Raw genomic sequence first — 56,599 nt, forward strand, 5'->3', positions numbered from 1 at the left:
GAATCGTAGAGGATGGCGGCAGCCGAGCCTTCGCCCGGCTCCACCGAACGGTAGTCAGCCGCCTGGACGGCCAGGGCCGGCAGGCAAAGAAGCAGGGCACGCGACAAAACCGTCATCCAAGAAGATACGCGCTGGCACATGTCCTACCTCCGGCTGCCGGTTGAATTACTGGATGGGAACTTCGTTGGCACCAGCCTGCTGGGCTTCGGCCTGACGGGCCATGTAGAGGGCCTCGAAATTGACCGGCTGCAGCACCACGGGGGCAAAGCCGGCACGGGCGATGGCGCTGGAAACCACTTCCCGGGCATAGGGGAAGAGCACATTGGGGCAGGCGATGGCCAGCAGGGGCTCCAGGTTTTCTTCCGGCACGTTGCGGATCTGGAACACGCCGGCCTGGCCGGCTTCCACCAGGAACACGGTCTTGCCGTCTTCCAGCTTGGCGGTGACGGTGACGGTCAACACCACTTCGAACATGCCGTCGCCCAGACCGGAGCCTTCGCTACGCAGCTGGATGTCCACCTGGGGGGAGGTCTGCTCCAGGAAAATCTGGGGCGCATTCGGCACTTCGACGGACAGATCTTTGACGTACAGCTTTTCGATGGCGAAAACGGGGGATTCGGCTTGGCTCATGGTTTGGATTTCCAGTGATTCGGTTGAAGGGAGACTCAGGACTCGTCGGCCAGCAGGGGCACCAGCCCCCCGGCACGGTCCAGGGCATAGAGGTCGTCGCAGCCGCCGACGTGGGTGTCGCCGATGAAAATCTGGGGCACGGTACGCTTGCCGCCGGTCTTTTCCATCATTTCCTCGCGGCGGGCCGGCTCCAGGTCCACCCGGACCTTCTCGATTTCGGCCACGCCCTTGCTCTTGAGCAGTTGCTCGGCGCGGATGCAGTAGGGACAAACGGCGGTGGAATACATCAGAACACGTTTCATGACGGACTCCTCAGGCCTTGCCGCGGGACAGGGGCAGGCCGGCCTGGGTCCAGGTGCCGACACCGCCGGAGAGATTCACCACCTTGGCAAAACCGACCTTGCGCATCTGCTCGCAGGCCTTGGCGGAACGGATGCCGGAAGCGCAGCAGACCACGATGGCCCGGTCCTTGTACTGGTCCAGGGAGGCCAGGTGTTCGTCCAGCTTGTTCAGGGGCGTGTTGCGGGCATTGGGCAGGTGGCCGGTGGCGAACTCGGCCGGATCGCGCACGTCGATCACCAGGGCATCTTCCCGGTTGATCAGCAGGGTGGCGTCGGTGGCGGAAACGGCCTTGCTGCCATTGCCGCGCAGCAGGGAAACCACCAGGGCCAGGCCACTCGCCAGGACCAGACCGACCAGAAAAGCGTTCTGCTTAATAAAATCCAAACCAGACTCCGTAAGGGGTGATGAGGGGAAAACGACTCGGGGAGATTACCGCAACCACGCCCCCCAGGGGTGATTCTAGTGGCCGCTGCCCTGGGGCACGCCGCAGAAGACCTCGCGCATCATGCCGATCAGTTGCAGGGTACGGGCGTCGCCCACCCGGTAATAGACCCGGTTGGCATCCTTGCGCGTCAGCAGCACGCCCTTCTCCCGCAGGATGGCCAGATGCTGGGAAATATTGCTTTGGGAGGTACCGACGGCATCGACGATTTCCTGCACGCAGGCTTCCTGATCGCCGACCACGCAGAGTATCTTCAGGCGCAAGGGATGGGCGATCGCCTTCAGCGCCCGGGCGGCCAGTTCGATATGTTCCTGCTTTTCAATCAAGTTAAAGGAAGCTTCCACCGCGGCACTTCTCCAGTAAAACCCGGGCTGGCGAACGGCTGCGTCGGGCGCGGAAGCTCCGGACAGGCTCGTGGCTGGGGCGAAATCATTATAAAATAATCCATTAATCTAGCCTACCGAGTGCCGGCTCGATTTAATCCACATCAACCGTCTTTGCAGTAGTGCGGTCAAAAAATCCTCTCCCCACCCCCAATCTGGCCACAGCCCCATGTACAGGACCGCACCGCCGCAGCGCCCCCTGACCTGCCCCACTCTCCACTTTTCGCGGGTAATACCAGGGTGAGCGGCACGCGGCATTCCGGCACATCCACCTCGCCACGGCCAAGCGGCCTCGGGCGAACCCTTCTGCTGGCCCTGTTGGGCGGCCTGGCCCTGTACCAGTCCGCCACTCTGGCCGCCACGCCGGCGACCAAACCCGCCGCTTCCAGCAAAACGCCAGCCAAGGTGGTGGTACAGAAGGCGCCGCTGAAAAAGTCGGCACCGCCGACCAAGGCGCCTGCCAAAACCACGGCCAAGCCTGCGACCAAGGCCGTGCCGGGCAAAGCCCCGACCAAGACCGCCAGCACGCCGCGCAAGGCGGCGGCTGCCGCCGCCGGCGTGACGGCCGGCGCCGTTGCCAATCCGGAGCATCAGGCGGAAAGCAGCAAGGCCGACCTGAAGGAGCTGCAGGGCCGCATCGACAGCCTGCGCAAGGAAGTGGCCACCGCCGAGGAATCCCGGGCCGACGTGGCCGACCAGCTGAAGGATGCGGAAAAGGGCATCTCCAACCTGTCCCGGGACCTGCGCCAGCTGTCCGGCCAGCGGGGCAACCTGCAGAACACCCTGCAGCAGCTGGCCAGCCAGGCTCGGGAACTGGAAGGCACCCTGGCGGGCCAGCGCACCCAGCTGGAGCAGCTCCTGATCCGTCAGTACATGGAAGGGGGCGAGGGTTCCGACTCCCTGCGCCTGCTGCTCAACGGCGACAACCCCAACCAGATGGCGCGGGACCTCTACTACCTGTCGGCCGTGGCCAAGGCGCGCACGGCCCTGCTGCAACAGATCGGCAGCACCCTGAAGCAGAAGAAGGCCCTGGCCGAAGACACCCGCAACCGGGAAACCGAGCTGGCCGAGGTGGAAGCCAAGCAGAAGGAGCAGCACCAGCAGCTGCTGGCCCAGAAGAACCAGCGCCAGGCCACCCTGGCCAAGATTTCCCAGCAGATCGAATCCCGCCGCAAGGAAATCGGCGCCCTGCAGCAGGACGAAAAGCGCCTGACCCGCCTCATCGACGGCCTCTCCCGCATCATCGCCCAGCAGAAGGCCCGGCCGCCCAAGCCCGAAACCAAGCCCCGGGCGCCGGCGGAACGGCCCGCCGGAAGTGGCGGTCAAACACCCGGCATCGACAACGACAAGACCCCCGACGCAGGCCTGGCGCGCTTCTCCGGGGACTTCGCCCGCCTCAAGGGCTCCCTGCGCCTGCCGGTGCGGGGCACCGTCAGCAACCGCTTCGGCACTGCCCGCCAGGAAGGCAGCACCTGGAAGGGCCTCTTCATCCGGGCCGCCGCCGGGGGTGACGTCCATGCCGTGGCCGCCGGCCGGGTGGTCTTCGCCGACTGGATGCGGGGCTTCGGCAACCTGCTGATCCTGGACCACGGCGACGGCTATCTGACCATCTACGGCAACAACGAATCCCTCTACAAACACGTGGGGGAAACGGTGAAGCCGGGCGAGGTTGTCGCCGTCATCGGCAACAGCGGTGGCAACCCGGAATCCGGTTTATACTTTGAACTTCGCCATCAAGGCCAGCCGCTCGACCCGCTCAAATGGGCGAGCTTGAAGTAGGAGACTTTTTGTGAAGATGGGCAAGCCGTTGAAACAGGTGGGACTGATCGGGGTCGGCATGGTGGCCGGCATCCTGCTGTCGGTCCAGATTTCCGCCATCGCCGACAAGGAAACCCGGGCCGGGCTGCCCGTCGAGGAGCTGCGCACCTTCGCCGAAGTCTTCAACGCCATCAAGCAGGGCTATGTGGAGCCGGTGGAAGACAAGAAGCTGATCACCAATGCCATCTCCGGCATGCTCTCCAATCTGGACCCCCACTCCTCCTACCTGGATGCGGATTCCTTCAAGGAACTGCAGGTCGGCACCCAGGGCGAATTCGGCGGCCTCGGCATCGAAGTCGGCATGGAAGACGGCTTCGTCAAGGTGGTTTCCCCCATCGAGGACACCCCCGCCTTCCGCGCCGGGCTCAAGGCCGGCGACCTGATCGTCAAGCTGGACGACACCCCGGTCAAGGGCATGACCCTCTCCGACGCCGTCAAGCGCATGCGCGGCAAGCCCAAGACTCCCATCACCCTGACCATCGTGCGCAAGGGCGAGCAGAAGCCCATCGTCGTCACCCTGAACCGGGAAGTGATCAAGGTGCAGAGCGTCAAGTCCAAGCTGGTGGAACCGGGCTACGGCTACGTGCGCGTCACCCAGTTCCAGGAAAACACCGGCCCATCCCTGGTCAAGCACCTCTCCGACCTGTACAAGGACGGCGCCCTCAAGGGTCTGGTGCTGGACCTGCGCAACGACCCGGGCGGCCTGCTCAACGGTGCCGTCGGCGTTTCCGCCGCCTTCCTGCCGGCCAAGGCCCTGGTGGTGTCCACCGACGGCCGCACCCCGGACGCCAAGCACCAGTACTTCGCCAGCGCCGAGGACTACCTGCGCGGCAGCCGCGACGACTACCTGAAGAACCTGCCCGCCGAAGTGAAGAAGGTGCCCCTGGTGGTGCTGGTGAACGGCGGCTCCGCCTCCGCCTCCGAAATCGTCGCCGGCGCCCTGCAGGACCACAAGCGCGCCGTGGTGCTGGGCACCCAGACCTTCGGCAAGGGCTCGGTGCAGACCGTGCTGCCCCTGCCCGGCAACACCGCCATCAAGCTCACCACCGCCCGCTACTACACGCCCAACGGCCGTTCCATCCAGGCCAAGGGCATCGTGCCGGACATCAATGTGGAAGAGTCCGCCAACGGCGCCTCTCCGGAGCGCCTGCGGGAAGCCGACCTGGAACGCCACCTGATCAATGACAAGGAAAAGGAAGCCACCGCGGCGCCCAAATCCAAGGATGGCAAGGCCAACGGCAAGAACAAGGGCAAGGAAGAGGATGAGAAGTCCGAACTGCCGGCGCCGGCCGAATTCGCCTCCAAGAGCGACTACCAGCTGAACCAGGCCCTCAACCTTCTCAAGGGTCTGCAGATCATGCAGAATAAGCCGTAACGAGCCTAACAGCAGAACCTCGGGGAGAGGGCCATGAAACGAGTCGCCGCCAAGTTGTCGCGCCGTCTGGATACTCAAAAGAAGCGGGAAATCCTGTTTTCCCGCTTCCCCCCGGGGCAAGTGCCTGAAGCCGCCGATCTGCTGACCGGCCTGGAAAACCTGGACGCCGTACCCGAGACGGAAAAGCGGGCCGTGGCCGTCGCCTACGACCTCACCGACTACACCTACCGGGGCCTGGAAGAAGGCCTGGTGGACCAGGGCTTCCACCTTGACAACACCCTCATGAGCAAGCTGATGCGGGCCCTCATCTACTATGTCGAGGAAACCCAGCTGCACAATCTGGAAGCGCCCGAACGGCCTCTCAAGTCCTCCTCCAAGGCCTACGCCCAGGCCTGGGAACGCCACCCTCACGGGGACCACGACGAAACCCCGCCCGAATGGCGGGAATACAAATAGGCCGCACCGGCCACGCCCCAGGGGCCGCAACAGCGGCCCCTTTGTTTTGCCCCGCCGCCCCGACGGCCCTTCTAGCCACGCCCAGCCCCTCGCCATGAACGACCAGCAACTGCTCCGCTACAGCCGCCACATCCTCCTCGACCCCATCGGCATCGAGGGCCAGGAACGCTTTCTCGCCGCCCGGGCCCTGGTCATCGGCGCCGGCGGCCTGGGCTCGCCGGCGGCGCTGTACCTGGCTGCTGCCGGCGTCGGCACCCTGGCCCTGGCCGACGGCGACACGGTGGACCTGACCAATCTGCAGCGCCAGATCCTGCACACGGAAGCCTCCGTCGGCCGGCCCAAGGCCGAATCCGGGCGGGACGCCCTGCAGCGCCTCAATCCGGAAACCCGGGTGGAAGTGATCGCCCGCCGCCTGGAAGGGGCGGACCTGGAGGCGGAAGTGGCCAAGGCCGACGTGGTGCTGGACTGCTGCGACAACTTCGCCACCCGCCACGCGGTGAACCGGGCCTGCGTCAAGCTGGGCAAGCCCCTGGTCTCCGGCGCCGCGGTGCGCTTCGACGGCCAGATCAGCGTCTTCGACACGCGCCAGCCCGGGGCGCCCTGCTACCACTGCCTCTTTCCCGAAGGCGAGGACGTGGAGGAGGTGCGCTGCGCCACCATGGGCGTCTTCGCCCCCCTCACCGGCATCATCGGCACCCTGCAGGCGGCCGAGGCCCTCAAGCTGCTGGCCGGCTGCGGCCAGACCCTGGGCGGGCGGCTGCTGCTGCTCGACGCCCTGACCATGGAATGGCGCACGGTGCGCCTGCAGAAGGACCCGGGCTGCCCGGTATGCGGGAGCCGATGAAGGGCAGCTGAAAGCACCTGGCCTGAAAGGCAATAGGGACGCCACTTTCCGCCGTGCATAGGCGAAGGATGGCGTCCCTATTGCCTTTCAGTGACGCTGTATTTTGGGAATATCCGCCGCCGGCTCAGGCCAGGCGGGCCAGGATGCGCAGGTCGCCGCCCACCTGGCGCAGGTCGTGCCACCGCAGGCGTTGCTGCTGCTCCAGGGAGGTCAGCTCGGGCAGGCCGAAGAGGCCCAGAGCCGGGTTGCCCAGCAGGGTCGGCGCCAGGTAGAGCAGCAGTTCGTCCACCAGCCCGGCGGCCAGCAGGGCGCCGTTGAGGCCGGCACCGCCTTCCACGTGCAGTTCGTTGATGCCCCGCCGCCCCAGCTCCAAGAGCAGGGCGGCCAGATCCACCCGGCCGGCGGCGTCGGGCAGCAGCAGCACTTCGGCACCTTGGGCCGCCAGGGCCGCGGCCTTGGCCGGGTCCGGGTTGGCGGTGGCGATGAGAACCGGGCGGCCGTCCAGCAGACGGGCCGTGGGCGGGGTTTGCAGGCGGCTGTCCACCACCACCGGGCGGGGCTGGCGCTCCGTGTCGACGCCCCGCACATTGAGCAGGGGATCGTCGGCCAGCACGGTGCCGCTGCCGCTGAGGATGGCACAGGCCCGGGCCCGCCAGCGGTGGCCGTCCTGGCGCGCCTCGACCCCGGTGATCCACTGGCTCTGGCCGTTGGCCAGGGCCGTCCTGCCGTCCAGGCTGGATGCGGCTTTCAGGCGCACCCAGGGGCGCCCTCTGGTCATGCGGGAGACGAAACCGATGTTGAGTTCCCGGGCCTCATTGGCCAGCACGCCGGCACAGACTTCGATACCGGCCTGACGCAGGATGGCCAGGCCGCGGCCGGCCACCAGAGGATTGGGGTCTTCCATGGCCGCCACCACCCGGGCGACACCGGCGGCCACCAGGGCTTCGGCGCAGGGCGGGGTGCGGCCGTGGTGGCTGCAGGGCTCCAAAGTGACGTAGGCGGTGGCGCCCCGGGCGGCTTCGCCGGCGGCGCGCAGGGCATGGACTTCGGCATGGGGCTCACCAGCCCGCACATGCCAGCCTTCGCCGACGACGACGCCGTCCCTGACCAGGACGCAGCCGACCCGGGGATTGGGGGAGGTGGAGTACAGCCCCTGTTCGGCCAGGGCCAGGGCCCGGGCCATGTGGGCGTGGTCGGCAGCGGTGCCGGGGGCGGCGGGCATGAGATGAGGGGAGAATTACTCGTCGCGGGGGCGACGCACAGGCTTGCCCGGGGTCACTTCGCGCACGGCGTGGGAGAACTCGTCCACGTCCTCGAAGTTGCGATAGACCGAGGCAAAGCGGACGTAGGCGATCTTGTCCAGCTTCTTCAGTTCCCGCATCACCATCTCGCCCACCTTTTCGGAGGGGATTTCCCGCTCGCCCAGGGCCAGCAGTTTTTCTTCGATGCGGGTAATGGCGCCGTCCACCGCCTCGGTGGTCACGGGCCGCTTGCGCAGGGCCAGCCACAGGCTGGCGGAGAGCTTGTCCCGGTTGTAGTCCACCCGGGAGCCGTTTTTCTTGACCACCTGGGGCAGGCGGATTTCCGCCCGCTCATAGGTGGTGAAACGCTTGTCGCAGTTGAGGCAGCGGCGGCGGCGGCGCACGATGTCGCCGTCTTCGTTGATGCGGGTGTCCACCACCGTGGTGTCCATCGCTCCGCAGAAGGGGCATTTCATCGCTGCGCCGCCTTGGCCGTCTTACTTGCCGTAGACCGGGAACTTGGCGCAGAGGGCGGCCACCTTGGCGCGCACTTCGGCCAGCTTGGCTTCGTCGTTCGGCGCGTCGAGCACGTCGGCCACCAGGTGGGCGATCTGCTCGGCTTCGATCTCGGTGAAACCGCGGCTGGTCATGGCCGGGGAACCGATACGGATGCCGGAGGTGACGAAGGGCTTTTCCGGGTCGTTGGGAATGCCGTTCTTGTTCACGGTGATGTGAGCCTTGCCCAGGGCGGCTTCGGCTTCCTTGCCGGTGATCTTCTTGGCGCGCAGGTCGATCAGGAAGACGTGGGACTCGGTACGGCCGGAAACGATGCGCAGACCGCGCTCCTCGCCCAGGACCTTGGCCATGACGCGGGCGTTGTTGATCACCTGCTCCTGGTACTTCTTGAACTCGGGGGACGCAGCTTCCTTGAAAGCCACGGCCTTGGCGGCGATGACATGCATCAGGGGGCCGCCCTGGAGGCCGGGGAAGATGGCGGAGTTGAGGGCCTTCTCGTGCTCGGCCTTCATCAGGATGACGCCGCCGCGGGGGCCGCGCAGGGTCTTGTGGGTGGTGGAGGTGACCACGTCGGCGAAGGGCACCGGGTTGGGGTAGTAGCCGGCGGCGATGAGGCCGGCGTAGTGGGCCATGTCCACCCAGAAGATGGCGCCGACTTCCTTGGCGATCTTGGCGAAGCGCTCGAAGTCGATGCGCAGGGCGTAGGCGGAGGCGCCGGCGACGATGATCTTCGGCTTGTGCTCGCGGGCCAGGGCTTCCATCTTGTCGTAGTCGATCTCTTCCTTCTCGTTGAGACCGTAGGAGACGACGTTGAACCACTTGCCGGACATGTTCAGGGCCATGCCGTGGGTGAGGTGGCCGCCTTCGGCCAGGCTCATGCCCATGATGGTGTCGCCGGGCTTGGCGAAGGCCATCAGCACGGCCTGGTTGGCCTGGGAACCGGAGTTGGGCTGCACGTTGGCGGCTTCGGCGCCGAACAGCTTCTTCAGGCGCTCGATGGCCAGCTGCTCGGCCACGTCCACGTATTCGCAGCCGCCGTAGTAGCGCTTGCCGGGGTAGCCTTCGGCATACTTGTTGGTCAGCTGGGAGCCTTGGGCTTCCATGACCGCGTTGGAGACGTAGTTTTCGGAGGCGATCAGTTCGATGTGCTCTTCTTGGCGACGATTTTCATCTTCGATCGCCTTCCAGAGTTCGGGGTCCACTTTCGCCAGGGTGTCGTTTGCGGAGAACATCGGTGCTGCCTCTCAAGCCGTTGAAAAAGGCGGAAATTGTATCATGCCAACCCCCGCCGCCACCCCTCCCGGGGAAAACCCTGCCCCAATTTGGGGCGCCGCCCGACAGAGTCAGCCCGACAGAGTCAGCCCGGCAGCTCGTCCAGGGCGCCGTCTTCCAGGTGCCGGGTGCAGCTCCACTGGACGATGCGCCAGCCGGCCCCGTCCCTTTCCAGCCAGGTGATGCCGGCATTGGGAATGGTGAAATCCCGGGGTGCCGCCAGGGGGCGTCCGCGCACGTGGCGGTTGATGACGTCCAGCACGCCGCCGTGACACACCAGCACCACCGTTTCGCCCCGGTGCTCCGCCGCCAGGGTCTCCAGGCAGCGGCTGACCCGGGCGGAAAAGTCCTCCAGACTCTCCCCTTGGGGAATGGGCAGTTCCGGCTGGCGCGCCTCGAAGGCAGCGTAAGCCCCCGGATGCCGCTGCCGCGCCTCGTCGTAGGTGAGCCCTTCGAAAATGCCGTAGCTGCGCTCCCGCAGGGCCGGCCGCAGGCACACGGGGCGCCCCAGATGGGCGGCGATGGCCTCGGCGGTGACCCGGGCCCGGGCCAGGTCGCTGCTGTATACCGCCGTCACCGTGCCGACCTCGGTCGCCAGGCGCCGGGCCGCGGCCCGGGCCTGGCGCAGCCCGGTGGGATTGAGGCCGATGTCGAGATGGCCCTGGATGCGCCGGTCGGCATTCCAGAAAGTCTCGCCGTGGCGAATGACGCAGATGCGGGTGGGGGCTTTGACCATCGACGGCTCCGGCAACACAGGGCAAAAACCAGGGTTTTAGCAGACCCGGCGGCAGAAGGGAAACAGGCCGTCAAAATGCCAGCGTCACCGGCCGGAAAGCCGCTGCCGGCTAGGGTTTCCACCAATGGCCCGGCCCCGGCCCCTGTGCCACAATCGCCGCGCAATTTGTGGGATTGGGCGCCCGGCCGCCACCAACGAGGCCAGGACACCTCCCGCAAGACTCGGGCAGACGCGCTGCACGCCTGCCCTGGCCACAAGCCGAAATACAAGCGATGGGCCCAAGAAGCCCGGCATTTTCGACATCTCTGGAGGAACCAACCGTGACCTTTCTGCTCAGCGTCTCCCGCGGGATCGACGCCCTCAACGAGCGCGTCGGCAAAGCCGTGATCTGGCTGGTGCTGCTCATGACCATTCTCAGCGCCGGCAACGCCGTGATGCGCTACACCATCAATTACAGTTCCAACGGTCTGCTGGAAATCCAGTGGTACCTCTTCGCCGTGATCTTCCTCTTCAGCGCCGGCTACACCCTGCTGCGCAACGAGCACGTGCGCATCGACGTGGTGGCGGGCAAGTTCTCCCCCCGCGGCCAGGCCTGGATCGACATCATCGGCACCCTGCTGTTCCTGATGCCCATGGCCGTCCTGATCATGTACCTGTCCTGGCCCATTTTCATGAATGCCTGGGACTCCGGTGAAATGTCCTCCAACCCGGGCGGCCTGATCCGCTGGCCGGCCCGCCTAATGATTCCCGTCGGCTTCCTGCTGCTGGTGCTGCAGGGCCTCTCCGAACTGATCAAGCGCATCGCCTTCCTGCGCGGCCTGATCGCCAACCCCGCTGAAAAGCACAAAGGCCCCTCCGCCGAAGAAGAACTGGCGGCCGCAATCAAGGCCAAGAAAGGCGAGGCATAACCATGGAATTCCTGATCAACAACATGGCGCCGGTAATGTTCGGCGCCCTCGTCCTGTTCCTCCTCTTCGGCTACCCGGTGGCCTTCGCCCTGGCCGCCAACGGCATGGTCTTCGGCTTCATCGGCATGGAACTGGGTCTGCTCCACCCCGCCCTGTTCCAGGCCCTGCCGGAACGGGTCTTCGGCATCATGGCCAACGACACCCTGCTGGCCATTCCCTTCTTCACCTTCATGGGCCTGGTACTTGAACGCTCGGGCATGGCGGAGGATCTGCTCGACACCATCGGCCAGCTCTTCGGCCCCATGCGCGGCGGCCTGGCCTACGCGGTGATCTTCGTCGGCGCCCTGCTGGCGGCCACCACCGGCGTGGTGGCGGCTTCGGTGATCTCCATGGGCCTGATCTCCCTGCCCATCATGCTGCGCTACGGCTACGACAAGCGCCTGGCCTCGGGCGTCATCGCCGCCTCCGGCACCCTGGCCCAGATCATCCCGCCCTCCCTGGTGCTGATCATCATGGCCGACCAGCTGGGCAAGTCTGTGGGCGACATGTACGAAGGCGCCATGGTCCCCGGCCTGATCCTGACCAGCCTGTATGTGGGCTACGTCGCCATCCTCACCATCATCAAGCCCAATGCCGCCCCGGCCCTGCCCCTGGAAGCCCGCTCCCTGCGCGGCGCCAAGCTGCTGATGCGGGTGCTGACCTCCCTGGTGCCGCCCCTGGTGCTGATCTTCCTGGTACTGGGCACCATCTTCCTGGGCATCGCCACCCCCACCGAGGGCGGCGCCATGGGTGCCAGCGGCGCCCTGATCCTGGCCCTGATGCGCAAGCGCCTGTCCGTCTCCCTGCTCAAGCAGGCCATGGACACCACCGCCAAGCTGTCCTCCTTCGTGGTCTTCATCCTGGTGGGTTCCACGGTGTTCGGCCTGGTCTTCCGGGCGGTGAACGGCGACCTGTGGGTGGAACACCTGCTGACCTCCCTGCCGGGCGGCCAGCTGGGCTTCCTCATCGTGGTGAACATCCTGGTCTTCGTCCTGGCCTTCTTCCTGGACTTCTTCGAACTGTCCTTCATCATCGTGCCCCTGCTGGGACCGGTGGCGGAAAAGCTGGGCATCGACCTGATCTGGTTCGGCGTGCTGCTGGGGGTGAACATGCAGACCTCCTTCATGCACCCGCCCTTCGGCTTCGCCCTGTTCTACCTGCGCTCCGTGGCCCCGGCCTCGATCAAGACCACCGATATCTACTGGGGCGCCGTGCCGTTCGTGTGCATCCAGATCATCATGGTGGCCCTCATCATCATCTTCCCGGGCATCGTCAGCTACGGCGATCCGGCCCACCGGGCCCCGACCCAGCAGGAATCCGAAGCCATGGACCTCAACTCCCTGATGCAGCAGCAGGAGGGAGAAGGCGGAGGCTCCGGCGAAGAGGGCCAGAACGAACTGCTCAAGCAGCTACAGCAGAACAGCAACTGAGCCCAGGTTCATCCCTAGCTTGTGCCCGCCGGCAACCCCGGCGGGCTTTTTTTCGCCCGCCACCGGCAGCGCCGCCGAAGGAGCGGCAATAAAAAAGGGAGCCGCAGCTCCCTTTTCGCTTCAGGCCGGAGAACCCCGGCTCAGCCCCACATGGCCCGCTCGATCAGACCCTTGACCGTCTTGGGGTCGAAGGGCTTGTCGCAGATGGCGGAAACGCCGGCCTGCTCCACCGCGGCCAGGCGGCTCATATTGGATTCGCTGGTGACCATCAGCACCGGCACGGTGGCCTGCCAGCTCTGCTGGCGGATGTATTCCACCAGGGCCTTGCCGTCCATTTCCGGCATGTTGTAGTCGGTCAGCACCAGATCCACCATGGTTTCACCGAGCACGGACACCGCCTCCTTGCCGTTGCTGGCTTCGAGGAAGTTCTCGATGCCCAGATTCTCCAGGATGTGGCGCAGGAATTTGCGGGACACCGGGCTATCGTCCACGATCAGTACCTTCAGGCTTTCCAGGTCCACCGGCACTTCCAGCTGGCCTTCCGGCTCCAGGTAGTCGATCACCGCGCGCAGGGCGGTGAGCAGCTGCTTTTCGCTGAAGGGCTTGGGCAGGATGCTGCAGGCGCCGGACTGGCGGATGGGGTCCAGCACCTTGGGCCGGGTTTCGCTGGAAATGAGCACGAAGGGCAGCATTTCCAGGTCATCGTCGGCGCGCATGGCGTAGACCAGCTCGGTGCCGGTCATGTCCGGCAGATACATGGCGCTGATGACCACGGAAGGCTTGGACCGGCGCAGCAGGGCCAGGGCATCGGCGCCGCTGGCGGCGGTCTGCATGTTGGCGACGCCCAGGTTGCGCAGGAACTGGCCGACGATATGGGCCTGGGTGTGGGACGGTTCCACCAGCACGACCGAGAGGTCGGCGACGGAAGAAATCATGTGCATGGGGCTCCCCTCCTTCTATTGTGCCGGCCACTATAGCAAAAACCCCGGCACGAAGCCGGGGCCGGAGTGGGGCGGAGGCGGCTTACTGCTTGCCGCGGACGAAACGCAGGGTGGTGGCGGCCACCCGGGCGCCGTAGAGGCGGGCCGTTTCCAGGTCGCCGGCAGGGGGCGCCACGTCGGGGCCGACGTCGGAGTCGGACTGGGCCATGGCGCCGTAGGAAGCACCCATGCGGTTCACGTCGTTGCGCTGGGCCTTGGAGCTGTTGGCCGGCAGCAGCCCCAGGCTGACCCAGATCATGCCGTGCTGCAGGGCCAGGGTGGCGAGGGCGCCCAGGGTGCCCTGCTTGTCGCCGTTGAGGGAGGCGGAGTTGGTGAAGCCACCGGCCACCTTGTCCTGCCAGGCCCGGGTGAACCAGGCCTTGGAGGAGGCGTCGGCGAATTCCTTGAACTTGGCGGAGGGGCCGCCCATGTAGGTGGGGGCGCCGAAGATGATGCCATCGGCCCCATCCAGGTCAGCCCAGGGCACGGCGGCGATGTCGTCCAGGGCCACCAGCTGGGCGCTGGCGCCGGCCACCTCATTGACGCCGGCGGCGACGGCGGCGGCCTGCTTGGCGGTGTGGCCGTAGCCGCTGTGATACACGATGGCGATCTTTGCCATGAAACGCTCCTTCAGTCTGTCGGGGGTTGGGAAGTTGGGAATGGGAAATCAGGACCAACGGCAGGCAACGCTCAGGCCGCGGGCGGCAGGTCGAAGAGAAGAAACTCCCCCGGCTCGGCGCCGCCCTGGAAGGCCAGTTCGGATTCGTCGGCAATCTTGGCGCCGTCGCCGGCGGCCAGGGCCACGCCGTTGAGGCTGACTTGGCCGCGGATGACATGGACGTAGGCCAGACGGCCTGGCGCCAGGGCGTGGCGCACCGCCTCGGCCGGGCCCAGGTGGGCCGCCAGCAGCAGGGCGTCCTGCTGGATCACGGCGCTGCCGTCGCGGCCGTCCGGCGAAGCCACCAGCACCCACAGGCTGGCGTTGTCCGGCGTGAACAGCCGGTGCTGGTCGTAGCTGGCCCTGCCTCCCTTGAGGGCCGGCTCGATCCAGATCTGCAGCAGATGGGTTTCCTCATCGGCGGAAGGATTGAACTCGCTGTGCAGCACGCCCTTGCCGGCACTCATGCGCTGCACCTCGCCGCGGCGGATGATGCCGCCGTTGCCCAGGCTGTCCTTGTGCTCCAGGGCGCCGGAGAGGATGTAGGTGACGATTTCCATGTCCCGGTGGCCGTGCATGGGAAAGCCGGTGCCCGGCGCCACCCGGTCCTCGTTGATCACCCGCAGCGCGCCCCAGCCCATTTCCCGGGGATCGTAGTAGTCGGCGAAGGAAAAGCTGTGTTTGGCCTGGAGCCAGCCGTGATCGGCCTGGCCCCGGGCGTCGGACGGACGTAGCTGGATCATGTCGGGCTCCTTGGCAAGAAGTATTGTTCATTAGCATTCATGGGTTGAAGCCATACTAAGCAATGGATTAGAGTGATTCCAGCGAAATGAACTCACCGATTCATTCAATTTCCTTCACCTATGCGCATCTCCCTCGACGCCCTGCAGATCCTCGACGCCATCGACACCCAGGGCTCCTACGCTGCCGCCGCCAGCCGCCTGCACCGGGTACCCTCGGCCCTCTCCCACGCCATGCAGAAGCTGGAAGGGGAGCTGGGGGTGGAACTGTTCGAGAAGAGCGGCCGCCGCGCCATCCTCACTGCCGCCGGTCGCACCCTGCTGGAGGACGGCCGCCATCTGCTGCGCGCCGCCCTGGAGCTGGAATCCCGGGTGAAGCGGGTGGCCACCGGCTGGGAAACGGAGCTGTCCATCGCGGTGGACTCGGTCATCCCCGGCGAGCGCCTCTATCCCCTGCTGCAGCGCTTCTACGACGAAGGCCACGGCACCCGCCTGCGCCTCTCCTACGAAGTCCTGGGGGGCTGCTGGGACGCCCTGACCACGGGCCGGGCCGACCTGGTGATCGGCGCCCCCGGCGACATGCCGGCCCGGGGCGGCATCGCCACCCGGCCCCTGGGCACCATGGAGCTGGTATTCACCATGGCCCCCGGTCATCCCCTGAGCACGGTGCCCGAGCCCATCCCGGCCCACGAACTGGCCCGGTACCGGGCCGTGGTGCTGGCCGACACTTCCCGGGAACTGGCCGCCCGCACCAGCGGCCTGCTGGAAGGCCAGGACGCCCTGCGGGTGCCGGACATGCAGAGCAAGGCGGCGGCCCAGGCCGCCGGTCTTGGCGTCGGCCACCTGCCGCCCTGGCTGGTGGCGCGGGAAGTGGCGGCAGGCCGCCTGGTCACCAGGACCCTGGCCGAACCCAAGGGCAGCACCCCGCTCCACATTGCCTGGCGCCCCTCCCACGAGGGCCGTGCCCTGGCCTGGTTCCTGGCGGCCCTGGAGGACCGGGAGCTGTGCCAGGCCCTGACCGAGGGTCTGGCGTAAAGGGGGAAGCCGGCCCCCGGCTGGGGTAAAATTCCCGGATGACCGATCCCCGCTTCGTCCATCTCCGCCTCCACAGCGAATACTCCATCACCGACGGCATCGTCCGCCTCGACGACGCCGTGGCCCGCGCCATCGCCGACGGCCAGCCGGCCATGGCCCTCACCGACTTGGCCAACGCCTTCGGCCTGGTGAAGTTCTACAACGCCTGCCGCGGCAAGGGCGTCAAGCCCGTCGCCGGCGCCGACGTGTGGATCGCCAACGAAACCGAGACCGACCGCCCCTTCCGCCTGCTGCTGCTGGTGCGCAGCCACCGGGGCTACCTGCAGCTGTGCGAACTGCTGTCCCGGGCCTACCTGGCCGAAGGCCGGCGGGACCGGGCCGAGATCAAGCGGGCCTGGTTCGACGAAGTGGGCTGCGACGGCCTCATCGCCCTCTCCGGCGCCAAGGACGGCGACGTGGGCGACGCCCTCCTGGCCGGCAACCGGGACCTGGCGGCGGCCCGGGCCAAGGCCTGGAGTGCCCAGTTCCCCCAGGCCTTCTACCTGGAAGTGCAGCGGGCCGGCCATCCCCAGCAGGAGCAGCTGGTGTCGGCCACCGCCGACCTCGGCGCCGACCTGGAACTGCCCCTGGTGGCCACCCACCCGATCCAGTTCCTCGACGCCGACGACTTCAAGGCCCACGAGGCCCGGGTCTGCATCGCCGAGGGCTATGTCCTGGGCGACCGGCGCCGCCCCAAGACCTTCACCGAACAGCAGTATTTCAAGACCCAGGCGGAAATGGCGGAGCTTTTCGCCGACCTGCCCGAGGCCCTGGAAAACACGCTGGAAATCGCCAAGCGCTGCAACCTGACCCTAACCCTGGGCAAGAACTTCCTGCCCCAGTTCCCCACCCCCGACGGCATCTCCCTGGATCAGCACCTCATCAACGAGGCCAAGGCCGGCCTGGAGAAGCGCCTGGAACTGCTGTTCCCGGACCCGGAGGAGCGGCAGCGACGGCGCCCGGAGTACGACGAGCGCCTGGAAATCGAGACCAAGACCATCGTGCAGATGGGCTTCCCCGGCTACTTCCTGATCGTGGCCGACTTCATCAACTGGGGTAAGCACAACGGCGTCCCCGTGGGCCCGGGCCGGGGTTCCGGCGCCGGCTCCCTGGTGGCTTACAGCCTGGGCATCACCGACCTGGACCCGCTGCAGTACGCCCTGCTGTTCGAGCGCTTCCTCAACCCCGAGCGGGTCTCCATGCCCGACTTCGACATCGACTTCTGCCAGGACAACCGCTGGCGCGTGATCGAGTACGTGCGCCACAAGTACGGCGTCGATGCGGTGTCCCAAATCGCCACCTTCGGCACAATGTCCTCCAAGGCGGTGATCCGGGACGTGGGCCGGGTGCTGGACCTGCCCTACAACTTCTGCGACTCCCTCTCCAAGCTCATCCCGGTGGAAGCCAACAAGCCGGTGTCCCTGGCCCAGGCCCTGGAAATGGAACCCCAGCTGAAGGAGAAGATGGAGGAGGAAGAGGAAGTGGCCGAGCTGTTCGAGCTGGCAATGAAGCTGGAGGACTTGACCCGCAACGTGGGCATGCACGCCGGCGGCGTGCTGATCGCCCCGGGCAAGCTCACCGACTTCTGCCCCCTCTACGCCCAGCCCGGCTCCGACTCGGTGGTCAGCCAGTACGACAAGGACGACGTGGAAAAAGTCGGCCTGGTGAAGTTCGACTTCCTCGGCCTGCGCAACCTGACCATTATCGAGCTGGCCGTGGAGTACGTGGAACGGCTCACCGGCGAAAAGCTGGACCTGCTCTCCCTGCCCTTCACCGACCCCGCCGCCTACCAGATTCTCAAGGACGCCAACACCACGGCGATCTTCCAGGTGGAATCGGAGGGCATGAAGAAGCTGCTGAAGAAGCTGGCCCCCGACCGCTTCGAAGACATCATCGCCGTGCTGGCCTTGTACCGTCCCGGCCCCCTGGGCTCGGGCATGGTGGACGACTTCATCCTGCGCAAAAAGGGCCAGCAGAAGATCGACTATTTCCACCCGGACCTGAAGGGCTGCCTGGACCCCACCTACGGGGTGATCGTGTACCAGGAACAGGTGATGCAGATCTCCCAGATCATCGGCGGCTACACCCTGGGCGGCGCCGACATGCTGCGCCGGGCCATGGGCAAGAAAAAGGCCGAGGAAATGGCCAAGCACCGGGAGACCATTGCCGAAGGGGCGAAGAAGAAGGGCTACGACCCGGCCCTGGCCGAACAGCTGTTCGACCTCATGACCAAGTTCGCGGAGTACGGCTTCAACAAGTCCCACACCGCCGCCTACGCCATGGTCACCTACCACACCGCCTGGCTCAAGGCCCACCACTGCTCGGCCTTCATGGCGGCCACCATGTCCTCGGACATGGACAACACGGACACCGTGAAAATCTTCTACGAAGACACGGTGAAAAACGGCATCAAGGTGCTGCCGCCGGACGTGAACCACTCCGACTACCGCTTCGTGCCGGTGGACGGCAAGACCATCCGCTACGGCCTGGGGGCGGTGAAGGGCACCGGCCAGCAGGCGGTGGAGTGCATCCTCGCCGCCCGCGCCGAAGGCGGTCCCTTCAAGGACCTCTTCGACTTCTGCCTGCGGGTGGACAAGCGCCTGGTGAACCGCCGTACCATCGAAGCCCTGATCCGCGCCGGCGCCTTCGACACCCTGGACCCGAGCCGGGACCGGGCCCAGCTCATCGCCTCCGTCAGCATCGCCATGGAAGCGGCCGACCAGGCCGAGCGCAACGCCCACCAGGGCGGCCTCTTCGAGATGTTCGGCAGCGGCGACGACGCCGTGGCCGAAGCGCCCCAGTACGTCAGCGTCCGCCCCTGGAGCGACAAGCAGCGCCTGCTGGAAGAAAAGACCGCCCTCGGCTTCTTCTATTCCGGCCATCCTTTCGACAGCATCCGCAGCGAAGCCAAGCGCTTCGCCGGCCGCCCCCTGAGCGCCCTGGCTCCGGCACGGGAGCCCCAGACCCTGGCCGGCGTGGTCATGGACCTGCGGGTGAAGATGACCAGCCGGGGCCGCATGGGCATCATCATCCTGGACGACGGCTCCTGCCCGTCGCTGGAGGTGACGGTCTACAGCGAGGTCTTCGATGCCCACCGCAACAAGCTGAAGGTGGACGAACCCCTGATCATCGAAGGCAAGGTGAGCAAGGACGACTTCCGCGACGGCCTGCGCATCGTCGCCGAGAATCTCTACACCCTGCCCGAAGCCCGCACCCGCTTCGCCCGCCAGCTGCGCCTGTCGATGAATGGCCAGGCCGATGCGCGCAAGCTGCAGGAGCTGCTCACCCCCTTCCGCATGGAAGGCGGCTGCCCGGTACGCATCGCCTACCGCAACGGCGAAGCCCAGTGCGAGCTGATCCTGGGCGAAGGCACCCGGGTGCGACCGGACGACGACCTGCTGCAAACCCTGCAGGACTGGCTCAGCCCCGCCGGTGTCGAGCTGCAGTACAACTAACTCCGGCCCGGCCGGGCCATGCTTACCCCACTCCTGAGGAGCCTGCCATGAACTGCAAACCCCTTCTCGCCGTTGCCCTGGCACTGGCCCTGGCCGCCTGTTCCAAGGTCACCCTGGAAAACTACGGCAAGCTGAAAATGGGCCAGAAGTACGAGGAAGTGACGGCCATCATCGGCGAGCCCAGCCACTGCGACGAAACCCTGGGGGTGCGTTCCTGCGCCTGGGGCAGCGAACAGCAGGGCATCACCGTCAATTTCTTCGGCGGCCAGGTGGTCCTGCTCTCCGCCCGCAACCTGAAGTAGGCCCATGTCCGTCCGCCTCATCGACGGCGCCCTGCTGGCGGAGGTGACAGCCGAAGCCCAGGCCTCGCCCCGGCTCCGCAAGAACCGCAATTTCCATCCCCGGGACGACTACCCGGGCCACCGCCTGCTCAACGCCCTGGAACCGGGCTCCTACGTGCCGCCCCACCGCCACCTGGACCCCAACAAGGATGAAACCATGGTGGTCCTCAGCGGCCGCCTGGGCCTGGTGACCTTCGACGGGCAGGGCAACATCGCCGGCACTGCCGTGCTGGCCCCGGGCAGCCACACCCTGGGCGTGGACATCCCCCACGGCACCTGGCACTCCGTCCTGGCCCTGTGCCCGGGCACTGTCTTCCTCGAAGCCAAGTCCGGCCCCTACCTGCCCCTCACCGGCGACGAACTGGCCCCCTGGGCCCCGGCGGAAGGCCAGGTAGAAGCGGCAGCCTACCAGGCCACCCTGGCCCGCCTCTTCGCCGCCCCGGCAAGCTAAAAAAAAGGCCCGCTGGGGAGCGGGCCTGAACTTTCGAGAGGTAGTACAGGAACTCAGTCGAGGGCGATCTGGGCCTTCAGCCAGAAGGTGCGCCCGGGCTCGTTGATGCGTAGCGTCGACGCACCAAGGTAGCCGGCAATGTCGGAGCCGCCCTTGGACAGATGCTCGGCATAGACCTTGTCGAACAGGTTATCCACGCCGGCACTGAGCAGGGCCTTCTTGTTGGGACGATAGCCGGCGTTGAGGGAGAAGACGCCGAAGCCGCCGCTGCGTCCCAGGTCCTTGCCGTTGGAAACGATGTTGCCGGAACCCACGTCGTAGCGGTCCTGGGCCGAAACGAGCCGGGCCAGGGCACCGACGGAATAGGTCTTGTCGTCATAGGACAGGCCGACCCGCAGCTCCAGGGGCGGCTGCTGGGCCAGGGGCTTGTCGTCCGTGTCGTTGCTGCCGCGCACGTAGGCCAGGGTGCCGTAGCCCTTCCAGGCGGAATTGAACTGGTAGGCCAGGTCGGCTTCGCCGCCGTAGATGGTGGCATCCACATTGCGCGTCACCGCCGTGCCGACCCAGCGGATCAGCAGGTAGTCCTGCACCTTGCTGTAGAAGCCGGAGACCGCACCGCTCCAGGGACCGTTGCGATAGTTGGCGCCCACGTCCAGCTGGGTGGTCTTTTCCGGCTTGACGTCGAGGAAGACGCTGGTGGCCGGCGCCAGGGGATTGCCCTTGCCCCGCTCCCAGAAATCGGCGGTCCGGCCGGCATGGCCCAGGCCGGCGTACCAGGTGCCGGCACCCTTGGCAAAGTCGTTCTCGTAACGCAGGAAACCGCTGCCCAGGGTCTCCTTGTCGGTCTTACCCCGGGTGATGCTGGTGGCGCGCTTGTCCTGCACCTCATGCCAGTCCACACGCAGGCCGCCGATGACACGGCGATCCTCGGCCAGCAGGTGGGTGGCTTCGCTGAACAGACCATGCTGCTTGAAGATCATGTCCTCGGCCCAGGCCTTGGACTGGTAGCTCGTTTCAGCCGCCGCGGCGCTCATCATGGACATGCCGGAACGGAAGCGGTGGGTATCTTCCTTCTGGTCCACGCCGATGGTGACCTTGGTGCTATCGCCGGGAGCCAGGGTGATGGAGAAGCGGCTGCCCAGGGTCTTGCGGTCCGGATTGCTGACCATGTAGCTGGATGCCGGCGGCTTGGTGCGCAGACTGTAGTTGTCCATCACGTGGTCCACGTAGTTGTAGTAGGCCTGGGCCTCCACCTTGTCCACCAGGGCGGAAAGCTTGCGCTTCTCGAACTTCAGGGCCACGTTCTCCCGGGCGAACTTGGAGCCGTCCATGGAGCGGTCGGCGTAGGCAGCCTCGCCGTCGCTGCGGGCCAGGGACAGTTCCATGCGGGTGTTGTCGTCCGGCGTCAGGCCGATGGCTGCATTGTTGCTCCAGCGGGTGTAGCGGGAGTGCACGGTGTTGCCGTTGCCATCCTTGTAGTCGTCCGAATCGGCCCGGGTCGCCCCGGCCTGGACGTAGAAGTTGCCGTTGCCGGCCCGGATGTCGGCCATCTGGTCGTTGCGGCCGAAGCTGCCGAAGGTGAGGCTGCCATTGGCCTTCCAGCCGGCTTCGCGGAAGCGCTTGATGTCCTTCTCGAACAGCACCACCCCGGCCGACTGGCCGGCGCCGTAGAGCACGCTCTGCGGGCCCTTGAGCACCGTCACGCGGTCGTAGGATTCGGGATAGACATAGGCCGTCGGCGGATCCATGCGGCCGCCGCAGCCGCCGTAGATTTCCTGGCCGTCCAGGAGGATGCCCAGGCGGGAGCCGGAAAAGCCCCGCAGCACCGGGTCACCGTCGGTGCCGCCCTTGCGGATGACGGAAAAGCCCGGGATGGTCTTGAGGAAGTCGGCACCGTCGTGGGCCGGCAGCGGCTGGCGCGGGGCCTTGGGGTCGGTGACGACCTTGAGCGGCTCCTCCATGCGCGGGGCGGTGACGACCACGGTGTCGAGGGTGGTGCCGTCTTCAGCGACGGCCACCAGTGGAAATGCGAGAAAAATGGCCAGACTGAGCCGGCTAGGCATGAACTGCATGATGCTCCCCTGAGATGTTATTGACAGCTTTTCAGGGGTGGGATTCTGGCGGCAGCGGCGCCGGGCGGGAATGTGACACGGTGTCGCACCGAAGTGGTGCCAACGCCCTGCACCATAAAAAAAGCCACCGTTGCCGGTGGCTTTTCGGGCGACGCCCCGGAGGGCGGACGCAGGACTCAGAGAGCCTCGGCGTTCTCGGCCAGGTACTTGGCGACGCCCTCGGGGCTGGCGGTCATGCCCTTCTTGCCCTTGTTCCAGCCGGCGGGACAGACTTCGCCGTGCTCTTCGGTGAATTGCAGGGCATCCACCATGCGCAGCATCTCGTCGATATTGCGCCCCAGGGGCAGGTCGTTCACCACCTGGTGGCGCACCACGCCGGCCTTGTCGATCAGGAAGGAGCCGCGGAAAGCGACGCCGGGCGCAGCTTCCACGTCGTAGGCCTGACAGATTTCATGCTTGATGTCGGCCACCAGGGGATAGCCGACCTGGCCGATGCCGCCCTTCTCGACGGGAGTGTTCTTCCAGGCCAGGTGGGTGAACTGGGAGTCGATGGAGCAGCCCACCACTTCGACGCCGCGCTGCTTGAATTCGGCCAGGCGATGGTCGAAGGCGATCAGTTCGGAGGGGCAGACGAAGGTGAAGTCCAGGGGGTAGAAAAAGAGGACGGCGTACTTGCCCTTGATGTGCTCGGAAAAGGTCACTTCCTTGATTTCGTTGTTGCCGAGGACGGCCAGGGCTTTGAAATCGGGGGCTTGTTTACCGACGAGAACGGCCATTGTTTTTCTCCTGAATGACGGGGATGGGGGAATCGGGATCGGGGTCTGAGCCCCAGGCCGGACGCCATGGTTGGCGCCCGTGCCAGCGCTTTTCGAATCTAACCGAGGGTCAGGACGCTGTCAATTTCGCGCCAGGTAAGGCTCGAAGCCCGGCAACAGACCGATGGCCCGGGCCGGCAGGGGTTCGGGCACCAGGCTGCCCTGGAATACCGCCTCGATCACCGGTGGCTCCCGCCAGGGCTGGTCCATGAAGGTCAGTCCGGCCTCTTCCACCAGGGTGCCCGCCCAGTAGGCCCGGGAAATCTCGCCCAGGGTATCCAGATCCAGGTTGTGGGGCAGGTGCAGGTAATCGATCCAGTTGGCGTCGTGGTAGGAGCAGGTATAGGCGCCCCGGGTGGTGACCCGGGTCAGCAACTTGCCGAAGACCCGGCCGGGATGCTTGTTGCGGTAGTTCTCCGCGTCGGTGCGGGTGGCAAAGAGGAATTGGGCGTGCAGGCGGGAGGGATAACGCTCGAAGCTGCGCTGGCGGAAGAACTCCAGGTTGTATTCGGCGAAGTAGTTGTGCACCAGCTGGGGATTGATGCCGGAGGGAAAGACGGTGCGCGGCTCGGCATGGGGGCCGCCGCTCTGGAAATCCCATCCCGGCAAGGACTCCTCCGGCTCTAGCCAGACATAGAGTTCGAGGGGGGCGGCGCCGCGCAGGAGATTATCCATGACGGCATTGTGTCAGAGGCTGGGGCGCTGTTCAAAACCTTCTGTCGGATCGGCTTCCGGCGCGGCTTCCAGGATCTCCACCCCGCTCACCCGGGCGGCCGGCGGTCCCTGGGCGGCCCAGGCCAGCAGTCCGGCCACCGCCTCGGCTTCGCCCCAGGCCAGGGCCTCCACCGAACCGTTGCTGCGGTTGCGCACCCAGCCCCTCAGCCCCAGGCCTTGGGCCTCGCTGCAGAGGGACCAGCGAAAGCCGACACCCTGCACCAGGCCGCGCACCCGCAGCCGCACCGCCCGTTCAGGCATGGGACGGGGAGCCTCCTGCCTCATCCCGGGGCAGCAGGATGGCGGCCCGCTGCCAGGCCTCGGCCAGGCTGTCCACCAGGTTGTCCGTCCCCACGTCGTCGGCAAAGCCGGAGCGGGACACCAGGGAACCGGGCTGGGCATTGAGCCCGGCCAGGATCAGGCAGCCACCCCGCTTGGCCAGCATGCGCTGCAGGGCCTCCAGGGTGTCCAGGCCGGTGGTGTCCAGGTTGATCACCTGGTGCAGGTCCAGGATCAGCACCTGGGTGCCCTGGGCATGCTGGTCCAGCAGGGTCTGCAGCTTGCCCACGGCGCCGAAGAAGAGGGAGCCGTAGAGACTGTAGGCCGCCACCGGCTGGCCCGCCGCCCAGTCGGGCAGGCTCAGGGGCGCCACCTTGGTCAGCTCGGACATGCGGTAGATGAAGAAGAGGGAAGCCAGCACCATGCCGATCTCCACCGCCAGGGTCAGGTCGAAGACCACGGTGATGAAGAAGGTGGAAAGGAGGATGGCCCGGTAGTTCATGGAGTAACGGGGCAGTTCCTTGAACTCGTGCCACTCGCCCATGTTCCAGGCCACCACCATGAGGATGGCGGAGAGGGTGGCCAGGGGCACGTCGCTGGCCAGGGGGGCCGCCACCAGCACCACCGCCAGCAGGGTCAGGGCGTGCACCATGCCGGCCACCGGAGTACGGCCGCCGGCCCGCACATTGGTGCTGGTGCGGGCGATGGCGCCGGTGGCGGCAAAACCGCCCACCAGGGGAGCCACCACATTGGCGACGCCCTGGGCCAGCAGTTCCTGGTTGGGATCGTGGCGGTCGTCGATCTGGCTGTCGGCCACCCGGGCGGAGAGCAGGGACTCGATGGCCCCCAGCAGGGCAATGGTGATGGCCGGGGAAATGAGGTTGCGCAGGGTGGACAGGGTCAGCTCGGGAAAGGCGAAGGCCGGCAGGGACTGGGGAATGCCGCCAAAGCGGCTGCCGATGGTCTCCACCGGGAATTCGAGCAGGGACTGGGCCACCGTGCCGGCGATCAGCACCGCCAGGGGGCCGGGCAACTTGCCCAGCAGGGGCAGCTTGCCGGCCACCTTCTTGTTCCACAGCACCAGCAGCACCAGGGAGACGGAAGCCAGAGCCAGGGTGGGCAGATCGGTATTGGGCAGGTTAGCCGCCAGCACCTTCATCTTGGCGAAGAACTCGGCCGGCAGGGCCTCCATGTCCAGGCCAAGGAATTCCTTGATCTGGCTGATGAAGATGAGCACAGCGATACCGTTGGTGAAGCCGATCACCACCGTCACCGGGATGAAGCGGATCAGGGCGCCGAGGCGGGCCAGGCCCATGCCGATGAGGATCAGCCCGGCCAGCATGGTGGCGATGAGCAGGTTGGCCAGGCCGTATTGGGCGACGATGCCGTAGACGATGACGATGAAGGCACCGGTGGGGCCGCCGATCTGCACCCGGGAGCCGCCCAGGGCGGCGATGATGAAACCGGCGACGATGGCGGTCCAGATACCGGCCGCCGGATCGACGCCGGAGGCGATGGCGAAGGCCATGGCCAGGGGCAGGGCCAGGACGCCGACAGTGAGGCCGGCCGACACGTCGCGCCCGAACTGGGCCCGGTCGTAGTCAGGCAGGCAGTCCAGGAGCTTCGGTCGGAAAGCGCTCATTGTTGTGCTGTGCTGTCTTGTGGGGGAACCTGTTTCAGGGTCTCGCGCAGGATCTGGGCGGCGGCCCAGAGCATGAGACCCAAACCGGCGAGGGTGCTGAGGATAGCCTCGCCCATGGAGGACGGGAAGTTGCGGAAAAACAGGGGTTCCTTGCCCGTCAGGTAGGCCAGGCCGACGGCGAACGCCACCATGCCGACCACGTCCAGGAGGGCGAAGCCGACGATGGGCAGGGTCAGGGAAAAGCGCCTTTTACCTTGGGGCAGGATCATGGCGTCAGCCTAGGGCCTGGGCCTGACACAGAACTTACAGGCTGAATTTTTAGCAAACTTAGACCCCTTGGTTATTTCACCCGCATCCCGGGCTGGGCGCCGGCATCGGGGGAAAGGATGTACAGACCGCCGGTCTTGCCTTCCGGATCGGAGGCCGCCAGCACCATGCCTTCGGACATGCCGAACTTCATCTTGCGCGGCACCAGATTGGCCACCATCACCGTCAAGCGGCCCACCAGGGCGGCCGGATCGTAGGCGGACTTGATGCCGGCGAAGACCTGGCGCGGCTTCTCCTCGCCGATATCCAGCTGCAGGCGGATCAGCTTGTCGGCGCCTTCCACATGGCTGGCGTCCACGATCTTGGCGATGCGCAGGTCCACCTTCATGAAGTCGTCGATGGAAATGTGGGGGCCGGTCTCGGCGGCGGCCTGGGCCACCTGGGCTTCCTTCTGCTGCTTTTCGGCGTGGCGCTGCTGGGAATGCTCGGCGCCCTTCTCCGCGGCCTTGGCCGGGGCTGCAGCAACGGCAGGCGCCAGGGAAGCCTTGTTGGCCTCCACCAGGGCTTCCACCAGCTTGGGGTCGATGCGGGTCATGAGGTGCTCGTAGGGCTGGATGGCATGGCCGGCGGCCAGCACGGCATTGACGTCGTCCCAGGCGAAGGGGGCGACGTTGAGGAAGGCGGCCACCTTGTCGGCCAGCACCGGCAGCACCGGCTTCAGGAGCACGGTGAGCAGGCGGAACAGGTTCAGCGCATTGGTGCAGGCAGCGTGCAGGGCCGGGTCCTGGCCCTCCTGCTTGGCCAGCTCCCAGGGCTTCACCGTGTCCACATACTGGTTAACGCCATCGGCCAGGGCCATGATTTCCCGCAGGGCGCGGCCGAATTCCCGGTTCTCGTAGTATTCGGCGATGCGCGGGGCGGCTTCCCGGATAGCGGCATAGGGAGCCAGGGACTGGTCGGCCACGGCCAGCTGGCCGTTGAAGCGCTTGGCGATGAAGCCGGCAGCACGGCTGGCGATGTTCACATACTTGCCCACCAGATCGGAATTCACCCGGGCGGTGAAGTCGGGCAGGGACAGGTCGATGTCTTCCAGGGTGTTGGTCAGCTTGGCGGCGAAGTAGTAGCGCAGCCATTCCGGGTTGAGGCCCTGCTTGAGGTAGCTCTCGGCAGTGATGAAGGTGCCGCGGGACTTGGACATCTTCTGCCCGTCCACGGTGAGGAAGCCGTGGGCGAAAACCTTGGTCGGGGTGCGGAAGCCGGCCTGCTCCAGCTCGGCGGGCCAGAACAGGGCGTGAAAATAGAGGATGTCCTTGCCGATGAAGTGGTACAGCTCGGCCTGGGAATCCTTGGCCCAGTATTCGTTGAAATCCAGGCCATTCTTCTCGCACAGATTGGCGAAGGAGCCCATGTAGCCGATGGGGGCGTCGAGCCAGACGTAGAAGTACTTGCCCGGGGCGCCGGGAATCTCGAAACCGAAATAAGGGGCGTCCCGGGAAATGTCCCAGTCGGTGAGCTTGTTCTCGCCCTCGGCCCCAAGCCACTCCTGCATCTTGTTGGCGGCTTCCGGCTGCAGGCGCCCCTCTTCCCGGGTCCAGCGGCGCAGGAAATCCTGGCAGCGGGGATCGGAGAGCTTGAAGAAATAGTGGTCGGACGAACGCATTTCCGGCTTGGCGCCGGACACGGCGGAGTACGGGTCCTTCAGGTCGTTGGGGGTGTAGGCGGCACCGCAAACCTCGCAGTTGTCGCCGTACTGATCCTTGGCGCCGCACTTGGGGCACTCGCCCTTGATGAAGCGGTCCGGCAGGAACATCTCCTTCACCGGATCGTAGAACTGCTCGATGGAGCGCACCTCGATCAGGCTGGCCGCCTGCAGCTTGCCGTAGATGTCTTCGGCGCAGCGGCGGGTTTCCGGGGTGTTGGTGGAATAGTAGTTGTCGAAGCCCACCAGGAAGCCGGCGAAGTCCCGCGTGTGCTCGCCGTAGACCCGCTCGATCAGGGCTTCCGGGGTGATGCCTTCGTTTTGGGCCCGCAGCATGATGGGCGTGCCGTGGGTGTCGTCGGCGCAGACGTACCAGCAGTCGTGGCCCCGCATTTTCTGGAAGCGCACCCAGATGTCGGTCTGGATGTACTCCACCAGATGGCCCAGGTGGATGGAGCCGTTGGCGTAGGGCAGTGCGGAGGTGACGAGGATCTTGCGCTTCATGGGGGAGCCTGAAAAAGTCGGAGCAAAGGCGGGAGTTTACCAAACGCTGGGCCCAGGACCCGGCCCGGCCCTGGAAAAGAACGAAAAGAAGCCGACGCAACAGCCAAGGAGCGCTTTTGGCCGGCCCCTGCCTTGGGGTATACTCGACAAAATCACTCAAGTATCAGGCTTCCCACAGGAGTTCCCTGCCATGACCATCAGCGTCGCCGACGTCCACACTGCCCTGCAGTCCCTGATCGACCCCAATACCCAGAAGGACTACGTTTCCTCCAAGGCCGCCCGCAACATCAAGGTGGACGGCAATGACGTTTCCCTGGACATCGAGCTGGGCTACCCGGCCAAGACCCAGATCGACGCCATCCGCACCCGGGTCATCGCCGCCATCAAGGCCCTGCCCGGCGCCGGCAACGTCTCCGCCAATGTCTATGTGAAAATCGTCTCCCACACCGTGCAGCGGGGCGTGAAGCTGCTGCCGGGCGTCAAGAACATCATCGCCGTGGCCTCCGGCAAGGGCGGCGTCGGCAAAAGCACCACCGCCGTGAACCTGGCCCTGGCCCTGGCCCAGGAAGGCGCCACGGTCGGCCTGCTGGACGCCGACATCTACGGCCCCTCCCAGCCCCAGATGCTGGGCCTGGCCGGCAAGCAGCCCGAATCCAAGGACGGCCAGAGCCTGGAGCCCCTGGAGGCCCACGGCATCCAGGCCATGTCCATCGGTTTCCTCCTGGAAGACGTGGAAACCCCCATGGTCTGGCGCGGCCCCATGGTCACCCAGGCCCTGGAACAACTGCTGCGGGATACCAACTGGCGCGACGTGGATTACCTGGTGATCGACATGCCGCCGGGCACCGGCGACACCCAGCTGACCCTCTCCCAGAAGGTGCCGGTGACCGGCGCCGTGGTGGTCACCACACCCCAGGACATCGCCCTCATCGACGCCCGCAAGGGCCTGAAGATGTTCGAGAAGGTGGGCATTCCCATCCTCGGCATCGTCGAGAACATGTCCATCCACATCTGTTCCAAGTGCGGCCACGAAGAACACATCTTCGGCCACGGCGGTGGCGAGCAGATGTGCAAGGACTACGACGTGGAATTCCTCGGCGCCCTGCCCCTGGAACTGGCCATCCGAGAAATGGCCGACACCGGCAAGCCTACCGTGGTCGGCGCCCCCGATTCCCGCCCGGCGGAAATCTACCGGGCCATCGCCCGCCGGGTGGCGGTGAAGATCGCCGACAAGGCCAAGGACCTGACCGCCAAGTTCCCCAACATCGTGGTGCAGAACACCTGAGCCGCCGGCGGGGGCAAAGGACTACCCGAGCCCCCGCCATCCACTTGATCTGCCTGCATTTTCCCCCCAGCAGCGGCACCGCCGGCCCCCGCCCCGCCCACCACGGGCTTCCCCTCCTGTAAAAACCCTTTTTGTGCACCCCAACACCAAGTAGAATCCGCTTTTTTCCAAGGTGTTGGGGTAGCTGGCATGGCCATCAAATCCGATAAGTGGATCCGCCGCATGGCGGAGCAGCACGGCATGATCGAACCGTTCGAGCCGGGGCTGGTGCGCGAGGTCAATGGGGAGAAGATCGTTTCCTACGGCACCTCCAGCTACGGCTACGACATCCGCTGCGCCCGGGAATTCAAGGTCTTCACCAACATCAACTCCACCATCGTGGACCCGAAGAAGTTCGATCCCCAGTCCTTCGTCGAGATCGAGGCGGACTATTGCATCATCCCGCCCAACTCCTTCGCCCTGGCCCGCACCGTCGAATACTTCCGCATCCCCCGCAGCGTACTCACCGTCTGCCTGGGCAAGAGCACCTACGCCCGTTGCGGCATCATCGTGAACGTCACCCCCTTCGAACCCGAATGGGAAGGCTACGTCACCCTGGAGTTCTCCAACACCACCCCCCTGCCGGCCAAGATCTACGCCGGCGAGGGCTGCGCCCAGGTGCTCTTCTTCGAGTCCGACGAGGTCTGCGAGACCTCCTACAAGGACCGGGGCGGCAAGTACCAGGGCCAGGTGGGCGTCACCCTGCCCAAGATCTGACGCCTTCGCGCAACATTTTCGACTTATCCTGTGACCCGCTCCGGCGGGTCGCCGTCTTTTGAGGAACAGCCATGCGCTTCCACTTCCCGGTCATCATCATCGACGAAGACTTCCGCTCCGAGAATGCCTCGGGCCTGGGCATCCGGGCCCTGGCGGAAGCCATCCAGGCCGAAGGTCTGGAAGTGCTGGGCGTCACCAGCTACGGCGACCTGACCTCCTTCGCCCAGCAGCAGAGTCGGGCCTCCACCTTCATCCTGTCCATCGACGACGAGGAGTTCTCCTCGCCCGAGGCGTCCGCCAAGGCCATTGCCGGCCTGCGCGCCTTCGTCAGCGAAATCCGCCTGCGCAACAGCGAGATTCCCATCTTCCTGCACGGCGAGACCCGCACCTCCCGCCACATCCCCAACGACGTGCTGCGGGAACTGCACGGCTTCATCCACATGTATGAAGACACGCCGGAATTCATCGCCCGCAACGTGGTGCGGGAAGCCAAGGCCTACCTGGAATCCCTGCCGCCGCCCTTCTTCCGGGCCCTCACCCACTACGCCTCGGACGGCTCCTATTCCTGGCACTGTCCCGGCCACTCCGGCGGCGTCGCCTTCCTGAAGAGCCCGGTGGGCCAGATGTTCCACCAGTTCTTCGGCGAGAACATGCTGCGCGCCGACGTCTGCAACGCCGTGGAGGAACTGGGCCAGCTGCTGGACCACACCGGCCCGGTGGCGGCCTCCGAGCGCAATGCGGCACGCATCTTCAACTGCGACCACCTGTACTTCGTCACCAACGGCACCTCCACCTCCAACAAGATCGTCTGGCACTCCACCGTGGCCCCGGGCGACATCGTGGTGGTGGACCGCAACTGCCACAAGTCCATCCTGCACGCCATCATGATGACCGGCGCCATCCCGGTCTTCCTCATGCCGACCCGCAACAACTTCGGCATCATCGGCCCCATCCCCAAGAGCGAGTTCGCCTGGGAGAACATCCAGAAGAAGATCGCCGCCAACCCCTTCGCCACGGACAAGAACGCCAAGCCCCGGGTGCTGACCATCACCCAGTCCACCTACGACGGCATCCTCTACAACGTGGAAGCCATCAAGGAAGAGCTGGACGGCAAGATCGACACCCTGCACTTCGACGAAGCCTGGCTGCCCCACGCCGCCTTCCACGACTTCTACGGCGATTACCACGCCATCGGCGCCGACCGGCCCCGCTGCAAGGAGTCCATGGTCTTCTCCACCCAGTCCACCCACAAGCTCCTGGCCGGCCTTTCCCAGGCCTCCCAGATCCTGGTGCAGGACGCGGAGAACAGCCACCTGGACCGGGACGTGTTCAACGAGGCCTACCTCATGCACACCTCCACCAGCCCCCAGTACGCCATCATCGCCTCCTGCGACGTGGCCGCGGCCATGATGGAAGAGCCGGGCGGCACCGCCCTGGTGGAGGAATCCATCGCAGAGGCCCTGGACTTCCGCCGCGCCATGCGCAAGGTGGACGAGGAGTGGGGCTCCGGCTGGTGGTTCAAGGTATGGGGCCCGGACGACCTCTCCGAGGAAGGCATCGAGGAGCGGGACGCCTGGATGCTCAAGCCCGGCGACCGCTGGCACGGCTTCGGCAACCTGGCCGACGGCTTCAACATGCTGGACCCGATCAAGGCCACCATCATCACCCCGGGCCTGGACGTGGACGGCGAGTTCGCCGAACGGGGCATTCCCGCCGCCATCGTCACCAAGTACCTGGCCGAACACGGCGTGATCGTGGAGAAGTGCGGCCTCTACTCCTTCTTCATCATGTTCACCATCGGCATCACCAAGGGCCGCTGGAACAGCATGGTGACCGAACTGCAGCAGTTCAAGGACGACTACGACAAGAACCAGCCCCTGTGGAAGGTACTGCCCGCCTTCGTCGCCAAGCACCCGCGCTACGAGCGGGTCGGCCTGCGCGACCTGTGCCGGGAAATCCACGCCGTTTACCGCTCCAACGACGTGGCCCGCCTGACCACCGAGATGTACCTCTCCGACATGGTGCCGGCCATGAAGCCTGCCGACGCCTTCGCCAAGATGGCCCACCGGGAAATCGACCGGGTGCCAATCGACGAGCTGGAAGGCCGGGTCACCTCGGTGCTGCTCACCCCCTACCCCCCGGGCATTCCCCTGCTCATCCCGGGCGAGCGCTTCAACCGCACCATCATGCAGTACCTGCAGTTCGCCCGGGATTTCAACGAGAAATTCCCCGGCTTCGAGACCGACATCCACGGTCTGGTCAAGGAAGAGCGGGACGGCAAGGTGGGCTACTACGTGGACTGCGTACGCTGACCCGGCGGTGCGGCACAGAAAGCGGCGGGATTTCCCGCCGCTTTTTTTTCGCCAGAATTTTCTCAAATATCGCGCCAAGCCCATGAAAAATGGGAATAACTGCATTGACATTGCCATGCTGCTTTGCCACATTAGCCGCGATAAGAAATTGTTGAATTGGGGTCTGGGGTGAAAGTCAAAAAATCCGTATTGAATGTCTGCGTCGTCCTGTCGTTGCTGGGCTGCGGCGCCGCCTGGGGGGCCGATGCCACCCTGGGCCAAGCCGGACGCCTGCTGGAAAGCGGCAAGGGCAGCGAAGCCTATGTCCTGCTGGAAAGCCTGGAGCCCGAACGGGCCGGGGAAATCGAATACGACCTGCTGCTGGGGCTGGCCGCCCTGGAGGCGGGCCAGAACACCCGGGCGGTCTTCGCCCTGGAACGGGTGCTGGCCCAGGAACCGAACAACGCCCGGGCCCGGGCCGAGATTGCCCGGGCCTATCTGGCCCTGGGCGAGACCAAGAATGCCCGCCGCGAGTTCGAGAATGTGCGCAGCATGGGCGTGCCGGCCGAAGTGGGCAGCACCATCGAGCGTTTCCTGGCAGCAGTGGAGCGCCTGGAGGACGAAGCCCGCACCCAGGTGCGCGGCTATCTGGAGCTGGGTCTGGGCATCGACAGCAACGTCAACAGCGGCACCAGCCGCGGCGAGTACGCCATTCCCTTCTTCGGCGGCTGGATGTTCCCGGTCGGCAGCGGCGCCAAGGAAAACGGTGACACCTTCACCAACGTGGCCGGCGGCATCAATTTCCGCACTCCCCTGCAGGCCGGCCTGGCCGTCACCGGTGGTGCCGCCTTCTCCCAGCGCCTCAACAGCAACGATACCGACTTCGACAACGGCAGCTGGGACGCCAATCTGGGCCTGACCAAGGCGGCGGACAAGAACCAGTATTCCCTTGCCCTCCAGGCCAGCACCTTCCGCCTCAACGGCGAGCGCTACCGGGACGCCATGGGCTTCACCGGCCAATGGCAGCACAACTACGACTCCCGCAACCAGGCCAGCCTCTACCTCCAGTACGCCAGCCTCACCTACCCGGGCCAGGCCATCCGCAACACGGACCGTTTCGTCGTCGGCGGCGCCTACGCCCACGCTTTCCGCGAGGGGCAGGTCATCTACGGCGGCGCCTACGTGGGCACCGAGATGGAAAAGAACGAGCTGGCCACATTCATGGGCCACGACCTGGTGGGCGTGCGCATCGGCGGCCAGATGGACCTGGCCCCGCGCTGGGTCGGCTTTGCCAACGCCAATCTGGAACAGCGCCGCTACCACGGCAGCGACCCCTTCTTCCTCAGCATCCGCCAGGACCTGCAGGCCAACATCAACGTGGGGGCCAATTTCAGTCCCAGCCGGGAATGGCACATCACGCCCCAGTTCAGCTATACCCGCAACGACTCCAACCTGACCCTCAACGATTACCACCGCCAGGTGGTCTCCGTTACCGTCCGCCGCGATTTCTGAAGCAGGTCCCGCCATGCACATCGCCCTCACCTCCCGCCCCTCCCCCCTGCTGCTGGCCCTGGCCGCTGCCTACCCGGGCCTGGCCACGGCCGCAGCCGCCGCCCGGGTCGATTTCGCCGTCGGCAACGTGGTGGCCCTCGGCGCCGCCGGCAGTACCCGCCCCCTGAGCAAGGGCGCCGAAGTCCAGCCCGGGGAAACGGTCAGCACCCGGGACGGCCGCGCCCAGCTGCGCTTCTCCGACGGTTCCCTGGTTTCCCTGCAGCCCCAGAGCGACTTCCGGGTGGACAGCTACCGCTACGCCGGCCAGGCGGACGGCAGCGAGCAGGGCTTCTTCAGCCTGCTCAAGGGCGGCATGCGCACCATCACCGGCCTCATCGGGCGCACCAACAAGGACAACTACCGGGTCACCACCAACGTGGCCACCATCGGCATCCGGGGCACCGAGTACTCCATCACCTACGGCGACGGCATCACCGTCTCCACCGGCGAAGGCCAGGTCATGGTGTGCAACGGCGGCGGCTGCCTGCTGCTGTCCAGCGGCGAATCGGCCCTGGTCACCACCCCCACCTCCCAGCCCAGCCGTACCGAGGCCCGCACCAACCTGCCGCCGGCGCCGCCCAGCGTCTCGCCCCAGGTGTTTTTCGCCAGCGGCGAGCAGCGTTCCGGCAACGGTACCCCCACCCTCAACTCCCCCCTGCTACCCAGCGGCGAGGGCTACAACTTCCATTGGGCCGGCGTCAAATCCGGCAACCCCTACATCACCTACTTCGGCGACACCAATGCGGGCTTCGGCAGCGACGGCAGTCTCAGCACCGTTGCGGTCGGCGTCCTCAACTACAGCGCCCAGGGCAATGGCTTCTATTTCACCGACGGCACCATCGGCTGGGGCCGCTGGAGCAGCGGCGTCCTGACCGGCGACGGCCCGAGTGACCAGGCCCTGAAGGACGTCCACTACGTGGTGGGCAAACCCACCCCCACCAACGATCCGGTGTTTTCCTCCTCCGGCACCAGCACCTACAACATGCTGGGCTTCACCATGCCCACCTCCACCACCGGCGTGGTCGGCACCCAGGCCGTCACCGGCCAGCTTTCGGTGAATTTCAGCACCTACCAGGTGGGGGTCAACATGACGGTGCCCATCGGCGGCAAGACCTACGTCATCACCGATACCGCCTCCTGGTCCTACGGGGTTTTCAGTTCCGGCGGTTTCATTTGTGGCGGCGCCTGCACCAACGGCCAGCTCAGCGGCTTCTTTGCCGGCAGCGGCGCCTCCCACGCCGGTCTGACCTACCAGTTCCTGGACAACCTGCCCGGTACGGACCTGGGCAAGATCAGCGGCGCCGCCGTCTTCAAGAAGTAGTCGGGCGGACGCCGTAAGGCCCCGGCCCATGAGCGACAGCGCCCTGGCTCCCGCCCGGGACCTGCTGGCCCGGGGGGCGCCCCAGGCGGCCCGGGAGTGGCTGCAGGCCAATCCGCCCCGGCCCGGGGATGCCGCCGAACACGCCTTCCTGCTGGGAGTGTGCCAGCTGCAAGCCGGCCAGCCCCGCCTGGCCGTGGCGCCGCTGGAACACTGCCTGGCCCTGGATCCCGCCCATATCAACGCCGCCAATGCCCTGGCCACGACCCTTCACCTCCAGGGGAACAATGCCCGGGCCTGCCAGGTCCTGCGCCTGTGCCTCGAGTACCGGCCGGCAGCCGGCGAATGCCTGCTCAACCTGGGGCGCCTGCTGGAAATGGACGGCGACCACGCCGGCGCCATCGCCGCCTATGGGCGGGTTCCGGCGGCAACGCCAGCCCTGTCCTTCCCCGCCGGCATGCGCCACGCCTCCCTGCTCTCCCGCATGGGGCAGACGGAAGAGGCCCTGGCGCTCCTGCGAACCCTGACACCCGAGCCGGCGGATGAGCACCGGACCCTGCGGCAACTGCAAGGGGAAATACTGCTGGCAGCCGGCCGAGCCCCGGAGGCCGAGGCCCTGCTGGCCGGCGCCACGGATGCCCGCCTGCAGTTGCTGTGGGGCATGGCCCTGGCCGCCCAGGCCCGCTGGGAGCCGGCCCGGACGGCCTTGGGCGAAGCCTGGGAGCGGGCTCCCGGGGAGCGCCGCCACTGGACCAACCCGCTCACCGGCCAGGTCTTCGGCCCCGGCCCCCTGCCCAGCCCGCTGCAGTGTTTTACCGGTTACCACCGCCAGCAGGCGGGCCAGGGAGAGTGGGCACAGCGGCAAGCCTTCGCCCGGGAAAGCGCCGCCTATCCCCTGGCGCCCACAGCGACGGACTGGCACAGCGCCTTCGCCCTCTTCTCCGCCCCCCTGGCACCGGCTGTCCGGCGCCGTCTGGCCGACCGCTGGGCCGACGCCCTGCTGGCGGCAATGCCTCCGGCCACCACCCGGCCCCAGCCCCGGGCCCGCCATGACGGCACCCTGCGCATCGCCTACCTGTCGCCGGACTTCGGCGACCACGCCATGGGCCATTGCCTGCGCTCCTTCTGCCGGCACCATGACCGCCGTCGCTGCCACATCACCCTCTATGCCGACTCCCGGGACGACGGCAGCGAAGTGCGCCGCCAATTGCGCCGGGAGGCGGATGCCTTCACCGAAGTTTATGGACTCAGCGACGGAGACCTAGAGCAGCGGATGGCCCGGGACGGCATCCAGATCCTGGTGGACCTGGCCGGCTACACCCGGGGCGGACGCCCCCGCCTGGCGCGGCGCCCCGGCAGCCCGCTCAAGGTGCTGTACCAGGGCTACCCGGGCACCCTCGGCAGGGGCCTGGCCGACTACGCCCTGGTGGACCGGCACGTCTGCCCGCCGGGCAGCGAGGCCCACTGGGCCGAAGCCCTGATCCGGCTGCCGGACAGCTTCTTCCTGCTGGACAGCGAGGCACCCGCCGTTCCCTTGGCGGAGGCGGCCGAGCTGGGCGCTCCCGCCGCCCCAGTGGTATTCGCCTGTTTCAACCAGACCTGGAAGGTGGATGCCCAGGCCATGGTCCTGTGGCAGGCCGTCCTGGCGGCGGTGCCCGAAGCCGTGCTGTGGCTCCACGCCGAGACGCCGGCCGTGGCCGCGGCGCTCACCCGGCGGGCCGCCGAGGCCGGCATCGGGGCGACCCGGCTGCACTTTTCCCCGGGCACCACCCGGCCCCGTTATCTGGCCCGCTACCGCCACGTCCATGCCGTGCTCGACACGCCCCTCTACCACGGCCACGGCACCGGCGCCGACGCCCTGGGGATGGGCACGCCCGTGCTGTCCCTGCAGGGGGAAGGCTTCCAGGCCCGGGTGGGCGGCAGCCTGGTACGGGCCCTGGGCCTGCCCCAGCTGGCGGTGGAAAGTGCCGAGGCCTATGTGGCCACCGCCATCCGCCTGGGCCGGGACGAGGCCTGGCGGCAGGCCCTGGCCGCCGACATCCGTCGGGGCTGCGCGACGGATGGGCCCCTCGGTACCCGGCGCCGAGTGCGCCAGCTGGAACAGGCCTACGCCAGAATCTGGCAACATCACCGGGCCGGTCTGGCCCCGGCCTCCTGCGCAGTGGAAGGAGGGAACGCAACTGAAGATGAGGAAAAGACAGCATGAGCAGAAACCTGTTTGCCGCCTGGCTGCTGGGCCTGCTGCTGGCGGGCAGTCCGGCGGCGGTGCTGGGGGCAGAAGCCGCCGCCCGGGTCGCCTTTGTCGTCGGCGAGGCCACGGCCAGCCTGCCGGACCAGCCGCCGCGCCAGCTCGTCCGCGGCAGCGAAGTGGGGCCTGGCGACAGCATCCGCACCGGCACCGGCGGCCGGCTGCAGTTGCGCTTTTCCGATGGCAGCCAGCTCTCCCTCAATCCCGGCAGCCTGTTCCGCATCGACGACTACCAGTTTGCCGCCACCACCCCCCAGCCGGCCCGGGGCGTCTTCAGTCTGCTGCAGGGCGGCCTGCGCACCATCACCGGCCTCATCGGCAAGGCCCGGCGGGAGGATTACCGCATGCAGACCACGGTGGCCACCATCGGCATCCGGGGCACCGACTATGGCCTGGAATACGCGACGGATGGGGGCCTGGGCGCCACCACCTACAGCGGCCAGATTGAAGTGTGCAACGAGGGCGGCTGCCTGCTGCTGGACGCGGGGGAAAGCGCCCGGGTCAACGACGGCCACAGCCGGCCCGTCCGCAACGGCACGCCGCCGCCCTTGCCCGGCAGCGGGCCGGCCGGAGGCAGTGGTGACAGCGGTTTTGCCGCCAGCGGCGAACGACGAGGCAGCGGCATTCCCGGCGGCCAGCAGCCGCCGGTCAACGGCGGGCCGTCCACTGCCCCGACGGGCGGCCGCTACTGAGGTACAGGCTGGATCAGCGGGGACGGCGTTCCCAGACCACGAAATCGTAGGCCGGGGCGCCGGCAGGGGGGCTGCCGGGACGGCGCGAACGCTCCTCCCAGGCATCCGCCTCCAGGGCGGGGAAGAAGGCGTCGGCCCGGGGTTCATCCCGGACCTCGGTGAGATAGAGGCGCCGGGCCAGGGGCAGGGCCTGGGCATAGAGATCGGCGCCGCCCATGACGAAGACCTCGCCGCCGCCGGCGGCGGCCAGGGCCTCTTCCAGGGAATGGGAGAGGATGGCGCCGGGCGCCAGGTAGTCCCGGTTGCGGCTGACCACCACATTGCGTCGCCCCGGCAGGGGACGGAACTTCTCCGGCAGGGATTCCCAGGTCTTGCGCCCCATGATCACCGGGCGCCCCTGGGTGGTGGCCTTGAAATAGGCCATGTCCTCCGGCAGGCGCCAGAGCAGCTGGTTGTCCAGGCCGATGGCCCGGTTGGCCCCCACCGCCACGATCAGGGCGACGAGCTGGGGAGCCTCGGAGGAAGTGGTCGGTTCAGAGTTGGCCATGGCGACGGCAGTAGGCAATGAGGCCCCGGGTGGAGGCGTCCAGCCCCTCGTCGGGCGTGCCTTCCAGGGCGGGCAGGAGGCGGCCGGCGAGCTTCTTGCCCAGCTCCACCCCCCATTGGTCGAAGGAATTGATGCCCCACACCACCCCCTGGACGAACACCTTGTGCTCGTAGAGGGCGATCAGCAGCCCCAGGTGGTAGGGGTCCAGGCGGGGCAGCATCAGGGTGGTGGACGGCTGGTTGCCGGCAAACACCTTGTAGGGCAGGACCGCGGCGATCTCCGCCTCGGCCCAGCCCTCCAGCTCCAGCTCGGCCCGGGCCTCCTGCTCGCTGCGACCGAAAGCCAGGGCCGAGCTCTGGGCCAGGCAGTTGGCCAGCAGGGGACCGTTGTGGCCCGGCAGGGGATAGTCGCTGGTGGCGGCGACGATGAAGTCGCTGGGAATGAGCCAGCCGCCCTGGTGCAGCAGCTGGAAGAAGGCATGCTGGCCGTTGATGCCGATCTCGCCCCAGACGATGGGATTGGGATGGCAGGACAGGGGCTTGCCGCTGCGGGTCACCATCTTGCCGTTGCTCTCCATCTCCAGCTGCTGCAGGTAGCCGGGCAGGGTACGCAAAGATTCGTTGTAGGGCAGGATGGCCAGGGTTTCGGCGCCAAGGAAGTTGGTGTTCCAGATGCCCAGCAGGCCCATCAGCACCGGCAGGTTCTGCTCCAGGGGCGCCTTGAGGAAATGCTGGTCCAGGGCCTGGGCGCCGGCCAGGAGCCGCTCGAACTGGGTCATGCCGATGGCCAGGGCAAGGGCCAGGCCCACCGCGGACCACAGGGAATAGCGGCCGCCGACCCAGTCCCACATGGTGAAGATGTTGTCGTGGCCGATGCCGAACAGACCCGCCTCGGCCGGTGCCGCCGTCACCGCCACGAAGTGCCGGGCCAGGGCCGCCACCTCGTTCTCCGGACCGGCCGCCGCCAGCAGCCAGTCCCGGGCCGTCTCGGCGTTGCGCAGGGTTTCCTGGGTGGTGAAGGTCTTGCTGGCGACGATGAAAAGGGTGGTGCGGGGGTCCAGGGTCTCCAGCAGGGGCGCCAGTTGGGCCCCGTCCAGGTTGGAGACGAAATGCACGTGCAGGGCCGGATGGTCGTAGGCCGACAGGGCCCGGGCCGCCATCTTGGGCCCCAGGTCGGAACCGCCGATGCCCAGGTTCACCACATGGCGGATGGCCTCGCCGGAGTAACCGCGCCACAGGCCGCTGCGCACCCGCTCGGAAAACTGCCGCATCTGGGCCCGCACCGCCCGCACCTCGGGCATGACGTCCTTGGCCGCGCTGGGGAAGGGGCCGGTGCCGAGGAAACGCAGGGCCGGATGCAGCACCGCCCGCTGTTCGCTGACGTTGATGCGCTCACCGGCGAACATGCGATCGCGCCAGCCTTCCACATCCGCCGCCCGGGCCAGGTCGGTGAGCAGCCCCAGGGTCTCGGGAGTGATGCGCTGCTTGGAAAAATCGGCGAGAAAATCGCCGAGGCGGAAGGAAAGCTTCTCGAAGCGGGCCGGTTCCCGGGCGAACAATTCCCGCAGGTGGTGCGAACGAAGCTGCTCCCGGTGGGCCAGGAGGGCCTGCCAGGGCGCGGTGCGGGTGATGTCCATGGGCATGGGCGGTATTCCCGGTCAGACGGCGATGGGCGCGGCGATGGAGGGATGGGGATCGTAGCCTTCCAGGGCGATGTCCTCGAAGCGGAAGGCGAACAGGTCCTTCACCTCGGGATTGAGCACCAGCTTGGGCAGGGGACGGAAATCCCGGGACAGCTGCAGGCGCGCCTGGTCCAGGTGGTTGCTGTAGAGGTGGGCATCGCCCAGGGTGTGCACAAAGTCGCCGACCTGGTAGCCGCAGACCTGAGCGATCATGTGGGTCAGCAGGGCGTAGGAGGCAATGTTGAAGGGCACGCCGAGGAAGATGTCGGCACTGCGCTGGTACAGCTGGCAGGACAGCTTGCCGTCGGCCACGTAGAACTGGAACAGGCAGTGGCAGGGCGGCAGGGCCATGGAATCCACGTCCCCCGGGTTCCAGGCGGAGACCACATGGCGGCGGGAATCCGGGTTCTTCTTCAGGTTTTCCACCAGCTGGCCCACCTGGTCGATGAGACGCCCGTCCGGCGTCTCCCAGCGACGCCACTGCTTGCCGTACACCGGCCCCAGGTCGCCGTTGGCGTCGGCCCACTCGTCCCAGATGGAGACGCCGTTGTCCTTGAGGTAGCGGATGTTGGTGTCGCCCTGCAGGAACCACAGCAGTTCGTGGATGATGGAACGCAGGTGCAGCTTCTTGGTGGTCATGACGGGGAAGCCGTCCGCCAGGTTGAAACGCATCTGCCAGCCGAAGACGGAACGGGTGCCCGTGCCGGTGCGGTCGGTCTTGACGTGGCCGTGCTCGAGCACGTGGCGCATAAGGTCGTGGTACTGCTGCATGGAGATGGGCTCCGCTACTTTTTTATCGCTGGCATTGTAGCCGTTTGCCCCCGTCCCGCCCATGGCGGCGACGGGCGGGGCCGTTGACGGAGACCCCGCCGCCGCCAACGCCTGGGGGACAGTTCGCAGCATGGGGAAAATGACGTAAGCTTGGCTCCGGAGCTGCCGGCACAGGCGGACCCGTCCATGGAGGCGGCGACAGGACCGCCAATATCGCTGGAACGACTTCAACGGGGAACATCGTGATTCTGAGCCTCTTTTCCGCCAAGCCGGAGCACCCCCTGGCCGACGCCAAGGAACTGCGCCGCGCCATCGCCGAACTGCCCCTGGACAATGCCTTCAAGGCGGTGGACGAGGTGCTGGCCTGGTTCGAGTCCCTGCTCAGCGCCGAAGGCTTCAAGCCCGAGCAACTGTTCGACACCGTGCGCCAGCTGGACGAAGCGGCCCAGCCCCACCTGCGCCGCCTGACCCGGGACTACCTGCACTCCCCCCGCCTCTCCAAGACCGAGGAGCGGCGCCTGTGGACCGCCAGCACCGCCTTCTGGGACCTGCTGGCACGGCTCTACGAACAATCCCTGGCGCGCTACCGCGGCAAGGAGAAGGGGGCCGACGCCCTCAAGCCCCACCTGCCCCTGATCCACGCCCGCCTCATCCTGGCCTACGGCAACCAGCTGAAGTGGCGCCAGTACCACTACGGCCCGGTGGAAGGCGACATCTGGCTGCGCCTGGGCCAGGCCTACCTGGCGGCGGAAAGCGAAGGCGTCGCCGGGCGCCTGCTGCTGCTCTATCCGGGGCAGAGCAGTTCCTCCTCCGCCACCCTGGAATACCTGAAGGTGCTCATGTTCCACGCCTCCTCCATGGACAGCCTGCTGCCCGCGGAGATCGAACTGGCGGAAAGGCTGATCGGCCATTGCCTGCCCCAGTTCGTGTTCGGCAGCCGCTCCGGTCCCGAAAGCGTGTACTGGATCGACCCGGCCCAGCCCCTGCCGCCCGTGCGCCTCACCCGGGAGCCCCAGGCGGCACCGACCCTGCGCTTCTTCGCCCCGGGCAACGCACCCCAGACCCTGGCCGAACTGATCCGCAGCGTCGAACTGGGCACCGTGCCGGAAGAGGTGAATCTGGGGGGCCAGTATCCGGCCCGCATGATCCTGCCGGTGCTGCACCATCTGGCCATGCACTGGGCGCCGACCCCGCCCCTGCGGGAACACCGGCGGCACCAGGTGAAATCCCTGCTCACCGTGGTCAACGGTTTCGAGGCGGCCTTCCAGGTCTTTTCCGGCAAGCCGGACGGGGACGGAGCGGCGGAAAGCTGGATCGCCGACAACGTCAGCCTGGGCGGCTTCGGCGCCCTGGTGCCGAACCTGCGCGGCGACTGGCTGCGCATCGGCGCCCTCCTGGCCATGCAGCCGGAAGGCGGCAGCAACTGGCTGCTCGGCGTGGTGCGGCGCTACGGCCGGGAATCGGATACCCAGGCCGCGGTCGGCATCCAGACCCTGGCGCGCCAGGCCCTGGCGGTGGAGCTGCGGCCCCGCAGCACCTCGGCCTACGCCCTGGCGGCGGGCATTCCGGGCATGCTGCTGCGGGACGGCATGGAAGAGGGGGAAGTGCGGGTGGTAATGCCGCCAGCCAGCTTCGACGTGCGGGAAAACCTGGAGTGCGAAGCCGAAGGCCGGCACCTGCTGCTGACCCCCATGGACATCCAGGAAAGCGGCAGCGATTACGAAATCGCCCGCTACCGGGAACTGCGCAGCGACAACTGAAGGCCGACTCAGGCGGCCGGCGGACGCCGTGCCGACTTGGGACGGAAGGCCGCCACCACGGACTCCCGGGTTTCCACATAGGGCCCGCCGATGAGGTCCAGGCAGTAGGGCACGGCAGCGAAGATGCCGGGCACCAGCACCTTGCCCTCCCCGTCCTTCACCCCTTCCAGGGTTTCCTGGATGGACTTGGGCTGGCCCGGCAGATTGAGGATCAGGGCCTGCTTGCGGATCACCCCCACCTGGCGCGAGAGAATGGCGGTCGGCACGAACTGCAGGCCGATCTGCCGCATCTGCTCGCCGAAGCCGGGCATGACCTTGTCCGCCACCGCCAGGGTGGCTTCCGGCGTCACATCCCGGGGCGCCGGACCAGTGCCGCCGGTGGTCAGCACCAGATGGCAGCCTTCGTCGTCCACCAGTTCCATGAGGGTGGCTTCGATGCCCGGCTGGTCGTCGGCGATGAGACGCGACTCTTCCTCCCAGGGGGTCAGCAGCACCCCGTCCAGCCACTGGCGCAGGGCCGGCAGGCCCTTGTCCTCATAGACGCCGCTGGATGCCCGGTCGCTGATGGAGACCAGGCCGACGCGCAGGGGCCCTTCGCTCATGCTTCCTCCCCGGCATCATCCCCGGTGGCTGCGGCAGCGCCGCCCTCCTCCAGTTCCTTCAGCACCTGGAAGATGGCGCGGTAGCTCTTCGGCGGCTTGTTCTGTTCCTGCTCCTTGAGGGCGCTGCGGCGCAGCTGGCGCAGGTGGGTGAGATCGGCCTGGGGCCAGTGGGCGGCGATGTCGGCCAGGGCCACGGCCTCGTTTTCCAGGAGCAGGGTGCGCAGACGCTCGCGCCGATGCAGCTTGGCGTTCTCCGCAGCGGAGGCGCCATTGACCACGTCCAGGGCGGCCTGGATCGGCTCCGGGTCCACGTCCCGCATCAGCTTGCCGATGTACTGCAGCTGCCGGCGCTGGGCCTCCCGCTTGGGCAGGCGCTGGTATTCGAGCAGGGCGCCGCTGAGGGTCTCGGACAGTTCGACCTTGCCCAGCAGGCGCTTGAGACGGTCCGGCGGCAGTTCCACCAGGGCGCGTCCCAGGTCCTGCTTGTCCTGCATGGCTTGTTTGCGTTTTGTCTTGCTGACGGGCTCGCCGTCCAGGGGGTCCAGTTCTTCCATGATTCCTTGTACTTCTCGGCAGGGGTGGGCGGTGGGGGCTGCTATGATAGCGATTTTACCCCTCTGTCTCGCTGTTCATGGCCAAGAAAGCTCTCCCCAAGCCCTCCCGTACCACCGCTGCAGCCACTTCCGGCCGCTTCTCCCTGCCCCAGGCCGACCTGCTGCAACTGGCCCGGGACACCGTGGCCCTGGCCACCCGGGGCGGCGCCTCCGCAGCCGAGGTGGATGTCTCCGAGGGCTTCGGCCAGTCGGTCAGCGTCCGCCAGGGCGAGGTGGAAACCATCGAATACAACCGGGACAAGGGCATCGGCGTCACGGTGTACCTGGGCCAACGCAAGGGCTACGCCTCCACCAGCGACTTTTCCCGCCAGGCCCTGGCCCAGACCGTGGATGCGGCCCTGGCCATCGCCCGCTACACCGCCGAGGACCCCTGCGCCGGCCTGCCGGAAAAGGCCCTGCTGGCCAAACAGTGGCAGGATCCCCAGCTTTACTATCCCTGGCAGCTGAGCGTGGAGGGCGCCATCGACCTGGCCCGCCGCTGCGAGGATGCGGCCTTCGCCGTCAGTCCCCTGGTGAAAAACTCCGAGGGCGCCACCGTCTCCCTGCAGGAAGGCCAGTTCGCCACCGCCAACAGTCTGGGCTTTGCCGGCGGCTACCCCAGCTCCCGCCACTACATTGCCTGCTCCGTCATCGCCGGCAAGAAGGGGCGCAATGCGGAAATGCAACGGGACGACTGGTATTCCACCCACCGGGACCCGGCGGACTTCCCCGCCCCCGAGAGCATCGGCGACTACGCCGCCCGCCGCGCCCTGTCCCGCCTGGGCGGGCGCAAGGTGAAGACCTGCGAGGTGCCGGTGATCTTCGAGGCCCCCATCGCCAGCGGCCTGCTCGGCAACTTCGTCTATGCCGCCAGCGGCGGCAGCCTCTACCGCAAGGCCAGCTTCCTGGTGGACAGCCTGGGCAAGCGCATCTTCGCCCCCGGCATCAACATCAGCGAGCGCCCCGACCTGCCCAAGGGCCTGGCCTCCGGCCCCTTCGACAACGACGGCGTCGCCACCCGCTCGCGCCAGGTGGTGAGCGACGGTGTGCTCAACGGCTATTTCCTCAGCGTCTATACCGCCCGCAAGCTGGGCATGACCACCACCGGCAATGCCGGCGGCTGCCACAACCTGGTGCTGGAGCCGGGCCGGGAAGACCTGGCCGGCCTCATCCGCCAGGTCAAGCGCGGCCTGCTGGTCACCGAGCTGCTGGGCCAGGGGGTGAACTACGTCAATGGGGACTACTCCCGGGGGGCCGCCGGCTACTGGATCGAGAACGGCGAAATCGCCTATCCGGTGGAGGAAATCACCATCGCCGGCAACCTCAAGGAGATGTTCATGAACATCGCCGGGGTCGGCAACGACGTGGTGGTGCGCGGCTCCAAGCAGACGGGTTCCATTCTCATCCAGCGGATGACCGTCGCGGGCGCCTGACCCCGGGCGAAAGCCGCTTCCAGCAAGCTCTTCCAGCCGGTCCGGATTAGGGTAATCCCTATTGCCGGACCGCTTCGGGCCGTCGCTATAATGCGTCGGCTGCAACACACCGAACAATCCCTGGAGGAGACAAAATGGAACGTCGTTCCTTTCTCAAAAAAGCTGGTGTCGGCATTGCTGCCGGCGCTGCTGCCACTACCGTATCTGCCCCTGCCATCGCCCAAGCCCAGCCCACCATCAAGTGGCGTCTGACCTCCAGCTTCCCCAAGAGCCTGGACACCCTCTACGGTGGCGCCGAAGTTCTGGCCAACCGCCTGCGCGCCATGACCAACGGCAAGTTCGACATCCGCGTCTTTGCCGGCGGTGAAATCGTCCCCGGCCTGCAGGCCCTGGACGCCGTGCAGCAGGGTACCGTCGAGTGCTGTCACACCGCCCCCTACTACTACGTGGGCAAGGACAAGACCTTCGCCCTGGGCTGCTCCATCCCCTTCGGCATGAACGCCCGCCAGATGAACGCCTGGGTGTACTACGGCGGCGGCCAGAAGCTGCTGGACGAGTTCTACGCCAACTACAACATCGTCTCCTTCATGGGCGGCAACAGCGGGACCCAGATGGGCGGCTGGTTCCGCAAGGAAATCAAGAATCTGGGCGACATCAAGGGCCTCAAGATGCGCGTCGCCGGCCTCGGCGGCACCGTCTTCGAGCGCCTCGGCGCCGTGCCCCAGCAGATCGCCGGTGGCGACATCTATCCCGCCCTGGAAAAGGGCACCATCGACGCCGCCGAATGGGTCGGCCCCTACGATGACGAGAAGCTGGGCTTCTTCAAGGTCGCCAAGAACTACTACTACCCGGGCTGGTGGGAGCCGGGTCCCGCCTTCTCCTTCTATGTGAACAAGAAGGAATGGGACAAGCTGCCCAAGGAATACCAGGAGGCCTTCCAGGCCGCCGCCTACGAGGCCAACGTCACCATGCTGGCCGAGTACGACCACAAGAACCCGCCGGCCCTCTCCCGCCTGCTGTCCCAGGGCGTGAAGCTGCAGAAGTACTCCGACGAGATCATGAACGCCGCCTACAAGGCCGCCATGGAAATCTACGCCGAAGAATCTGCCAAGAACCCGGCCTTCAAGAAGATCTACACCGAGTACGACAAGTACCGGAAGACCCAGAACGCCTGGTTCAGCGTGGCCGACACCACCATGGACCGGTTCCTGCAGACCCACAAGTAAGGTAAGCTCGACGCAGTAACAGGAGTGCCCCAGCCATCGACACGACGGTTGGGGCATTTGCACATGTATCCCCTTTGCTGTTTTCATCGCTGGCAGCGGTGAGGTTCAGCCGCCCGGCTTTCGCAACATCAGTTAGGCAACAAAAATAAGGAGACAAACCATGGATCGTCGCAAATTCCTGAAAAATGCCGGCGTCGCTGCCGGTGCCGGCGTGGCCACCACCGTCGCGGCTCCCGCCATCGCCCAATCCCAGCCCACCATCAAGTGGCGCCTGACCTCCAGCTTCCCCAAGAGTCTCGACACCATCTACGGCGGCGCCGACGTGCTGGCCAACCGCCTGCGCGCCATGACCGGCGGCAAGTTCGACATCCGCGTCTTTGCCGGCGGCGAGATCGTCCCCGGCCTGCAGGCCCTGGACGCCGTGCAGCAGGGCACCGTCGAGATGTGCCACACCTGTTCCTACTACTACGTGGGCAAGGACAAGACCTTCGGCTTCGGCACCTCCGTGCCCTTCGGCATGAACCCGCGCCAGATGAACGCCTGGATCTACTACGGCGGCGGCCAGAAGCTGCTGGACGAGTTCTACGCCAACTACAACGTGGTGTCCTTCGCCGGCGGCAACACCGGAACCCAGATGGGCGGCTGGTTCCGCAAGGAAATCAAGACCCTGGACGACGTCAAGGGCCTCAAGATGCGCATCGCCGGCCTCGGCGGCGCCGTCTTCGAACGCCTCGGCGCCGTGCCCCAGCAGATCGCCGGCAGCGACATCTATCCCGCCCTGGAAAAGGGCACCATCGACGCCGCCGAATGGGTCGGCCCCTACGACGACGAAAAGCTGGGCTTCTTCAAGGTCGCCAAGAACTACTACTACCCGGGCTGGTGGGAACCGGGCCCCACCATCCACTTCTTCGTGAACAAGAAGGAATGGGACAAGCTGCCCAAGGAATACCAGGAGGCCTTCCAGGCCGCCGCCTACGAGGCCAACGTCACCATGCTGGCCGAGTACGACCACAAGAACCCCACTGCCCTCTCCCGCCTGCTGTCCCAGGGCGTGAAGCTGCAGAAGTATCCGGATGCGGTGCTGGAAGCCGCCTACAAGGCTGCCATGGACCTGTACACCGAGGAATCGGCGAAGAACCCGGCCTTCAAGAAGGTGTGGACCGAGTACGACAAGTACCGCCGTACCCAGAACGCCTGGTTCAGCGTGGCCGACACCACCATGGACCGCTTCCTGCAGAGCCACAAGTAAGCCCGGGCATCGCCCGCAAAAAAGCCGCCGGTGATCCGGCGGCTTTTTTTATGTCCTAGCTAGACGGACGGGAGCCTCAGGCATCCACCCAGTCGATGATGCTGCGCCACTGCTCCAGGTCCTTCTCGGCCCGGGCCGGGGTCAGGTCGAACAGGGTGGCCCCCTGGGCCGCCGCCTGGACGTAAAGCTGGGTGTCCCGCAGATAGGCGAGGATGGGCAGGTCGTAGGCGGCGAAGAAGCGCTCCAGCTCCCCCGCCGCCCGGGTCCGGGCATCCACCCGCATGCCCACCACCGCCACCTGCAGCTCCCCCTTGCGCACGGCCTTCTCGGCCAGCAGGGTGTCGAGGAAGTGGCGCGCCGCCAGGATGTCGAAGAGGGAGGGCTGCACCGGCACCAGCACGTGGGTGACCTGTTTCAGGGTGCGGTCCAGGGCCTTGCCGTGGAAGCCGGCAGGCGTATCCAGTACCGCATGGGTAGTGCCCTTGGGCGGCCGGGCCGGCTCGTCGTGCTTCAGTTCCCAGCTGCGGATGGCGGGCAAAAAGCCGGGGCGCAGGGCCAGCCACTCCCGGGAGGACTGCTGCCGGTCCAGGTCGCCCAGCATCACGGGCTTGCCGGACTGGGCCAGATAGCCGGCCAGGTTGGTGGCCAGGGTGCTCTTGCCGGCGCCACCCTTGGGATTGGCGATCAGGTAAGCCTTCATCTAGGGGGTTTCCTCCACGTTTGCATGTCGCGCCAGCCGCTCCAGGGTGTGGCGCACCAATTCGATGTGTTCCCGCAGGGTATAGAGCAGGTCCGAATAGGCCAGGGGGATATTACGCCGATAGGCCTCGTCCTCGATACGGTCGAGGCGGTCCAGGTATTCCAGCTTGCGGCCCGGATCGTAGCTTTCCTTCAGCTCGTTCTCGAGGAACTTGAGGTCGCCGTAGCAGCGGAAGATCTTGGAACGGATACGCCAGCTGTAGATGGAGGGCGCCACCTTGAGCAGGGGCAGCAGCAGGGCGAAGATGGGCAACAGCAGCACCACCAGCCGGTCCACCAGGATCGCCGCCCAGAAGGGCAGATAGCGCTGCAGCAGGGGCGGGCCGGACTTGTAGTAGCGCTCCGCCGTGTCGGCCACCGGCAGGCTCTGGTCCCGTACCGCCGGGAAATCGCCGCGGCGCTGGAAGAAGCCGGCCTTGCCGTGCACTTCGCTGGCCGCCTGCAACAGCAGGGACTGGATGGCCGGATGCAGGCTGTCATGCACCACCAGATTGGCGGTGGCCGCCAGCAGGGTGGTGTCGTGGGGCGGGAAGTTGCGTACCAGGTCCACCGCCCCTTCCGGCAGGACGATCTTCGACAGGTAGGGGAAGCGCCGGGTGTAGGCCTCGGCCTGGGCGAAGTTCATCACCTTGATGCCGGGGGAGCGCAGCAGCACCTGCACCACCGGCGCCTCCGGCGCGGCGATGACGAAGGCGGCGTCGAGGCGGCCCTGCTGCAGCTCTTCTGCCGCCTTGAGGCCGCCCAGGGACAGCAGATGCTTGCCGTCCACCGGCACCTCGTTGGCCGCCAGCAGTTGCAGGGCCAGGCCCCGGATGCCGCTGCCCTCGGCGCCGACGGCGATGCGCTTGCCGGCCAGCTGGTGCAGGCGCTCCAGTTCCCGCTCGCTGCGGTAGAAGACCCACACCGGCTCGTAGTACATGCTGCCCAGGGAGGACAGGGGCAGGGCCTCGTCCTCCTCCAGGTAGTCCGGCCGGGGCGCCTCGACGCCGCCCTGGACCAGGGCGATCTCCACGTCGCTGTCCTTGTCCAGCAGGCGCTGCAGGTTCTCGGCGGAACCGTTGGAGGTGCGCACCTCCAGGGTGATGCCGTTGCGCGCCAGGATTTCCGCATACTTCTTGCCGAAGGCGTAGTAGGCGCCGCTGTCGGCCCCGGCGGACATGACCACGTGCCGTGGCGGCGCCGGCTGGATGAACTGGATGGCGACGACGAAACCCAGGGCCACCACCAGCACGATGGGCCAGGCCGTGGCCAGGAGGTCCCGCAGGGAGAGCAGGCTGTTGCGAACTTTGGCGCCCATGGACGACCTTTCCGTTTAAGGCAGCAGCACCGTGGAGCCGGTGGTCTGCCGGCCTTCCAGGGCGATGTGGGCGGCAGCGGCCTGCTGCAGGGGGAAGCGCTGGTGCACCTCGATCTTCACCTGGCCGCTGGTGACCACGCCCAGCAGCTCCGTCGCCAGGGCCTCCAGGTCGGCACGGCGGGCGGTGTAGTGCATCAGGGTGGGCCGGGTGAAGAAGAGGGAGCCCTTCTGGGACAGCAGCAGGGGATCGATCAGGCCCACCGGGCCGGAGGCGTTGCCGAAGCTGACCATGGTGCCCAGGGGCCGCAGGCTGTCCAGGGAGCCGGTGAAGGTGTCCTTGCCGATGCCGTCGTAGACCACCGGCACGCCTTCACCGCCGGTGATGTCCCGCACGCGCCGGGCGAAGTCCTCCCGGGTGTAGAGGATGGGGTGGTCGCAGCCGTGGGCCCGGGCCAGCTCGGCCTTGGCCTCGGTGGAGACGGTGCCGATGACGGTGGCCCCCAGGGCCTTGGCCCACTGGCAGGCGATGAGGCCGACGCCGCCGGCGGCGGCGTGGATCAGCACAGTGTCGCCTTTCTGCACCCGGTAGGTGCGACGCAACAGGTAGGCGGCGGTGAGGCCCTGCAGCATCATGGCGGCGCCGGTCTCGAAGGAGAGGCTGTCCGGCAGGCGGATGAGGCGGTCGGCGGGAATCAGGCGGGCCTCGCTGTAGGCCCCCAGGGGACCGCCGGCGTAGGCCACCCGGTCGCCCACCTGCAGGTGGGCGACGCCGGGACCCAGGGCTTCCACCGTGCCGGCCCCTTCGAGGCCGATGCCGGAGGGCAGGGGTACGGGATAGAGGCCGCTGCGATGGTAGGTGTCGATGAAATTGAGACCGACGGCGGCATGGCGCACCCGGACTTCGCCGGGGCCGGGCTCGCCGACGCCGACCTCTTCCCACTGCAGCACTTCGGGGCCGCCGGTGCGGTGAAAGCGGATGGCATGGGTCATTTTTTGTCTCCTTTTGTATTCTGCTGGGGGTGCGTCACTATACCGCCGCTCCCCGGCGGTGCGAATGGCCCCGATTGGCCTTAATATTGGCGCCATGACCAATATCCACCACACCGTTCTCGGCCGCCTGCTGCTCGCCTGGGCCCTGGTTTCCCTGCTCCTGGGCGGCAGCGCCTGGTATGTGGCGACGGAGCGCATCGACGATGCGGTGGTGGCCCTGGCCCAGGCCGAATCGGCCCGCTTCCAGGCGGCCGAGCTGGAGGCGGCGGAAATGTCGGCCCAGCAGCTGGATTTCCTGCGGCAACGGGCCCTGGGCTTCGTCCGCGACCATTTCGTGGTGATCGAGCTGTATGACCGGGAACGGCGCAAGGTGGTGGAGGCGGTCAATCCGGCCCACCAGGACATCGAGGCCGGGCTCAAGGGCAGCACCCACGCCTTCCCCATGGACGGCAAACACCATTACGAGAAATACACCATCCTCAACAACACGGTGGTGCAGGTGCTGGTGCCGATCCTGGACCGGGAGCGCAACATCGCCGGCTACTTCGAAGGCGTCTTCCTGGTCTCGCCGGAGGAGGAGGCCCGCCTGCGCCGGGACCTCAACCTGATCCTGGGCCTGGTGCTGGCCGCCGCCCTCATCACCACGGTGGTGCTGTATCCGGTGATCCTTTCCCTCAACCGCAACGTGCTGCGCTTCTCCCGGGAGGTGCTGCGGGGCAACCTGGAAATGGCCTCGGTCCTGGGCGCCGCCATCGCCCAGCGGGATTCGGACACCAGCATCCACAACTACCGGGTGGCGCTCTACGCCTGCCGCCTGGGCGAGGTCACGGGGGTGGAGGGCGACGCCATGCGGGCCCTCATCATCGGCGCCTTCCTGCACGACGTGGGCAAAATCGGCATCAGCGACAACATCCTGCTCAAGCCGGGCAAGCTGGATGCGGAGGAATTCCGCATCATGCAGACCCACGTCTCCCTCGGCGTACACATCATCGCCCCCTCCCCCTGGCTGCAGGCGGCCCGGGAGGTGGTGCAGTTCCATCACGAGAAGTACGACGGCAGCGGCTACCTGCAGGGATTGAAGGGAGAGGAGATTCCCCTCAACGCCCGCATTTTCGCAGTGGTGGACGTCTTCGATGCCCTCACCTCCCGCCGCCCCTACAAGGAACCCATGACTTGCGAAGCGGCCCTGGCCATCCTGCACAAGGATGCGGGCAGCCACTTCGATCCCCGGCTGGTGGCCGCTTTCGCCCCGGTGGCGGCGCCCCTCCATGCCGAACTGTCGCGCCTCGACGAAGGGGCCATCCAGGCCCTGCTGGAAGAGCGCATCAGCCGCTACTTCTTCGCCGCCTTCCTCGCCCGGGAATAAGTCCCGCCGCAGCCCTTGCCTGGGAGGCAGGCGAGGCCAGCCTCCCGGCATGGTCATGCCTGGAACGTCCGTCCCTATTGCCCCTCGGGGTACATTGCCGCAAAAGCGGCGTCCCATCTGCCCGGCAGGCCGGGCGTCAAACCCATCCTAGAGCGGCGTCAGCTTGGCGAATTCCAGGGCCAGCCACTTCATGCCGGCAGCGCCGAAATTGACCTGGACCCGGGCATCGGCGCCCCGGCCCTCGGTGGCGACGATGACCCCCTGGCCGAACTTGGCGTGGCTGACGTTTTGCCCCACCCGCAGCCCGGCGGGAGCGGCGCTTTCGTAGGCCGTCACCGGTGCCGCCGCCCGGGGGCTACGGCTGTAGCTGTTGTCGTAGGCCGGGGTGCTGCGGGCATTGACCCGCAGCAGCAGTTCCTGGGGCAGTTCGTCGAGGAAGGCGGAGGGCACGCAGTAGCGGGTCTGGCCGTGCAGCATGCGGGTCTGGGCGTGGGACATGTAGAGCCGCTGGCGGGCCCGGGTGATGGCTACGTACATGAGGCGGCGCTCTTCCTCCTCGCCGGACTTTTCCATGACGGAGTTTTCGTGGGGGAAGAGGCCCTGCTCCAAGCCGGAGATGAAGACCACGTCGAACTCCAAGCCCTTGGCCGCATGCACCGTCATCAGCTGCACCGCCTCCTGGCCGTCGCCGGCCTGGTGGTCGCCGGCCTCCAGGCTGGCGTGGGCGAGGAAGGAGGCCAGGGGCGACGGCAAGGGCGCATCGGGGGTGGCCGGATCGGGCACCGGCATGGCCCCCTCTTCGGCGATGAAGCTGGCGGCGGCGTTGATCAGTTCGTCCAGGTTCTCCAGCCGCTCCTGGCCTTCCTTCTCGCCCAGGTAGTGCTGGCGCAGGCCGCTGCGTTCGATGATGTGTTCCACCACTTCGGGCAGGGGCAGGTTTTCCGTCTCCCGCCGCAGCTCCTCGATGAGGCGGATGAAGGCGCCGACGGCGGCCCCGGCCTTGCCGGTGAGGCTGGCGGCGGCGTTGTAGAGGGGCGAGTTGGAACGGTGAGCCGCTTCCTGGAGGTTTTCCAGGCTGCGGGCGCCGATGCCCCGGGTGGGGAAATTCACCACCCGCAGGAAGGCGGTGTCGTCGTCCGGATTGGCCAGGAGGCGCAGGTAGGCCAGGGCGTGCTTGATTTCCTGGCGCTCGAAGAAGCGCAGGCCGCCGTACACCTTGTAGGCCACGCCCTTGGTGAACAGCTCATGCTCCAGCACCCGGGACTGGGCGTTGGAGCGGTAGAGGAAGGCGATCTGGTCCCGGGAGACACCCTCCCGGATCAGCTCCCGGGCCTCGTCCACGATCCAGCGGGCCTCGTCCAGGTCGGAGAAGCCCTCGAACACCCGGATCGGCTCGCCGGCCCCCTGGTCGGTCCACAGATTCTTGCCCAGACGGCCCTGGTTGTTCTTGATGAGGGCGTTGGCCGCATCCAGGATGTTGCCGTGGGAACGGTAGTTCTGCTCCAGGCGGATGACGTTCTGCACCCCGAACTCCCGCTCGAAGTCCCGCATATTGCCCACCTCGGCGCCGCGGAAGGCATAGATGGACTGGTCGTCGTCGCCCACGGCGAACACCGCCGCCCCCTGGGGCGCGCCGGCAGTGCCGTCGTGGCCGGCCAGGAGCTTCAACCAGGCGTACTGCAGGCGGTTGGTGTCCTGGAACTCGTCCACCAGGATGTGGCGGAAGCGCTCCTGGTAATGGCGGCGCAGGGGTTCGTTGCGCGACAGCAGCTCGTAGGTGCGCAGCAGCAGTTCGGCAAAATCCACCACCCCTTCGCGCTGGCACTGGCCCTCGTACTCGGCCCACAGTTCCACCCGGCGGCGGGTGTAGTCGTCCCACACCTCGGCCTGGGCCGGGCGCAGGCCCTGGTCCTTGTGGGCGTTGATGAAGTGCATCAGCTCCCGGGGCGGGAACTTCTCGTCGTCCACGTTGAGGTTCTTCAGGAGACGCTTGATGGCGGAGAGCTGGTCGGCGGAATCGAGGATCTGGAACAGGGAGGGCAGCCCGGCCTCCTTGTGGTGGGCCCGCAGCAAGCGGTTGCACAGGCCGTGGAAGGTGCCGATCCACATGCCCCGGGTGTTGATGGGCAGCATGGCGGAGAGGCGGGCCAGCATTTCCTTGGCCGCCTTGTTGGTGAAGGTCACCGCCAGCACCGCGTGGGGCCCCATCTGGCCGGTGGAAATGAGCCAGGCGATGCGGGTGGTGAGCACCCGGGTCTTGCCCGATCCGGCGCCGGCCAGGATCAGGGCATGCTGGGGCGGCAGGGTCACGGCCTGGAGTTGTTCTGGATTGAGATTGGCAAGCAGGTCGGACATGGGGACGGGAAGCCGCGGGCAGGGGCGCGGACGCAGGTTAAGGTCAGGCCGGGATTATAGCCCCGCCGGGGCCGGGGAACTTTTTGGTGCGCCGCACCATCCAATCTTCCGGATGCTACGGGTAAACCACAAATGATCGCCGGAACATCTGAGATATAATCGATATTGCAATGCAACATAAAACAGTCACCAAGCCCACAAGGCCGCGGACGGACTGCATTGGTTACCGCCAAGTTTGAAAGGAAACAGCATGAACAACCCGAAGATTCTGCCCTGGATCGCCCGCAAAGCCGGCATCACCGAAACCATGGCCACCAAGCTGTGGCAACGCGCCGTCGAGGAAGCGAAGACCGCCTGTGGCTGCACCGAGGGTTCCGAGTTTCACCGCCACAGCATCGAGCGCTTTCTCGATCTGGTGGAAGCCCGCGCCGGCGGCACCGTGCGCCAGCCCTACAGCAACAGCACCGCCCAGGTCAGCTGGATCTGGCGCCACCAGGGCCGCATGGCCATGTTCGGCCTGATGGCTGCGGAAAACGCCGCCAAGTTCTGGCAGGACACCTGGAAGAACGTGTTCACCCCCGACCTGCACAAGCGCAAGGTCGGCTGTTGAGCCCAGGCGGCCGCCCAGGCCGCCTGATCGGACCACCCGGGGCCAAGCCGCCCCGGCGGCTCCTTAGCCCCTAGATTTCCCCTCGCCTGCTCGATTCCCGCCTTCAGCGGGAGACGGCCCCGGGCGCCACGCCCAGCTCCGCCGTCAGACGTCCGGCCATCTGCCGCGCCTCTTCCCGGCCGGCGAAGCCCCCCACCCGCAGCACATAGACGTAGCCCTCCTCCCCGGCCCCATCGTGACGCGGACGAATCCGCGCCGGATAGCCGGCCTCCCGCAGCTGGTCGTACAACGCCAGGGCCTCGGCCTGGGTCGCCACCGGCGGCAGGTTGACGCCCCAGGCGCCGCCACGGCGCAGGACGCCGGCCCCGGCCTGGATTTCAGTTTCCGCCGCCCACTTCTCCACCTGCGCCGCCTCGACGCTGGCCACCGCCCCGGGTGCCTGGTCGCGCAGGGCGCTGGCGAAGGCCAGAGGCTCGCTCAAGGCCATGGGTTCGCCCAGGGGATGGGTGACCACGATATGGCCCTCGAGCAGGCAGATCAGGTCCTTGTCCTCGGCGGACTTGCCCCACAGGTCGGTGCCGCGGATGCCAGCGGTCAGGGTGGCGGCGCGGACGTTGATGGCCCGCCCCGTCAGGCGCTGGGGAAAGAGGCCGGTGGTGAAGCGGAAGGCGCCCCGCAGCACGTCCAAGGCCGCCGTATAGACGCCCCCCGGGCGCTGGCCGATGGCGTTGAGATGGAGCTGGGCATTTTCCCCCAACTTGACGCCGCTGCCTTCGGGCAGCTGGATCAGCACCCGGGAGCCGCTGCCGGTGACGATCCTGTCCCGGTTGGCGAGGGCCTGGCCCGGCACCAGGGGCCGGCGCTCGCCGCTGCGCTCCAGCCAGGCCGGCGCCTGCACGGCCTCCACCACCGCCTGCCGGGAGGCCGGTCCGGCCACGGCAGGGGCGGCGGCCCACAGCGTCAGGGTTGAAAGCAGCAGGGGGCGCAACAATCCCATGTTCATCTCTCCGCAGTGGCCTGGAGCGGCCCGTTCATCATCAGGAAACCGCCCGGGCGGCGGCAAAGAGCCGATTTTGCCCAATGGAGCAGGAGCGGA

52 protein-coding genes (1 of these 52 cut by a window edge) are annotated in these 56,599 nt (G+C 66.8%); 23 read left to right on the forward strand and 29 right to left on the reverse strand.

Translation table 11 applies throughout. The features are described 5' to 3' along the window. The 5 genes from EV678_RS09430 to EV678_RS09450 form a co-directional block, all read right to left on the reverse strand. Positions 1 to 116 carry the beginning of an SH3 domain-containing protein gene (locus EV678_RS09430; protein WP_130459355.1) on the reverse strand. Its footprint begins 334 nt before the window's first position, so the window shows 116 of its 450 coding nt (coding positions 1-116); it begins with the start codon at positions 114 to 116; its stop codon lies beyond the left edge, outside the window. Between the two features lie 49 nt (positions 117 to 165). Beyond that, entirely contained in the window at positions 166 to 630 is a 465-nt protein-coding gene (gene secB / locus EV678_RS09435) for a protein-export chaperone SecB (protein WP_014236376.1), read from the reverse strand. Positions 631 to 665: 35 nt separating this feature from the next. Further along, a complete protein-coding gene (gene grxC, locus EV678_RS09440; protein ID WP_014236375.1) occupies positions 666 to 932 on the reverse strand; it encodes a glutaredoxin 3 in 267 nt (88 codons plus the stop codon). Positions 933 to 942: 10 nt separating this feature from the next. Beyond that, positions 943 to 1,356 (reverse strand): rhodanese-like domain-containing protein, encoded by a 414-nt coding sequence (locus EV678_RS09445; protein ID WP_130459356.1) that lies wholly within the window; start codon positions 1,354 to 1,356, stop codon positions 943 to 945. Positions 1,357 to 1,431: 75 nt separating this feature from the next. Next, positions 1,432 to 1,740, reverse strand: coding sequence for an ArsR/SmtB family transcription factor (locus EV678_RS09450; RefSeq protein WP_172974818.1), 309 nt, complete (start codon positions 1,738 to 1,740; stop codon positions 1,432 to 1,434). A gap of 375 nt (positions 1,741 to 2,115) precedes the next feature. On the opposite strand from EV678_RS09450, the gene EV678_RS09455 reads away from it, so the two are divergent. The 4 genes from EV678_RS09455 to EV678_RS09470 all read left to right on the forward strand — a co-directional run bounded on the left by EV678_RS09455 (position 2,116) and on the right by EV678_RS09470 (position 6,290). After that, positions 2,116 to 3,576, forward strand: a complete 1,461-nt coding sequence (locus tag EV678_RS09455; RefSeq protein WP_130459357.1) for a murein hydrolase activator EnvC family protein — start codon at positions 2,116 to 2,118, stop codon at positions 3,574 to 3,576. 16 nt (positions 3,577 to 3,592) lie between these two features. Continuing rightward, the gene (locus EV678_RS09460) at positions 3,593 to 4,990 is read left to right on the forward strand and encodes a S41 family peptidase (RefSeq protein ID WP_130459917.1); all 1,398 of its coding nucleotides are present in this window, start codon (positions 3,593 to 3,595) and stop codon (positions 4,988 to 4,990) included. 33 nt (positions 4,991 to 5,023) lie between these two features. Beyond that, positions 5,024 to 5,446, forward strand: coding sequence for a hypothetical protein (locus EV678_RS09465; RefSeq protein ID WP_014236370.1), 423 nt, complete (start codon positions 5,024 to 5,026; stop codon positions 5,444 to 5,446). A gap of 94 nt (positions 5,447 to 5,540) precedes the next feature. Next, on the forward strand, positions 5,541 to 6,290 hold the full coding sequence (locus tag EV678_RS09470; protein WP_130459358.1) for a HesA/MoeB/ThiF family protein: 750 nt from the start codon (positions 5,541 to 5,543) through the stop codon (positions 6,288 to 6,290). 124 nt (positions 6,291 to 6,414) lie between these two features. On the opposite strand, the gene ribD is transcribed toward EV678_RS09470, so the two are convergent. The 4 genes from ribD to EV678_RS09490 form a co-directional block, all read right to left on the reverse strand. After that, the gene (gene ribD / locus EV678_RS09475) at positions 6,415 to 7,512 is read right to left on the reverse strand and encodes a bifunctional diaminohydroxyphosphoribosylaminopyrimidine deaminase/5-amino-6-(5-phosphoribosylamino)uracil reductase RibD (protein ID WP_130459359.1); all 1,098 of its coding nucleotides are present in this window, start codon (positions 7,510 to 7,512) and stop codon (positions 6,415 to 6,417) included. Positions 7,513 to 7,527: 15 nt separating this feature from the next. Then, positions 7,528 to 8,007, reverse strand: a complete 480-nt coding sequence (gene nrdR / locus EV678_RS09480; RefSeq protein ID WP_043797837.1) for a transcriptional regulator NrdR — start codon at positions 8,005 to 8,007, stop codon at positions 7,528 to 7,530. A gap of 21 nt (positions 8,008 to 8,028) precedes the next feature. Then, a complete protein-coding gene (glyA, locus tag EV678_RS09485; protein ID WP_014236366.1) occupies positions 8,029 to 9,279 on the reverse strand; it encodes a serine hydroxymethyltransferase in 1,251 nt (416 codons plus the stop codon). Positions 9,280 to 9,404: 125 nt separating this feature from the next. Then, positions 9,405 to 10,055 (reverse strand): histidine phosphatase family protein, encoded by a 651-nt coding sequence (locus EV678_RS09490; RefSeq protein WP_130459360.1) that lies wholly within the window; start codon positions 10,053 to 10,055, stop codon positions 9,405 to 9,407. Between the two features lie 320 nt (positions 10,056 to 10,375). On the opposite strand from EV678_RS09490, the gene EV678_RS09495 reads away from it, so the two are divergent. Together EV678_RS09495 and EV678_RS09500 are read left to right on the forward strand one after the other, a co-directional pair. Further along, a complete protein-coding gene (locus tag EV678_RS09495; protein ID WP_014236364.1) occupies positions 10,376 to 10,963 on the forward strand; it encodes a TRAP transporter small permease subunit in 588 nt (195 codons plus the stop codon). 2 nt (positions 10,964 to 10,965) lie between these two features. Then, complete coding sequence (locus EV678_RS09500) at positions 10,966 to 12,432, forward strand: TRAP transporter large permease (RefSeq protein ID WP_130459361.1); 1,467 nt, start codon at positions 10,966 to 10,968, stop codon at positions 12,430 to 12,432. Between the two features lie 140 nt (positions 12,433 to 12,572). Here EV678_RS09500 and EV678_RS09505 read toward each other — a convergent pair whose 3' ends face one another. From EV678_RS09505 to EV678_RS09515, 3 genes are all read right to left on the reverse strand, one after another. Further along, positions 12,573 to 13,373 (reverse strand): response regulator, encoded by an 801-nt coding sequence (locus EV678_RS09505; RefSeq protein WP_014236362.1) that lies wholly within the window; start codon positions 13,371 to 13,373, stop codon positions 12,573 to 12,575. An 82-nt stretch (positions 13,374 to 13,455) separates the two neighbouring features. Beyond that, positions 13,456 to 14,031, reverse strand: a complete 576-nt coding sequence (locus EV678_RS09510; RefSeq protein ID WP_130459362.1) for a flavodoxin family protein — start codon at positions 14,029 to 14,031, stop codon at positions 13,456 to 13,458. Positions 14,032 to 14,102: 71 nt separating this feature from the next. Then, positions 14,103 to 14,813, reverse strand: a complete 711-nt coding sequence (locus EV678_RS09515; protein WP_130459363.1) for a pirin family protein — start codon at positions 14,811 to 14,813, stop codon at positions 14,103 to 14,105. Between the two features lie 120 nt (positions 14,814 to 14,933). Here EV678_RS09515 and EV678_RS09520 point away from each other — a divergent pair, with 120 nt between their 5' ends. Genes EV678_RS09520 through EV678_RS09535 form a run of 4 tightly spaced genes read left to right on the forward strand, consistent with a single transcriptional unit; the run spans position 14,934 to position 20,131 of the window. Then, positions 14,934 to 15,845: a LysR family transcriptional regulator gene (locus EV678_RS09520; protein WP_130459364.1), complete on the forward strand. Its 912-nt coding sequence runs from the start codon at positions 14,934 to 14,936 to the stop codon at positions 15,843 to 15,845. Positions 15,846 to 15,883: 38 nt separating this feature from the next. Next, positions 15,884 to 19,339: a DNA polymerase III subunit alpha gene (dnaE, locus tag EV678_RS09525; protein ID WP_014236358.1), complete on the forward strand. Its 3,456-nt coding sequence runs from the start codon at positions 15,884 to 15,886 to the stop codon at positions 19,337 to 19,339. 47 nt (positions 19,340 to 19,386) lie between these two features. Continuing rightward, positions 19,387 to 19,641: a hypothetical protein gene (locus tag EV678_RS09530; RefSeq protein WP_014236357.1), complete on the forward strand. Its 255-nt coding sequence runs from the start codon at positions 19,387 to 19,389 to the stop codon at positions 19,639 to 19,641. Positions 19,642 to 19,645: 4 nt separating this feature from the next. After that, on the forward strand, positions 19,646 to 20,131 hold the full coding sequence (locus EV678_RS09535; protein WP_130459365.1) for a WbuC family cupin fold metalloprotein: 486 nt from the start codon (positions 19,646 to 19,648) through the stop codon (positions 20,129 to 20,131). A 53-nt stretch (positions 20,132 to 20,184) separates the two neighbouring features. On the opposite strand, the gene EV678_RS09540 is transcribed toward EV678_RS09535, so the two are convergent. The 7 genes from EV678_RS09540 to metG form a co-directional block, all read right to left on the reverse strand. Further along, positions 20,185 to 22,149 (reverse strand): TonB-dependent copper receptor, encoded by a 1,965-nt coding sequence (locus tag EV678_RS09540; protein WP_235832444.1) that lies wholly within the window; start codon positions 22,147 to 22,149, stop codon positions 20,185 to 20,187. A 230-nt stretch (positions 22,150 to 22,379) separates the two neighbouring features. Beyond that, entirely contained in the window at positions 22,380 to 22,979 is a 600-nt protein-coding gene (locus EV678_RS09545; protein ID WP_014236354.1) for a peroxiredoxin, read from the reverse strand. Between the two features lie 120 nt (positions 22,980 to 23,099). Beyond that, on the reverse strand, positions 23,100 to 23,693 hold the full coding sequence (locus tag EV678_RS09550) for a hypothetical protein (protein WP_014236353.1): 594 nt from the start codon (positions 23,691 to 23,693) through the stop codon (positions 23,100 to 23,102). A gap of 12 nt (positions 23,694 to 23,705) precedes the next feature. Further along, positions 23,706 to 23,993, reverse strand: coding sequence for an acylphosphatase (locus EV678_RS09555; protein WP_130459367.1), 288 nt, complete (start codon positions 23,991 to 23,993; stop codon positions 23,706 to 23,708). Beyond that, positions 23,986 to 25,653 carry a SulP family inorganic anion transporter gene (locus tag EV678_RS09560; RefSeq protein ID WP_130459368.1) on the reverse strand — a complete coding sequence of 556 codons (1,668 nt, stop codon included), beginning with the start codon at positions 25,651 to 25,653 and terminating at the stop codon, positions 23,986 to 23,988. Before EV678_RS09560 ends, EV678_RS09555 begins: the two co-directional genes overlap by 8 nt. After that, entirely contained in the window at positions 25,650 to 25,922 is a 273-nt protein-coding gene (locus EV678_RS09565) for a hypothetical protein (RefSeq protein WP_130459369.1), read from the reverse strand. Before EV678_RS09565 ends, EV678_RS09560 begins: the two co-directional genes overlap by 4 nt. 71 nt (positions 25,923 to 25,993) lie before the next feature. Next, positions 25,994 to 28,123, reverse strand: coding sequence for a methionine--tRNA ligase (gene metG, locus EV678_RS09570; RefSeq protein WP_130459370.1), 2,130 nt, complete (start codon positions 28,121 to 28,123; stop codon positions 25,994 to 25,996). A 190-nt stretch (positions 28,124 to 28,313) separates the two neighbouring features. Here metG and apbC point away from each other — a divergent pair, with 190 nt between their 5' ends. From apbC to EV678_RS09605, 7 genes are all read left to right on the forward strand, one after another. After that, the gene (gene apbC / locus EV678_RS09575; protein ID WP_130459371.1) at positions 28,314 to 29,408 is read left to right on the forward strand and encodes an iron-sulfur cluster carrier protein ApbC; all 1,095 of its coding nucleotides are present in this window, start codon (positions 28,314 to 28,316) and stop codon (positions 29,406 to 29,408) included. Between the two features lie 189 nt (positions 29,409 to 29,597). Next, complete coding sequence (dcd, locus tag EV678_RS09580) at positions 29,598 to 30,164, forward strand: dCTP deaminase (RefSeq protein WP_014236347.1); 567 nt, start codon at positions 29,598 to 29,600, stop codon at positions 30,162 to 30,164. A 71-nt stretch (positions 30,165 to 30,235) separates the two neighbouring features. Next, positions 30,236 to 32,476 (forward strand): arginine/lysine/ornithine decarboxylase, encoded by a 2,241-nt coding sequence (locus EV678_RS09585; protein WP_014236346.1) that lies wholly within the window; start codon positions 30,236 to 30,238, stop codon positions 32,474 to 32,476. A 168-nt stretch (positions 32,477 to 32,644) separates the two neighbouring features. Then, positions 32,645 to 33,967 carry a surface lipoprotein assembly modifier gene (locus EV678_RS09590; protein ID WP_130459372.1) on the forward strand — a complete coding sequence of 441 codons (1,323 nt, stop codon included), beginning with the start codon at positions 32,645 to 32,647 and terminating at the stop codon, positions 33,965 to 33,967. Between the two features lie 13 nt (positions 33,968 to 33,980). Further along, positions 33,981 to 35,327: a FecR family protein gene (locus EV678_RS09595; RefSeq protein ID WP_130459373.1), complete on the forward strand. Its 1,347-nt coding sequence runs from the start codon at positions 33,981 to 33,983 to the stop codon at positions 35,325 to 35,327. Positions 35,328 to 35,355: 28 nt separating this feature from the next. Further along, complete coding sequence (locus tag EV678_RS09600; protein ID WP_130459374.1) at positions 35,356 to 37,530, forward strand: O-linked N-acetylglucosamine transferase, SPINDLY family protein; 2,175 nt, start codon at positions 35,356 to 35,358, stop codon at positions 37,528 to 37,530. Further along, positions 37,527 to 38,264, forward strand: coding sequence for a FecR family protein (locus tag EV678_RS09605; RefSeq protein ID WP_130459375.1), 738 nt, complete (start codon positions 37,527 to 37,529; stop codon positions 38,262 to 38,264). The genes EV678_RS09600 and EV678_RS09605 overlap by 4 nt, the downstream gene beginning before the upstream one ends. A gap of 13 nt (positions 38,265 to 38,277) precedes the next feature. Here the strand turns inward: EV678_RS09605 and EV678_RS09610 are convergent, their stop codons facing one another. Genes EV678_RS09610 through EV678_RS09620 form a run of 3 tightly spaced genes read right to left on the reverse strand, consistent with a single transcriptional unit; the run spans position 38,278 to position 41,263 of the window. Next, on the reverse strand, positions 38,278 to 38,811 hold the full coding sequence (locus EV678_RS09610) for a dihydrofolate reductase (protein WP_130459376.1): 534 nt from the start codon (positions 38,809 to 38,811) through the stop codon (positions 38,278 to 38,280). Further along, positions 38,798 to 40,453 carry a glucose-6-phosphate isomerase gene (gene pgi / locus EV678_RS09615; protein ID WP_130459377.1) on the reverse strand — a complete coding sequence of 552 codons (1,656 nt, stop codon included), beginning with the start codon at positions 40,451 to 40,453 and terminating at the stop codon, positions 38,798 to 38,800. The genes EV678_RS09610 and pgi overlap by 14 nt, the downstream gene beginning before the upstream one ends. A 15-nt stretch (positions 40,454 to 40,468) precedes the next feature. Then, on the reverse strand, positions 40,469 to 41,263 hold the full coding sequence (locus EV678_RS09620; RefSeq protein WP_014236339.1) for a thymidylate synthase: 795 nt from the start codon (positions 41,261 to 41,263) through the stop codon (positions 40,469 to 40,471). 242 nt (positions 41,264 to 41,505) lie between these two features. Between EV678_RS09620 and EV678_RS09625 the strand changes: the two genes are divergently transcribed. After that, on the forward strand, positions 41,506 to 43,023 hold the full coding sequence (locus EV678_RS09625; protein WP_130459378.1) for a hypothetical protein: 1,518 nt from the start codon (positions 41,506 to 41,508) through the stop codon (positions 43,021 to 43,023). A gap of 8 nt (positions 43,024 to 43,031) precedes the next feature. Here EV678_RS09625 and mog read toward each other — a convergent pair whose 3' ends face one another. After that, positions 43,032 to 43,625 (reverse strand): molybdopterin adenylyltransferase, encoded by a 594-nt coding sequence (gene mog, locus EV678_RS09630; RefSeq protein ID WP_130459379.1) that lies wholly within the window; start codon positions 43,623 to 43,625, stop codon positions 43,032 to 43,034. Further along, positions 43,622 to 44,179, reverse strand: a complete 558-nt coding sequence (gene yjgA, locus EV678_RS09635) for a ribosome biogenesis factor YjgA (RefSeq protein ID WP_014236336.1) — start codon at positions 44,177 to 44,179, stop codon at positions 43,622 to 43,624. The genes mog and yjgA overlap by 4 nt, the downstream gene beginning before the upstream one ends. A 77-nt stretch (positions 44,180 to 44,256) precedes the next feature. Between yjgA and pmbA the strand changes: the two genes are divergently transcribed. The 3 genes from pmbA (at position 44,257) to EV678_RS09650 (ending at position 48,126) form a co-directional block, all read left to right on the forward strand. Beyond that, a complete protein-coding gene (gene pmbA, locus EV678_RS09640) occupies positions 44,257 to 45,651 on the forward strand; it encodes a metalloprotease PmbA (protein WP_014236335.1) in 1,395 nt (464 codons plus the stop codon). A gap of 134 nt (positions 45,652 to 45,785) precedes the next feature. Beyond that, positions 45,786 to 46,877: a TRAP transporter substrate-binding protein gene (locus EV678_RS09645; RefSeq protein ID WP_130459380.1), complete on the forward strand. Its 1,092-nt coding sequence runs from the start codon at positions 45,786 to 45,788 to the stop codon at positions 46,875 to 46,877. A 160-nt stretch (positions 46,878 to 47,037) separates the two neighbouring features. Further along, a complete protein-coding gene (locus tag EV678_RS09650) occupies positions 47,038 to 48,126 on the forward strand; it encodes a TRAP transporter substrate-binding protein (protein WP_014236333.1) in 1,089 nt (362 codons plus the stop codon). 76 nt (positions 48,127 to 48,202) lie between these two features. On the opposite strand, the gene EV678_RS09655 is transcribed toward EV678_RS09650, so the two are convergent. The 3 genes from EV678_RS09655 to EV678_RS09665 are packed head-to-tail and all read right to left on the reverse strand — an operon-like array spanning position 48,203 to position 51,172. Further along, a complete protein-coding gene (locus EV678_RS09655) occupies positions 48,203 to 48,826 on the reverse strand; it encodes a ParA family protein (protein WP_014236332.1) in 624 nt (207 codons plus the stop codon). Beyond that, positions 48,827 to 50,182, reverse strand: a complete 1,356-nt coding sequence (locus tag EV678_RS09660; RefSeq protein WP_130459381.1) for a TAXI family TRAP transporter solute-binding subunit — start codon at positions 50,180 to 50,182, stop codon at positions 48,827 to 48,829. Positions 50,183 to 50,197: 15 nt separating this feature from the next. Beyond that, positions 50,198 to 51,172: a quinone oxidoreductase family protein gene (locus EV678_RS09665; protein WP_130459382.1), complete on the reverse strand. Its 975-nt coding sequence runs from the start codon at positions 51,170 to 51,172 to the stop codon at positions 50,198 to 50,200. Positions 51,173 to 51,236: 64 nt separating this feature from the next. On the opposite strand from EV678_RS09665, the gene EV678_RS09670 reads away from it, so the two are divergent. Next, positions 51,237 to 52,538, forward strand: a complete 1,302-nt coding sequence (locus EV678_RS09670) for an HD-GYP domain-containing protein (protein WP_235832445.1) — start codon at positions 51,237 to 51,239, stop codon at positions 52,536 to 52,538. Positions 52,539 to 52,685: 147 nt separating this feature from the next. On the opposite strand, the gene EV678_RS09675 is transcribed toward EV678_RS09670, so the two are convergent. After that, positions 52,686 to 54,893 carry a UvrD-helicase domain-containing protein gene (locus tag EV678_RS09675; protein ID WP_130459384.1) on the reverse strand — a complete coding sequence of 736 codons (2,208 nt, stop codon included), beginning with the start codon at positions 54,891 to 54,893 and terminating at the stop codon, positions 52,686 to 52,688. 250 nt (positions 54,894 to 55,143) lie between these two features. On the opposite strand from EV678_RS09675, the gene EV678_RS09680 reads away from it, so the two are divergent. Then, positions 55,144 to 55,503, forward strand: coding sequence for a hypothetical protein (locus EV678_RS09680; protein ID WP_014236327.1), 360 nt, complete (start codon positions 55,144 to 55,146; stop codon positions 55,501 to 55,503). A 103-nt stretch (positions 55,504 to 55,606) separates the two neighbouring features. On the opposite strand, the gene EV678_RS09685 is transcribed toward EV678_RS09680, so the two are convergent. After that, a complete protein-coding gene (locus EV678_RS09685; protein WP_165397496.1) occupies positions 55,607 to 56,500 on the reverse strand; it encodes an SPOR domain-containing protein in 894 nt (297 codons plus the stop codon). Between the last annotated feature and the right edge of the window lie 99 nt (positions 56,501 to 56,599).

It is taken from the genome of Azospira oryzae (assembly GCF_004217225.1).
GTDB lineage: Bacteria > Pseudomonadota > Gammaproteobacteria > Burkholderiales > Rhodocyclaceae > Azospira > Azospira oryzae.

Coding starts and splice junctions, on each gene's coding strand:
- EV678_RS09535 (WP_130459365.1), top strand. CDS start 19,646: ATGTCCGTCCGCCTCATCGACGGCGCCCTGCTGGCGGAGGTGACAGCC.
- EV678_RS09545 (WP_014236354.1), bottom strand. CDS start 22,979: ATGGCCGTTCTCGTCGGTAAACAAGCCCCCGATTTCAAAGCCCTGGCC.
- yjgA (WP_014236336.1), bottom strand. CDS start 44,179: ATGGAAGAACTGGACCCCCTGGACGGCGAGCCCGTCAGCAAGACAAAA.
- nrdR (WP_043797837.1), bottom strand. CDS start 8,007: ATGAAATGCCCCTTCTGCGGAGCGATGGACACCACGGTGGTGGACACC.
- EV678_RS09510 (WP_130459362.1), bottom strand. CDS start 14,031: ATGGCAAAGATCGCCATCGTGTATCACAGCGGCTACGGCCACACCGCC.
- EV678_RS09585 (WP_014236346.1), top strand. CDS start 30,236: ATGCGCTTCCACTTCCCGGTCATCATCATCGACGAAGACTTCCGCTCC.
- EV678_RS09685 (WP_165397496.1), bottom strand. CDS start 56,500: ATGGGATTGTTGCGCCCCCTGCTGCTTTCAACCCTGACGCTGTGGGCC.
- EV678_RS09520 (WP_130459364.1), top strand. CDS start 14,934: ATGCGCATCTCCCTCGACGCCCTGCAGATCCTCGACGCCATCGACACC.
- EV678_RS09595 (WP_130459373.1), top strand. CDS start 33,981: ATGCACATCGCCCTCACCTCCCGCCCCTCCCCCCTGCTGCTGGCCCTG.
- EV678_RS09465 (WP_014236370.1), top strand. CDS start 5,024: ATGAAACGAGTCGCCGCCAAGTTGTCGCGCCGTCTGGATACTCAAAAG.
- EV678_RS09660 (WP_130459381.1), bottom strand. CDS start 50,182: ATGGGCGCCAAAGTTCGCAACAGCCTGCTCTCCCTGCGGGACCTCCTG.
- EV678_RS09460 (WP_130459917.1), top strand. CDS start 3,593: ATGGGCAAGCCGTTGAAACAGGTGGGACTGATCGGGGTCGGCATGGTG.
- grxC (WP_014236375.1), bottom strand. CDS start 932: ATGAAACGTGTTCTGATGTATTCCACCGCCGTTTGTCCCTACTGCATC.
- EV678_RS09530 (WP_014236357.1), top strand. CDS start 19,387: ATGAACTGCAAACCCCTTCTCGCCGTTGCCCTGGCACTGGCCCTGGCC.
- secB (WP_014236376.1), bottom strand. CDS start 630: ATGAGCCAAGCCGAATCCCCCGTTTTCGCCATCGAAAAGCTGTACGTC.
- EV678_RS09470 (WP_130459358.1), top strand. CDS start 5,541: ATGAACGACCAGCAACTGCTCCGCTACAGCCGCCACATCCTCCTCGAC.
- metG (WP_130459370.1), bottom strand. CDS start 28,123: ATGAAGCGCAAGATCCTCGTCACCTCCGCACTGCCCTACGCCAACGGC.
- pgi (WP_130459377.1), bottom strand. CDS start 40,453: ATGCCCATGGACATCACCCGCACCGCGCCCTGGCAGGCCCTCCTGGCC.
- EV678_RS09565 (WP_130459369.1), bottom strand. CDS start 25,922: ATGATCCTGCCCCAAGGTAAAAGGCGCTTTTCCCTGACCCTGCCCATC.
- EV678_RS09680 (WP_014236327.1), top strand. CDS start 55,144: ATGAACAACCCGAAGATTCTGCCCTGGATCGCCCGCAAAGCCGGCATC.
- apbC (WP_130459371.1), top strand. CDS start 28,314: ATGACCATCAGCGTCGCCGACGTCCACACTGCCCTGCAGTCCCTGATC.
- EV678_RS09555 (WP_130459367.1), bottom strand. CDS start 23,993: ATGCCTGAACGGGCGGTGCGGCTGCGGGTGCGCGGCCTGGTGCAGGGT.
- pmbA (WP_014236335.1), top strand. CDS start 44,257: ATGGCCAAGAAAGCTCTCCCCAAGCCCTCCCGTACCACCGCTGCAGCC.
- EV678_RS09505 (WP_014236362.1), bottom strand. CDS start 13,373: ATGCACATGATTTCTTCCGTCGCCGACCTCTCGGTCGTGCTGGTGGAA.
- glyA (WP_014236366.1), bottom strand. CDS start 9,279: ATGTTCTCCGCAAACGACACCCTGGCGAAAGTGGACCCCGAACTCTGG.
- EV678_RS09645 (WP_130459380.1), top strand. CDS start 45,786: ATGGAACGTCGTTCCTTTCTCAAAAAAGCTGGTGTCGGCATTGCTGCC.
- EV678_RS09605 (WP_130459375.1), top strand. CDS start 37,527: ATGAGCAGAAACCTGTTTGCCGCCTGGCTGCTGGGCCTGCTGCTGGCG.
- EV678_RS09650 (WP_014236333.1), top strand. CDS start 47,038: ATGGATCGTCGCAAATTCCTGAAAAATGCCGGCGTCGCTGCCGGTGCC.
- EV678_RS09490 (WP_130459360.1), bottom strand. CDS start 10,055: ATGGTCAAAGCCCCCACCCGCATCTGCGTCATTCGCCACGGCGAGACT.
- ribD (WP_130459359.1), bottom strand. CDS start 7,512: ATGCCCGCCGCCCCCGGCACCGCTGCCGACCACGCCCACATGGCCCGG.
- EV678_RS09665 (WP_130459382.1), bottom strand. CDS start 51,172: ATGACCCATGCCATCCGCTTTCACCGCACCGGCGGCCCCGAAGTGCTG.
- EV678_RS09600 (WP_130459374.1), top strand. CDS start 35,356: ATGAGCGACAGCGCCCTGGCTCCCGCCCGGGACCTGCTGGCCCGGGGG.
- EV678_RS09610 (WP_130459376.1), bottom strand. CDS start 38,811: ATGGCCAACTCTGAACCGACCACTTCCTCCGAGGCTCCCCAGCTCGTC.
- dnaE (WP_014236358.1), top strand. CDS start 15,884: ATGACCGATCCCCGCTTCGTCCATCTCCGCCTCCACAGCGAATACTCC.
- EV678_RS09620 (WP_014236339.1), bottom strand. CDS start 41,263: ATGCAGCAGTACCACGACCTTATGCGCCACGTGCTCGAGCACGGCCAC.
- EV678_RS09550 (WP_014236353.1), bottom strand. CDS start 23,693: ATGGATAATCTCCTGCGCGGCGCCGCCCCCCTCGAACTCTATGTCTGG.
- EV678_RS09675 (WP_130459384.1), bottom strand. CDS start 54,893: ATGTCCGACCTGCTTGCCAATCTCAATCCAGAACAACTCCAGGCCGTG.
- dcd (WP_014236347.1), top strand. CDS start 29,598: ATGGCCATCAAATCCGATAAGTGGATCCGCCGCATGGCGGAGCAGCAC.
- mog (WP_130459379.1), bottom strand. CDS start 43,625: ATGAGCGAAGGGCCCCTGCGCGTCGGCCTGGTCTCCATCAGCGACCGG.
- EV678_RS09670 (WP_235832445.1), top strand. CDS start 51,237: ATGGCCCCGATTGGCCTTAATATTGGCGCCATGACCAATATCCACCAC.
- EV678_RS09655 (WP_014236332.1), bottom strand. CDS start 48,826: ATGAAGGCTTACCTGATCGCCAATCCCAAGGGTGGCGCCGGCAAGAGC.
- EV678_RS09500 (WP_130459361.1), top strand. CDS start 10,966: ATGGAATTCCTGATCAACAACATGGCGCCGGTAATGTTCGGCGCCCTC.
- EV678_RS09560 (WP_130459368.1), bottom strand. CDS start 25,653: ATGAGCGCTTTCCGACCGAAGCTCCTGGACTGCCTGCCTGACTACGAC.
- EV678_RS09515 (WP_130459363.1), bottom strand. CDS start 14,813: ATGATCCAGCTACGTCCGTCCGACGCCCGGGGCCAGGCCGATCACGGC.